Source organism: Pseudomonas sp. IT-347P (assembly GCF_949768005.1).
In the GTDB taxonomy this organism is placed as follows: Bacteria; Pseudomonadota; Gammaproteobacteria; order Pseudomonadales; family Pseudomonadaceae; genus Aquipseudomonas.
In genome coordinates, this window is record NZ_CATKPQ010000060.1 from 230,306 (window position 1) to 287,976 (window position 57,671).

53 protein-coding genes and 1 other RNA gene (2 of these 54 running past the window's edge) are annotated in these 57,671 nt (G+C 59.5%); 18 read left to right on the forward strand and 36 right to left on the reverse strand.

Annotation, left to right across the window (positions count from 1 at the left end):
* The 4 genes from cyoB to hmpA form a co-directional block, all read right to left on the reverse strand.
* A protein-coding gene (gene cyoB / locus ACM6IV_RS27995) for a cytochrome o ubiquinol oxidase subunit I (protein WP_414872554.1) crosses the window boundary here: on the reverse strand, positions 1–1,159 show its 5' portion. The gene continues 872 nt to the left of window position 1, outside the view; only the first 1,159 of its 2,031 coding nucleotides appear in the window; the start codon lies at positions 1,157–1,159; the stop codon falls past the left edge of the window.
* 3 nt (positions 1,160–1,162) lie between these two features.
* Positions 1,163–2,104: a ubiquinol oxidase subunit II gene (gene cyoA / locus ACM6IV_RS28000; RefSeq protein ID WP_090286083.1), complete on the reverse strand. Its 942-nt coding sequence runs from the start codon at positions 2,102–2,104 to the stop codon at positions 1,163–1,165.
* Between the two features lie 826 nt (positions 2,105–2,930).
* Positions 2,931–3,440 (reverse strand): disulfide bond formation protein B, encoded by a 510-nt coding sequence (locus tag ACM6IV_RS28005; RefSeq protein WP_034156083.1) that lies wholly within the window; start codon positions 3,438–3,440, stop codon positions 2,931–2,933.
* A 237-nt stretch (positions 3,441–3,677) separates the two neighbouring features.
* Positions 3,678–4,859 (reverse strand): NO-inducible flavohemoprotein, encoded by a 1,182-nt coding sequence (gene hmpA, locus ACM6IV_RS28010; protein ID WP_414872555.1) that lies wholly within the window; start codon positions 4,857–4,859, stop codon positions 3,678–3,680.
* Between the two features lie 164 nt (positions 4,860–5,023).
* Between hmpA and norR the strand changes: the two genes are divergently transcribed.
* The 5 genes from norR to ACM6IV_RS28035 all read left to right on the forward strand — a co-directional run bounded on the left by norR (position 5,024) and on the right by ACM6IV_RS28035 (position 9,598).
* Complete coding sequence (gene norR / locus ACM6IV_RS28015) at positions 5,024–6,583, forward strand: nitric oxide reductase transcriptional regulator NorR (RefSeq protein ID WP_414872556.1); 1,560 nt, start codon at positions 5,024–5,026, stop codon at positions 6,581–6,583.
* Positions 6,584–6,901: 318 nt separating this feature from the next.
* Entirely contained in the window at positions 6,902–7,804 is a 903-nt protein-coding gene (locus tag ACM6IV_RS28020) for a chemotaxis protein CheV (protein ID WP_414872557.1), read from the forward strand.
* A gap of 27 nt (positions 7,805–7,831) precedes the next feature.
* A complete protein-coding gene (locus ACM6IV_RS28025) occupies positions 7,832–8,290 on the forward strand; it encodes a GNAT family N-acetyltransferase (protein WP_414872558.1) in 459 nt (152 codons plus the stop codon).
* A gap of 148 nt (positions 8,291–8,438) precedes the next feature.
* Entirely contained in the window at positions 8,439–8,765 is a 327-nt protein-coding gene (locus tag ACM6IV_RS28030; RefSeq protein ID WP_414872559.1) for a hypothetical protein, read from the forward strand.
* 83 nt (positions 8,766–8,848) lie between these two features.
* On the forward strand, positions 8,849–9,598 hold the full coding sequence (locus ACM6IV_RS28035) for a YkgJ family cysteine cluster protein (RefSeq protein WP_414872560.1): 750 nt from the start codon (positions 8,849–8,851) through the stop codon (positions 9,596–9,598).
* 173 nt (positions 9,599–9,771) lie between these two features.
* Here the strand turns inward: ACM6IV_RS28035 and ACM6IV_RS28040 are convergent, their stop codons facing one another.
* From ACM6IV_RS28040 to ACM6IV_RS28050, 3 genes are all read right to left on the reverse strand, one after another.
* A complete protein-coding gene (locus ACM6IV_RS28040; protein ID WP_123463171.1) occupies positions 9,772–10,011 on the reverse strand; it encodes a hypothetical protein in 240 nt (79 codons plus the stop codon).
* A gap of 111 nt (positions 10,012–10,122) precedes the next feature.
* On the reverse strand, positions 10,123–10,428 hold the full coding sequence (locus ACM6IV_RS28045) for a type 1 fimbrial protein (RefSeq protein ID WP_414872561.1): 306 nt from the start codon (positions 10,426–10,428) through the stop codon (positions 10,123–10,125).
* Between the two features lie 229 nt (positions 10,429–10,657).
* The gene (locus ACM6IV_RS28050) at positions 10,658–11,020 is read right to left on the reverse strand and encodes a DUF6124 family protein (protein WP_414872562.1); all 363 of its coding nucleotides are present in this window, start codon (positions 11,018–11,020) and stop codon (positions 10,658–10,660) included.
* A gap of 1,181 nt (positions 11,021–12,201) precedes the next feature.
* On the opposite strand from ACM6IV_RS28050, the gene ACM6IV_RS28055 reads away from it, so the two are divergent.
* The 7 genes from ACM6IV_RS28055 to ACM6IV_RS28085 all read left to right on the forward strand — a co-directional run bounded on the left by ACM6IV_RS28055 (position 12,202) and on the right by ACM6IV_RS28085 (position 22,600).
* A complete protein-coding gene (locus tag ACM6IV_RS28055) occupies positions 12,202–13,359 on the forward strand; it encodes an efflux RND transporter periplasmic adaptor subunit (protein WP_414872563.1) in 1,158 nt (385 codons plus the stop codon).
* Positions 13,356–16,457: a multidrug efflux RND transporter permease subunit gene (locus ACM6IV_RS28060; RefSeq protein ID WP_414872564.1), complete on the forward strand. Its 3,102-nt coding sequence runs from the start codon at positions 13,356–13,358 to the stop codon at positions 16,455–16,457. Before ACM6IV_RS28055 ends, ACM6IV_RS28060 begins: the two co-directional genes overlap by 4 nt.
* A gap of 8 nt (positions 16,458–16,465) precedes the next feature.
* The gene (locus ACM6IV_RS28065) at positions 16,466–17,143 is read left to right on the forward strand and encodes a heavy metal response regulator transcription factor (RefSeq protein ID WP_414872565.1); all 678 of its coding nucleotides are present in this window, start codon (positions 16,466–16,468) and stop codon (positions 17,141–17,143) included.
* Complete coding sequence (locus ACM6IV_RS28070; RefSeq protein WP_414872566.1) at positions 17,133–18,497, forward strand: heavy metal sensor histidine kinase; 1,365 nt, start codon at positions 17,133–17,135, stop codon at positions 18,495–18,497. The genes ACM6IV_RS28065 and ACM6IV_RS28070 overlap by 11 nt, the downstream gene beginning before the upstream one ends.
* A gap of 639 nt (positions 18,498–19,136) precedes the next feature.
* Complete coding sequence (locus ACM6IV_RS28075; protein WP_414872567.1) at positions 19,137–19,358, forward strand: hypothetical protein; 222 nt, start codon at positions 19,137–19,139, stop codon at positions 19,356–19,358.
* 197 nt (positions 19,359–19,555) lie between these two features.
* On the forward strand, positions 19,556–20,872 hold the full coding sequence (locus ACM6IV_RS28080) for an OprD family porin (protein WP_414872568.1): 1,317 nt from the start codon (positions 19,556–19,558) through the stop codon (positions 20,870–20,872).
* A 219-nt stretch (positions 20,873–21,091) separates the two neighbouring features.
* Entirely contained in the window at positions 21,092–22,600 is a 1,509-nt protein-coding gene (locus tag ACM6IV_RS28085; protein WP_414872569.1) for a diguanylate cyclase, read from the forward strand.
* Positions 22,601–22,778: 178 nt separating this feature from the next.
* On the opposite strand, the gene lpxC is transcribed toward ACM6IV_RS28085, so the two are convergent.
* The 18 genes from lpxC to rsmI form a co-directional block, all read right to left on the reverse strand.
* Positions 22,779–23,690: a UDP-3-O-acyl-N-acetylglucosamine deacetylase gene (gene lpxC / locus ACM6IV_RS28090; protein ID WP_007916984.1), complete on the reverse strand. Its 912-nt coding sequence runs from the start codon at positions 23,688–23,690 to the stop codon at positions 22,779–22,781.
* A 112-nt stretch (positions 23,691–23,802) separates the two neighbouring features.
* Positions 23,803–24,999, reverse strand: a complete 1,197-nt coding sequence (ftsZ, locus tag ACM6IV_RS28095) for a cell division protein FtsZ (protein WP_016986475.1) — start codon at positions 24,997–24,999, stop codon at positions 23,803–23,805.
* A 67-nt stretch (positions 25,000–25,066) separates the two neighbouring features.
* A complete protein-coding gene (gene ftsA / locus ACM6IV_RS28100; protein ID WP_007916987.1) occupies positions 25,067–26,326 on the reverse strand; it encodes a cell division protein FtsA in 1,260 nt (419 codons plus the stop codon).
* 15 nt (positions 26,327–26,341) lie between these two features.
* Positions 26,342–27,208, reverse strand: coding sequence for a cell division protein FtsQ/DivIB (locus ACM6IV_RS28105; protein ID WP_180700005.1), 867 nt, complete (start codon positions 27,206–27,208; stop codon positions 26,342–26,344).
* A 4-nt stretch (positions 27,209–27,212) separates the two neighbouring features.
* A complete protein-coding gene (locus tag ACM6IV_RS28110) occupies positions 27,213–28,172 on the reverse strand; it encodes a D-alanine--D-alanine ligase (RefSeq protein ID WP_414872570.1) in 960 nt (319 codons plus the stop codon).
* Positions 28,169–29,629 (reverse strand): UDP-N-acetylmuramate--L-alanine ligase, encoded by a 1,461-nt coding sequence (gene murC, locus ACM6IV_RS28115; protein WP_414872571.1) that lies wholly within the window; start codon positions 29,627–29,629, stop codon positions 28,169–28,171. Before murC ends, ACM6IV_RS28110 begins: the two co-directional genes overlap by 4 nt.
* A complete protein-coding gene (gene murG, locus ACM6IV_RS28120; protein WP_414872572.1) occupies positions 29,622–30,692 on the reverse strand; it encodes an undecaprenyldiphospho-muramoylpentapeptide beta-N-acetylglucosaminyltransferase in 1,071 nt (356 codons plus the stop codon). Before murG ends, murC begins: the two co-directional genes overlap by 8 nt.
* Positions 30,682–31,899 (reverse strand): putative lipid II flippase FtsW, encoded by a 1,218-nt coding sequence (gene ftsW, locus ACM6IV_RS28125; RefSeq protein WP_007916996.1) that lies wholly within the window; start codon positions 31,897–31,899, stop codon positions 30,682–30,684. The genes murG and ftsW overlap by 11 nt, the downstream gene beginning before the upstream one ends.
* Complete coding sequence (gene murD, locus ACM6IV_RS28130) at positions 31,896–33,242, reverse strand: UDP-N-acetylmuramoyl-L-alanine--D-glutamate ligase (RefSeq protein ID WP_414872573.1); 1,347 nt, start codon at positions 33,240–33,242, stop codon at positions 31,896–31,898. The genes ftsW and murD overlap by 4 nt, the downstream gene beginning before the upstream one ends.
* Before the next feature lie 5 nt (positions 33,243–33,247).
* A complete protein-coding gene (gene mraY / locus ACM6IV_RS28135) occupies positions 33,248–34,330 on the reverse strand; it encodes a phospho-N-acetylmuramoyl-pentapeptide-transferase (protein WP_103306215.1) in 1,083 nt (360 codons plus the stop codon).
* Complete coding sequence (locus ACM6IV_RS28140) at positions 34,330–35,697, reverse strand: UDP-N-acetylmuramoyl-tripeptide--D-alanyl-D-alanine ligase (protein WP_414872574.1); 1,368 nt, start codon at positions 35,695–35,697, stop codon at positions 34,330–34,332. The genes mraY and ACM6IV_RS28140 overlap by 1 nt, the downstream gene beginning before the upstream one ends.
* On the reverse strand, positions 35,690–37,153 hold the full coding sequence (locus tag ACM6IV_RS28145) for a UDP-N-acetylmuramoyl-L-alanyl-D-glutamate--2,6-diaminopimelate ligase (protein WP_414872575.1): 1,464 nt from the start codon (positions 37,151–37,153) through the stop codon (positions 35,690–35,692). Before ACM6IV_RS28145 ends, ACM6IV_RS28140 begins: the two co-directional genes overlap by 8 nt.
* Positions 37,153–38,892, reverse strand: coding sequence for a peptidoglycan D,D-transpeptidase FtsI family protein (locus tag ACM6IV_RS28150; RefSeq protein ID WP_205932961.1), 1,740 nt, complete (start codon positions 38,890–38,892; stop codon positions 37,153–37,155). The genes ACM6IV_RS28145 and ACM6IV_RS28150 overlap by 1 nt, the downstream gene beginning before the upstream one ends.
* Positions 38,892–39,185 carry a cell division protein FtsL gene (gene ftsL, locus ACM6IV_RS28155; protein ID WP_095123194.1) on the reverse strand — a complete coding sequence of 98 codons (294 nt, stop codon included), beginning with the start codon at positions 39,183–39,185 and terminating at the stop codon, positions 38,892–38,894. Before ftsL ends, ACM6IV_RS28150 begins: the two co-directional genes overlap by 1 nt.
* Complete coding sequence (rsmH, locus tag ACM6IV_RS28160) at positions 39,182–40,129, reverse strand: 16S rRNA (cytosine(1402)-N(4))-methyltransferase (protein WP_414872576.1); 948 nt, start codon at positions 40,127–40,129, stop codon at positions 39,182–39,184. The genes ftsL and rsmH overlap by 4 nt, the downstream gene beginning before the upstream one ends.
* Entirely contained in the window at positions 40,126–40,581 is a 456-nt protein-coding gene (gene mraZ, locus ACM6IV_RS28165; RefSeq protein ID WP_007917012.1) for a division/cell wall cluster transcriptional repressor MraZ, read from the reverse strand. The genes rsmH and mraZ overlap by 4 nt, the downstream gene beginning before the upstream one ends.
* Positions 40,582–40,983: 402 nt before the next feature.
* Positions 40,984–41,337: RNase P RNA component class A (rnpB, locus tag ACM6IV_RS28170), an RNA gene on the reverse strand.
* Positions 41,338–41,410: 73 nt separating this feature from the next.
* A complete protein-coding gene (gene rsmI / locus ACM6IV_RS28175) occupies positions 41,411–42,316 on the reverse strand; it encodes a 16S rRNA (cytidine(1402)-2'-O)-methyltransferase (protein ID WP_414872577.1) in 906 nt (301 codons plus the stop codon).
* Between the two features lie 177 nt (positions 42,317–42,493).
* Here rsmI and ACM6IV_RS28180 point away from each other — a divergent pair, with 177 nt between their 5' ends.
* The 4 genes from ACM6IV_RS28180 to ACM6IV_RS28195 all read left to right on the forward strand — a co-directional run bounded on the left by ACM6IV_RS28180 (position 42,494) and on the right by ACM6IV_RS28195 (position 45,940).
* On the forward strand, positions 42,494–44,305 hold the full coding sequence (locus ACM6IV_RS28180; protein ID WP_414872578.1) for a penicillin-binding protein activator: 1,812 nt from the start codon (positions 42,494–42,496) through the stop codon (positions 44,303–44,305).
* Positions 44,305–44,667: a YraN family protein gene (locus tag ACM6IV_RS28185; protein ID WP_414872579.1), complete on the forward strand. Its 363-nt coding sequence runs from the start codon at positions 44,305–44,307 to the stop codon at positions 44,665–44,667. The genes ACM6IV_RS28180 and ACM6IV_RS28185 overlap by 1 nt, the downstream gene beginning before the upstream one ends.
* 104 nt (positions 44,668–44,771) lie before the next feature.
* The gene (locus ACM6IV_RS28190) at positions 44,772–45,365 is read left to right on the forward strand and encodes a phosphoheptose isomerase (protein WP_007917022.1); all 594 of its coding nucleotides are present in this window, start codon (positions 44,772–44,774) and stop codon (positions 45,363–45,365) included.
* Positions 45,362–45,940 (forward strand): BON domain-containing protein, encoded by a 579-nt coding sequence (locus tag ACM6IV_RS28195; protein ID WP_166221262.1) that lies wholly within the window; start codon positions 45,362–45,364, stop codon positions 45,938–45,940. The genes ACM6IV_RS28190 and ACM6IV_RS28195 overlap by 4 nt, the downstream gene beginning before the upstream one ends.
* 51 nt (positions 45,941–45,991) lie before the next feature.
* Here the strand turns inward: ACM6IV_RS28195 and ACM6IV_RS28200 are convergent, their stop codons facing one another.
* From ACM6IV_RS28200 to rplM, 7 genes are all read right to left on the reverse strand, one after another.
* Positions 45,992–46,405, reverse strand: coding sequence for a ClpXP protease specificity-enhancing factor (locus ACM6IV_RS28200; protein WP_007917024.1), 414 nt, complete (start codon positions 46,403–46,405; stop codon positions 45,992–45,994).
* A gap of 16 nt (positions 46,406–46,421) precedes the next feature.
* Positions 46,422–47,039 (reverse strand): glutathione S-transferase N-terminal domain-containing protein, encoded by a 618-nt coding sequence (locus ACM6IV_RS28205; RefSeq protein WP_007917025.1) that lies wholly within the window; start codon positions 47,037–47,039, stop codon positions 46,422–46,424.
* A gap of 146 nt (positions 47,040–47,185) precedes the next feature.
* Positions 47,186–47,968: a cytochrome c1 gene (locus tag ACM6IV_RS28210; RefSeq protein WP_414872580.1), complete on the reverse strand. Its 783-nt coding sequence runs from the start codon at positions 47,966–47,968 to the stop codon at positions 47,186–47,188.
* Complete coding sequence (locus tag ACM6IV_RS28215; RefSeq protein WP_414872581.1) at positions 47,968–49,179, reverse strand: cytochrome b; 1,212 nt, start codon at positions 49,177–49,179, stop codon at positions 47,968–47,970. Before ACM6IV_RS28215 ends, ACM6IV_RS28210 begins: the two co-directional genes overlap by 1 nt.
* Positions 49,179–49,772: a ubiquinol-cytochrome c reductase iron-sulfur subunit gene (gene petA / locus ACM6IV_RS28220; protein WP_007917031.1), complete on the reverse strand. Its 594-nt coding sequence runs from the start codon at positions 49,770–49,772 to the stop codon at positions 49,179–49,181. The genes ACM6IV_RS28215 and petA overlap by 1 nt, the downstream gene beginning before the upstream one ends.
* 270 nt (positions 49,773–50,042) lie before the next feature.
* A complete protein-coding gene (rpsI, locus tag ACM6IV_RS28225) occupies positions 50,043–50,435 on the reverse strand; it encodes a 30S ribosomal protein S9 (protein ID WP_003205364.1) in 393 nt (130 codons plus the stop codon).
* 14 nt (positions 50,436–50,449) lie between these two features.
* Entirely contained in the window at positions 50,450–50,878 is a 429-nt protein-coding gene (gene rplM, locus ACM6IV_RS28230; protein WP_007917032.1) for a 50S ribosomal protein L13, read from the reverse strand.
* A gap of 245 nt (positions 50,879–51,123) precedes the next feature.
* On the opposite strand from rplM, the gene ACM6IV_RS28235 reads away from it, so the two are divergent.
* The gene (locus ACM6IV_RS28235; protein WP_414872582.1) at positions 51,124–52,164 is read left to right on the forward strand and encodes an NADP(H)-dependent aldo-keto reductase; all 1,041 of its coding nucleotides are present in this window, start codon (positions 51,124–51,126) and stop codon (positions 52,162–52,164) included.
* A 105-nt stretch (positions 52,165–52,269) separates the two neighbouring features.
* Here the strand turns inward: ACM6IV_RS28235 and ACM6IV_RS28240 are convergent, their stop codons facing one another.
* Positions 52,270–53,406, reverse strand: coding sequence for an acyl-CoA dehydrogenase family protein (locus tag ACM6IV_RS28240; protein ID WP_414872583.1), 1,137 nt, complete (start codon positions 53,404–53,406; stop codon positions 52,270–52,272).
* A gap of 250 nt (positions 53,407–53,656) precedes the next feature.
* Between ACM6IV_RS28240 and ACM6IV_RS28245 the strand changes: the two genes are divergently transcribed.
* Positions 53,657–54,553: a GlxA family transcriptional regulator gene (locus ACM6IV_RS28245; protein WP_175555647.1), complete on the forward strand. Its 897-nt coding sequence runs from the start codon at positions 53,657–53,659 to the stop codon at positions 54,551–54,553.
* A 183-nt stretch (positions 54,554–54,736) separates the two neighbouring features.
* Here ACM6IV_RS28245 and zapE read toward each other — a convergent pair whose 3' ends face one another.
* The 3 genes from zapE to ACM6IV_RS28260 form a co-directional block, all read right to left on the reverse strand.
* Complete coding sequence (gene zapE, locus ACM6IV_RS28250) at positions 54,737–55,831, reverse strand: cell division protein ZapE (RefSeq protein ID WP_414872584.1); 1,095 nt, start codon at positions 55,829–55,831, stop codon at positions 54,737–54,739.
* 90 nt (positions 55,832–55,921) lie between these two features.
* A complete protein-coding gene (locus tag ACM6IV_RS28255) occupies positions 55,922–57,277 on the reverse strand; it encodes a tryptophan--tRNA ligase (protein WP_414872585.1) in 1,356 nt (451 codons plus the stop codon).
* A 24-nt stretch (positions 57,278–57,301) separates the two neighbouring features.
* Positions 57,302–57,671 carry the 3' portion of an alpha/beta hydrolase gene (locus ACM6IV_RS28260; RefSeq protein ID WP_414872595.1) on the reverse strand. 260 nt of this gene lie beyond the right edge of the window, so only the last 370 of its 630 coding nucleotides appear in the window; its start codon lies off the right edge, out of view — the gene reads right to left on this strand; it ends in the stop codon at positions 57,302–57,304.

Genomic DNA, 57,671 nt, shown 5'->3' on the forward strand with positions numbered 1-57,671 from the left:
AGCCCAGGGTCCACATCACCTGGCTGGTGAAGCGCAGACGGCCCTGGTAGATGGTGAACAGCCAGTTGAACAGCTTCACACCCGTCGGGATGGAAATCAGCATCGTCGCCAGACCGAAGAAGGCGTTGACGCTCGCACCCGAACCCATGGTGAAGAAGTGGTGCAGCCAAACCATGAAGCCCAGTACCGAGATCGCGCCCGAGGCGTAGATCATCGAGTGGTGGCCGAACAGTTTCTTGCCGGTGAAGGCCGAGATCACTTCCGAGAAGATGCCGAAGGCCGGCAGGATCAGGATGTAAACCTCAGGGTGGCCCCAGGCCCAGAACAGGTTGACGTACATCATTGGATTGCCACCAAGTTCATTGGTGAAAATGTGGAAATCCATGTAACGGTCAAGGGTCAGCAGTGCCAGGGTAGCGGTCAGGATCGGGAACGAAGCCACGATCAGAACGTTTGCCCAGGTGCAGGTCCAGGTGAAGATCGGCATGTCCATCAGTTTCATGCCAGGGGTACGCATTTTCAGTACGGTCGCGAGGAAGTTGACCCCCGTTAGCGTCGTACCTAACCCGGATAGCTGTAGCGCCCAGATGTAGTAGTCCATGCCCACGCCAGGGCTGTATTGCAGACCCGACAATGGTGGATAGGCAACCCAACCGGTCTTGGCGAATTCGCCGACGCCCAGGGACAGGTTGATCAGCACAACGCCGGATACCAGCAGCCAGAAGCTCAGGGAGTTCAGGAACGGGAACGCAACGTCACGCGCGCCGATCTGCAGCGGCACTGCAAGGTTCATCAGGCCGGTGAAGAATGGCATCGCCATGAAGATGATCATGATCACACCGTGAGCGGTGAAGATCTGGTCATAGTGTTCAGGTGGCAGGTAGCCAGGCGAACCCTCGGTGGCCATGGCCAACTGGGTACGCATCATGATCGCGTCGGCAAAACCGCGCAGCAGCATGACCATGGCGACGATGATGTACATCACGCCGATTTTCTTGTGGTCGACCGAAGTCAGCCACTCGGTCCACAAGTAGGTCCACTTCTTGAAGTAGGTGATTGCAGCGAACAGCGCCAGACCACCGAGGGCGATCATGGCGATGGTCACCATCACGATCGGCTCGTGGAATGGGACTGCTTCCCAACTTAATTTACCAAACATCGTTTACTCCTCTGCCCCGGCAGCTGAATGCGAACCCGCGTCAATATCCGTGGCCGCCACTTCTTTCTCTTTCTTCTCGTGCTTCAGCGGCTTGCCCGGCTTCATACCTTCGTACTTGTCGACGATGATCTGGAACTGGTTCGGCGTGACCGACGAGTAGAGCTCGACTGGGTTGTTCTGGCTCGGTTTGGCAAGTGCCGCGTATTCAGCTTGATCAAGCTGTTTAGGTGACTTCTTGACTTCACTTACCCAGGCGTCGAAATCTTCCTGAGTGGTGGAGATAGCCTTGAATTTCATACCGGTGAAACCGGCACCGCTGTAGTTGGCGGAGATACCGTCCATTTCAGCGTTGCGGTCAGCGATCAGGTGCAGCTTGGTCTGCATGCCCGCCATCGCGTAGATCTGGCCGCCCAGACCCGGGATGAAGAACGAGTTCATCACAGCGTCAGAGGTGATCTTGAAGTTGATTGGCGTGTGCGCCGGGAACACGATCTTGTTGACCGTGGCAATGCCTTGTTCCGGGTAGATGAACAGCCACTTCCAGTCCAGCGCGACCACTTCGATGGTCACAGGCTTGACGTCGGACTGGATCGGACGATACGGGTCCAGTTCGTGGGTCGAAATGTAGGTGATGTAACCCAGGGCAATGATGATCAGGACCGGGATGGTCCAGACGGCCACTTCGATTTTGGTCGAGTGCGACCATTTCGGGGTGTAGACGGCGTTCTTGTTCGACGCGCGGTACTTCCAGGCGAACAGGAAGGTCATGACGATAACCGGCACGACGACCAACAGCATCAGCAGGGTCGCGGTGATGATCAGGTTTCGCTGTTCCAGGCCAACCTGGCCCGTTGGATTGAGCAAGGTCATGTTGCAGCCTCCCAGCAACAACGTGCCGAGCAGCGGCACTAGGCCTAGTAATCTGGGGTACCTGTTTTTACTCATCTCACGACCTCTAAAGCAGCTTGCGCAATGCAGTTGGGTTTTGATCGCCAACACTTCACCCTGCCAAGGGTTGGCATTTTCTTTGGATTGAATAAGGGCCGCCCGTCGCGCGTCAGACGCTCGACAAAACCTGGGACAGCGGTCAGTTCTTATTCGAATTCGTGGTCAAAGGCCTTGTTACAGACCAATTCCATTTGGTGCGGAAAGTTGGAAGGCACCGACACCTGGGTGTCTTGAAAAGCCTCTCGACTCACTCGACACCCGACTTCCTGCTCGCCTCCTTAATAAAGGCTGAACAGTGCCGGGAATTCAGTGCGGGCGATTGTAGATAGGTAGCGCCCTATACACCATGTCTTATCCCGAAATAATTTTTATCCGTTCGAGCAACAATGCGTCGCCATTTTTGCAAAAGTTCCGCATGTTATCGAAATAGATTCTCAACAAAAACACCAAAAATTGTGGGTGTACCCGCGTCAGTTCAGACAGCTCCGAAGGCCTTTTCCGAACGCTCTAACAGCGCAAAGCCCGATAACCCAAGGCTTTTGGCCATATGCCAGCGCTTGTTAAAACTGCCTGCTCCGGCACTCGTGTGGTAAAGCCAAAAAACCTCGAAACTGACCAATCCTTTTTTGTAACAACGGCCGATTCCGCATGACTGAAGCGTCCTGCGACACCCCGCGTGTGACAACATGTCGCACACCTGCCACACCCTGCCTTGCCGTCCGTCACGGTGTTTTCACAAACACTCTGAAAGGCAAAACGCCCCGATATGCTGATACGCAAATCGGGGCGTTTTCTGTATCGGCCAGACTGCCGATTAGTTGACTCAGCGCAGTGCTTTTCGGTTACGCGAAGTCAGCAGCGGCACCAGGATCACCACCAGCACGAAGGCCACCAGTGCCCATTGCGCCAACGACAGGCCAAGGATCGGCGGGTACGGCGTCGAGCAGAATCCGTCGACCTGGAAGCCCAGCGGGAAGATCTTCGCCAGCGGCAGATCATCGACAATCGGCTGCAGCACATCGATGCCGCAGCTCACCGCCGGATAGAACTGGGTGTACACGTGATGCCCGGCCACACCGGCCCCGGCAATCGCACAAATCACCACCAGCACTTCGAACACGGTGATGCTGCGACGGCTGCGCATGGCCGCGCCGATGAACGCAAACAGCGCGATCAGCAGCAACGCATAGCGCTGCAAAATGCACAGTGGGCACGGGGCCTCGCCGAGTACGATCTGCATGTACAGCGCACCACCGATCAACGCCAGGCAGATGATGCCCAGCAGCACCAGAAAGCGCCGCTCACGTCCCAGTCGAATCGTTTCCTCGCTCATCGCGTTTCCTTTATATGTCCATGGTTCAGCTGACTCGCGGCTGAAGGTTGTCGCAAGTCTACACCGGGGCAATAAACGATAAAGCGGTTAAGAAACGATTAACCTTGGATCATGTTTCACAAATTCAGACCGCATAACGGCCATCGCGAGCAGGCTCGCTCCCACATTGGATCTGCGTTGAACACAAATCCTGTAGGAGTGAGCCTGCTCGCGATTCAGGCGACTCGGTCTTGAGAGTTATTCCAGAGCTGAAGCCGGCCCGAAGAACTCATAACGGCTCTGATTCTCGGGCACACCCAGCGCTTTCAGATGCCGCTTGATCGCCCCCATGAAACCCTTCGGCCCAAGGAAGTAAGCATCCACATCACGCTGCTGCGGCAACCACTCACCAAGCAGTGCCTGATCCAGCATCCCGACCTTGTCCGCCGCCGGACTCACACCATCATCTTCGGCATAGCAGTAAAAACGCTTGAGTTGCGGATGACGCGCCGCCAGCTCATCAATCCAGTCGCGGAACGCATGCACACGGCCATTGCGCGCGCAGTGGATAAAGTGCACCGGGCGCTCGGTTTCCAGCGCCGCTTCAAGCATCGCCAGGGTTGGCGTAATGCCGACGCCGCCGCTGATCAGCACCAGCGGCTTGTCACTCGCGGTCAAGGTGAACTCACCCGATGGCGGGAACAGCTGAATGCTCGCACCGACCTGCAGCTGATCGTGCAAATGGTTGGACGCCCGGCCGCCCGGCTCGCGTTTGACGCTGATGCGGTACTGACCGTTGTTGGCCAATGCCGACAGCGAGTAGTTGCGGCGGATTTCTTCACCATCGAGGATCAGCTTCATGCCGATGTACTGGCCCGGTTCGGCCGCGAGAATCGGGCCTTTGTCTGCCGGTTCAAAGTAGAACGACACGATTTCCGCGCTTTCCTCGACTCTGGCTGCGACGATAAATTCACGCGCCCCGCGCCAGCCGCCGAGGGCGTGTTCCTTCTGGTCATAGATCGCGGTTTCGGCGCCGATCAGAATGTCCGCCAGTTGCCCATACGCCGCGCCCCAGGCGCTCATTACTTCCGGTGTGGCGATCTCTTCGCCAAGCACTTCGGAAATGGCGCGCAGCAGGCAGGTACCGACAATCGGGTAGTGCTCCGGGAGGATCTGCAGGGCGACGTGCTTGTTGATGATCTTCGCCACCAGATCGCCCAGTTGGTCGAGCTGATCGATATGACGCGCATACATCAACACGCCGTTGGCCAAGGCGCGCGGCTGGTCACCACTGGCCTGGTGGGCCTGGTTGAACAGCGGGCGGACTTCAGGGTATTCGGAGAGCATCATGCGGTAGAAGTGCGTGATCAGCGCTTCACCGCCGCTTTCCAGCAGAGGCACGGTGGATTTGACGATGGCACGATCCTGGACGCTAAGCATAAGAATGACTCCTGAGCTTTCTTGAAAAGTTGCCTTAGAGTTATCAGGTTTCGTGCCAATTTATTTATCCATATAAATCAATCAGTTAAAAATATCGTAGTCATAACGACTCAGAGAGATTTATAGTCAACCAGACTACATCTTGTCACTTTGACTACAAGACCATGACCGCGAAATCCCTGCTCACCGCCCTGCTGCCTTTAGTTTCCGACCTGTCTCGCGAATTGCCCGAGGGCGAGCGTTACCGACGCTTGCTTGAAGCCATGCGCGCCCTGCTGCCCTGCGATGCAGCGGCGTTGTTGCGTCTCGACGGCGAAGCGCTGGTGCCGCTGGCGGTGGACGGTTTGAGTACTGACACCCTCGGTCGGCGCTTCAAGGTCAGCGAGCACCCACGCTTCGAGATTCTCCTGAGCGGAACTGGCCCCACCCGGTTCGCCGCCGACAGCGACTTGCCCGACCCTTATGACGGTTTGGTCGACGGCCTCGACGAGCACCTCGAAGTTCACGATTGCCTCGGCTGTCCTTTATTTGTCGATGAAAAGCTTTGGGGCCTGATTACCCTCGACGCCCTTGATCCCGAGCGCTTCGAACCGATCGAACTCGACGCCCTGCAAGCCTTCGCCAGCCTCGCCTCGGCCACGGTCAACGCCGCCGAACGCATCCAGCGTCTGGCCAATCGCGCCGAGGACGAGCACCAGCGCGCCGAGGTTTATCGCCAGGCCAGCGGCCAGCAGAACCGCGAGATGATCGGCCAGAGCAAGGCGCTGAAGAAGTTGGTTGAGGAAATCAATCTGGTCGGCGGCAGTGATCTGACCGTATTGATCACCGGCGAAACCGGGGTCGGCAAAGAGTTGGTCGCCCAGGCGATTCACGCCGCATCACCGCGCGCCAACCAACCGATCATCAGCCTTAACTGTGCCGCGCTACCCGACACACTTGTGGAAAGCGAACTGTTCGGCCACGTGCGCGGCGCCTTCACCGGTGCCACCAATGATCGGCGCGGCAAGTTCGAACTGGCCAATGGCGGCACGCTGTTTCTCGATGAGGTCGGCGAGTTGTCGCTGACCGTACAGGCGAAATTGCTGCGTGTTTTGCAGAGTGGCCAGTTACAACGATTGGGCTCGGACAAGGAGCATCAAGTCGATGTGCGCCTGATCGCCGCGACCAACCGCGACCTGGCCGAAGAGGTGCGCAGCGGTCGCTATCGCGCCGACTTTTACCATCGCCTGAGCGTGTACCCGCTGCGCGTGCCGGCGCTGCGTGATCGCGGCCGTGATGTGTTGTTGCTCAGCGGCTTCTTCCTCGAACAGAACCGCTCACGCATGGGCCTAAACAGCCTGCGCCTGAGCAGCGACGCCCAGGAAGCCTTGCTCGCCTACACATGGCCGGGCAATGTGCGCGAACTGGAACACTTGATCGGGCGCAGTGCGTTGAAAGCGTTGGGCAACTGCAAAGTGCGGCCGAAGATCCTCAGTTTGAGCGCAGCGGATCTGGATTTACCGCGTGAGGTTGTGGATAACTCGGTTGAGGCTGTTGCCGGTGTCGTGGCTGAGATGCCGTTGATCAGTGGGGATTTGCGCAGTGCGACCGAGCAGTATCAGCGGCGTTTGATCAGTGCGGCGCTGGAGCGTAATCAGGATAACTGGGCGAGTGCGGCGCGGGAGTTGGGGCTGGATAGAGCTAACCTCGGTCGCATGGCCAAACGACTAGGCATGAAGAGCTAAAAGCCCACCCTCACCCTAGCCCTCTCCCTGAGGGAGAGGGGACTGATTGGGGGATATTGCAGAATTCCGCCGACGTGAAAGACCTTCACTGAATCCATAATCGACTCGGTCCTTCAGGTCGATGTACATCGTCAGACACCTCGGTCGGCCCCCTCTCCCTCCGGGAGAGGGCTGGGGTGAGGGGCTTTGGCTTTGGCTTTTGATCTGCACGCCACCCGACAACTAACCTAAAGCCCACCCCTTTAACGCCGATAACCCGGCATCAATAGTGTCTGGCGATTTCCAGCCTCGCCCACCACCTTTCCACAGAAGGTTCATATGTCCTCCACCAAAGCCCGCGCAGACTCACTTTCGCTTCTACTGTTTACCTTGCGCAGCGGTAAGTTGATGGCGATCAACCTGCTGAAAGTCAGTGAAATCATTCCCTGCCCGCCGCTGACCAAGCTGCCGGAGTCGCACCCGCACGTGAAAGGCATTGCCACTTTGCGCGGCGCCTCGCTGTCGGTGATCGACCTCAGCCGCGCCATCGGCGAACGTCCATTGGAAGACCCGAACGGCGGCTGCCTGATCGTTACCGACGTCAGCCGTTCGAAGCAGGGTCTGCACGTGCAGGCGGTGAGCAAGATCGTCCACTGCCTGACTACCGACATCAAACCGCCGCCGTTCGGTTCCGGCGGTTCACGCGCCTACATCACCGGCGTGACCTCGGTGGACGGCACGCTGGTGCAGGTGCTGGACATCGAAAAGGTTATCCACAGCATCGCCCCGGCGCAGATCGAAATGGCCCCGACCGACCTGAGCATGGAAGACGCCGAAGTCCTCGGCAACGCGCGGATTCTGGTGGTCGACGACAGCCAGGTGGCGCTGCAGCAATCGGTGCACACCCTGCGCAACCTCGGCCTGCAATGCCACACCGCACGCAGCGCCAAGGAAGCCATCGATTGCCTGCTCGACCTGCAAGGCACCTCGCAGCAGATCAACCTGATCGTCTCCGACATCGAAATGTCCGAGATGGACGGCTATGCCTTCACTCGCACCCTGCGCGAGACGCCGGACTTCGCCCATTTGTACGTGCTGCTGCACACCTCTCTCGACAGCGCGATGAACAGCGAAAAAGCGCGGCTGGCCGGGGCGAACGGCGTACTGACCAAGTTCTCCTCGCCGGAACTGACCCACTGCCTGATCGAAGCGGCCAAACACGTCGCCGCACACGGGCACTGAGTCTTGGCCGAGACGTACTGTTTTTTGATGCGGCGTGATCTTGCCAAAGACGCGCCGGATGCGCTTTGGCCACAAGGCATTGAACTGTGCACGTACTCCGTCGAACTGGCGGCGGACGTGCATCTTTTGATGCAACTGGGGTACCGAGAAGGCGGCGGCCGGGTGCCAGCGCTGGACGCTTGGCAGCAGCAGTTCGAGAGCAATCCTGAATATGATCCGATGCTGTGCTTTATTGCACGCGATGGCGAAGGCGTGGTCGGCGTAGCGCAATGCTGGACCAGCGCCTATATCAAGAATCTGGTGGTGCATCCGCGCATGCAGGGGCGCGGACTGGGCCGGGCATTGTTGCTCACGGCATTCAAGGTGTTTCAGCAGCGGCGCGAAGGGTTTGTTGATCTGAAAGTGCTGGAAGACAACCGGCGGGCGCAGCGGTTGTATGAAAGTGCCGGGATGTATGTGGTCCGCCGGGAACTGGTGCCGGACTGATCAACCGCTTTCGCGAGCAAGCTCGCTCCCACCCTGGAATGCATTTCAAACTGTAGGAGCGAGCCTGCTCGCGAAGAGGCCAGCACAGGCAACTTCCCTTCGCAGGCAGACTCCAACCTTGGCCACCCACGACCAAGGATGCCCCCCCATGAAAGCGCTCACCCTCAGCCTGCTCTGCCTCACCGCTCTCGCGTCCCAGGCCCACGCCTCCAGCCCCGATGCCTGGGCCGCTTACGACAAAACCGTGCTCGCCAGTTGCAGTAAGGCCAGCGGCCTGAAAAACGCCAAACCCGTCGGCACACCCGCACAATTCGACGACCGCGTCGGCTACACCGCCATCCTGCTGCAAGGCCAATACCCGCAAAAACACATGAAAGGCCAGCAAGGCACCGAACTGTGCCTGTACAACAAAACCTCGAAAACCGCCTTCGTCACCGAGTGGGACTCGATCCGTCCGGTCGGTAAAGCCCGGTGAGTGGCGCATAACTTGCTTCGATCCGCGCCTGTGCGGTGGTTTTCCGCCACCGTTTCACACCCTGATTGAAGACAGATCGCTCAATGAATACGACGTTTTCCTGCGTAGGCTGCGGCAAATGCTGCAACGACCACCATGTCCCGCTGACCTTGGCCGAGGCCCGTATGTGGGCGGCGGATGGCGGTCAGGTGATTGTGCTGGTAGAGGCTTTTCTCGGTAACGGTCTGGGTTTGCCAGCGCAGCAGCGAGAACATGCCGAACGGCGTTCAGCGCTCGTTCGCAGCGGCGCAATCGACGCCCATGTGGCGATCACCTTCGCCGCGTACAACGTCGGCCCCTGTCGGAATCTTGACGAAGACAAGTTGTGCCGCATCTACGAGCGGCGGCCACTGGTGTGTCGCATCTATCCGGCTGAAATCAACCCGCATATCCCGCTCAACCCTGCCGCCAAGGATTGCCCGCCGGAGTCCTGGCAACAGGGGCCGGTACTAATTGCCGGCGGCGAGTTGGTCGATCAGGAGCTGGCTGAATTGATTCAACGTTCGCGCCAGGCGGATCGGGATGACATCGGCCTTAAGGACGCAATCTGCGCGATGCTCGGGATTCGGACCACAGCGCTGAAGGGTGACGGCTTTACCGCTTATTTGCCGAACATGGATGCGTTTGCGGCGGTGATTGATCAGGTGAGTGCGCAACCACTGATGACGGCGCCGAGTGAGTGGGTGTTTCATCTGTCGGGCGACGATGTTGCCGGGCAGGTGTTGGCGGCCGGGGCACAGGTGGTGACGGAGCCGGCGCAGACGTATGCGTTTATTTCGTTGCGGGCGGCTTGATCGGGGTTTGCAAAGACCAAACTGGCCTCATCGCCGGCCAGCCAGCTCCCACAGGTATCTCGGGCCCTCACATAAATTGTGTACGACACAGAGCCCTGTGGGAGCTGGCTTGCAGCGATGAGGCCGGCACAGGCAGCCTCAATCGCCGCGTTGAGCGCAGGCGGGAATAAAACTCAGCGCTTGCCCATCGAACGACGGGTGCCCGGCGGCGCCATGCCCGGGGTCTTGGTGTGGCCGTTCTTGGCGCCGTTCTTGTACCACGGCTGGTTCGAGCCTTTGGCAGCGGCCAGTTCACCCGGTTTGAACGGGAACTTGAAGGCCGGGATTTCGGCTTTGGTGTCGCTGGTATCGGCCAGTTCAGCCGAGACATCGCTCACGGCGTCGTCAACCGGCGGCAGGGTCGGGGAAGTCATAAAAGCTCCGGAAAGCAAAAAGTCGGGCCCGATCAGTGAGCCGCGAAGGCGCGCAGTATACCTGTGCGCCATGGCTCGGCACCTGAAGATTTGCAGCGCACGCCGAACGGTTTACAGGTAACTGATGATGACGATGCCTTTATCGGTCGAGGTCTTCAGCGCTTCGTAGCGCATGGAAATCGGCAGCGACTGTTGACTGCAAGCGTTGCGATCGGTGTCGACATCGACTTTCACGCCGGGCTTGATTTCGATCTGGCGAGACTCACGAGACGCAAACGCCCCGACTGGTCCGACCTGACAGCCCGAGTCAACGATTTGACCGGTGAAGCGGATCTCGCCGGATTGACTGGCAGGCGCAGCGAAGGCTGTCAGTGGAAGCAAGAAAAGCACAGACGGCAGAGCGGTTTTCAGCTTCATTTCAAGACACTCCCGCGGTAAGCGGCCCAGAGAACCCGGGCTACACCATGTTTATCCGCGTGCTGGGACGGATCTTGAGAAGCGTAGTGGGTAAATAAGTCCCTGATTGGGACTGATCGGTCCCTTTTTGGGACCGTTATACCGCCATCGCGAGCAGGCTCACTCCTACAATTGGAATGCGTTTTAACTGTGGGAGCCAGCCTGCTGGCGATGAACGATGACGCGGTGTTCAACCCTGAGGATCAACCCGATCCAGCGCGCGGTTTACCGCCAGCTCGGCGAGCATAACGATCTGCTGGATCGCCAGCGCCGTACTGCGCTGCGGACGACTGAGCTGATCGGCCAGATCACCGGCCATGACATTGGCTGAAGCCAGCGATTCGCAGGCATGGGCGAGCAGGCTTTCGGTGTCGATGTTCGGGTGGATGAGGAACATCGTACTGGGCTGACGCGGTTTGACCGGTTCGGGGCAGAGGTAGAAATCGAGAGCGCGCTTGATGGCTTCGCGGGTTTTGAGCTGGTCGTCGGCGCGGATGGCGTCTTCGAGTGGGGTTGTGGGATCGATGGGTGGATCGGGTACGGGCTTAGTCATTTACTCAGTCCTCACTGATTGGAGCCAACAATTACCGTTTCTCACGCGGCGAATTGGGTGGCAGCTACGTACGGGGTGAGAAACCGGGCAAGGACCAGTACAACCTCCGGCCGGACCGAAGTCCGCCCGTACATAGCCGCCATAAAAATGCAGGCAGCAATCAGCTGGCGCCGATTATGACGGTACTGGTATTGGAATAATACTTAGCCCGGGTTCTCACACCCGATCGCCGAGTTTTCGGCGACAACCAAAGACTAGAGAGCGCACGTCCGACGGACAACCTGAAAACCTTGTGGGAAGGTTCTGGTTATCCGACACAGATTTAAACAGCCAAAAGCCTACCCTCACCCTAGCCCTCTCCCAGAGGGAGAGGGGACTGATCGAGGTGTTTGGGCTAAGTACGCCGACGTGAAATACCGAGTCGAACTCAGATTCCGAAACAAATCAAAAGCCCCTCACCCTAACCCTCTCCCGGGGGGAGAGGGAACTGACCGAGGTGTTTGGTAGAAGTACGCCGACGTGAAATACCGAGTCGAACTCAGATTCCGAAACAAATCAAAAGCCCCTCACCCTAGCCCTCTCCCGGAGGGAGAGGGGACTGATCGCGGTGTTTGGAAGAAGTACGCCGACGTGCGATACCGCGTTGAACTCAGGCTTTGAAAAGCAAACAAATCGGCTCCCTCTCCCTCGGGAGAGGGCTGGGGTGAGGGGCGAATCCAACACAAAACCAAAGCCGAACACCCGCTCTTCACCACTCAACAGGATGAGCGTTAGCTCGGCTGCAGCTCTTGATCTTGATCCACGGGCGACGTCGGAAGGCTGAGCGGAGGGATTGATCCGGGCGTGGGAGCGCAGCGACCGTTTGGCGCAGCCAAACACAGCGAGAGGAGGTGCAGCGAAGCAAACCGGAGGCGCTGCGCCCGGATCGATCCCGCAGCGAAGGAACCCCGAGCCCCAGCGAGCGGGCCGCACGCAGGAGCAAGCCTTTTTGGTTACTTTTTCGGCGCCTGGAAAAAGTGACCCGCCGTAAGGGCGGAACCCTAAGCCGCCGTTACCGCAGCAACGGATATGTACACAACGAAACTGACAGCGCTGACAGCCAGCCGTCACCCTCCTGACCCCCAAACAAGTTTATAACTACCCAACCTGCCCAAACTCCAAACCCTCGGCGCCCACCCCGCATGCGAACCCAAAAGAACAAAGCCCTGCTAGTCCTAGTGATCGTCCTGGCCGCCGCAGGCACATGGTGGGCAGTGAAACCCGCCCCGACCAAACTCGCCACCCCCACCGCCATCCCCGTGCGAGTCATCGCGGTCAGCGAAAAAGACGTCCCCCGCTACACCAGCGGCATCGGCTCCGTACTCTCATTACACAGCGTCGTAGTACGCCCCCAGATCGACGGCATCCTCACCAAAATCCTCGTCAAGGAAGGCCAACCCGTCAAAGCAGGCGACCTGCTGGCCACCATCGACGACCGCTCCATCCGCGCCAGCCTCGACCAGGCCCGCGCGCAACTCGGCGAAAGCCAGGCGCAACTGCAAGTCGCCCTGATCAACCTCAAACGCTACAAACTGCTCAGCGTCGACGACGGCGTCTCCAAACAGACTTACGACCAGCAACAAGCCCTGGTCAACCAACTGAAAGCCACCGCCCAAGGCAACCAGGCTTCGATCGATGCGGCGCAGGTGCAACTGTCCTACACGCAGATTCGCTCCCCGGTCACCGGCCGCGTCGGTATTCGCACAGTCGACGAAGGCAACTTCCTGCGCATGACCGACACCGCCGGCCTGTTCACCGTCACCCAGATCGACCCGATTGCCGTCGAATTCTCCCTGCCCCAGCAAATGCTGCCGACCCTGCAAGGCCTGATCAACGATCCACAGCGCGCACCGGTCAAGGCCTACATCGGCGCCGACACCGATGGCGGAACCGGCAACCTGCTCGGCGAAGGTCATCTGACCCTGATCGACAACCAGATCAACGCCAACACCGGCACCATCCGCGCCAAAGCCGAATTCGCCAACGCCAGCCAAAAGCTCTGGCCCGGCCTGTTAGTGACGGTAAAAATTCAGACAGCCCTCGACAAAGATGCGCTGGTCGTCCCGCCCACTGTCGTACAACGTGGCCTCGATCAACACTTCGTTTACCGGGTGAACGGCGACAAAGTCGAAGCGGTGCAAGTGCAGATGGTTTATCAGGGCAGCGGCCAGGACATCATCAAAGGCGTGAAGGCCGGTGACGTGTTGGTGACTGATGGCCAGTCGCGGCTCAAGCCCGGCTCGACGGTGCAAGTCATGACCGAGCCGGCACAGGTGGTGCAAACGGAGCCGAAACCATGAAGGCGCACAAAGGCGTCTCCACGTGGTGCATCGATCACCCGGTTGCCACCATTTTGCTGACCATCGCTCTGGTGCTGGTCGGTTTGATTGCCTTCCCGCGCTTGCCAATCGCCCCACTGCCGGAAGCGGAATTTCCGACAATTCAGGTCTCGGCACAGTTGCCCGGCGCCAGCCCCGACACCATGGCCTCGTCCGTGGCCACGCCGCTGGAGGTGCAATTCAGCGCCATCCCCGGCATGACCCAGATGACCTCCAGCAGTGCGCTGGGCTCGACCCTGCTGACCCTGCAATTCACCCTCGATAAAAGCATCGACACCGCCGCACAAGAAGTCCAGGCGGCGATCAACACCGCCGCCGGCAAACTGCCCAAGGACATGCCGACGCTACCGACCTGGAAGAAGGTCAACCCGGCCGACAGCCCGGTGCTGATCCTCAGCGTCAGCTCGACGCAAATGCCCGGCACCGAACTCAGCGACCTGGTGGAAACCCTGCTCTCGCGTCAGATCAGTCAGATCGACGGCGTAGGCCAAATCAACATCACCGGTCAGCAGCGTCCGGCGATTCGCGTGCAGGCGTCGGCGGACAAACTCGCGGCGATTGGCCTGACCCTCGCCGACATTCGTCTGGCGATCCAGCAGACCAGCCTCAACCTCGCCAAAGGTGCGCTGTACGGCGAATCGAGCATTTCCACGCTGTCGACCAACGACCAGTTGTTCCACCCCGAGGACTACAGCCAACTCATTGTTTCCTACAAGGATGGCGCCCCGGTTCACCTGCGCGACGTCGCCAAAGTCGTCAACGGTTCGGAAGATGCCTACGTGCAAGCCTGGGCCGGGGATCGACCCGGAGTGAATCTGGTGATCTCACGCCAACCGGGCGCAAACATCGTGGAAACCGTCGACCGCATTCAAGCCGCGCTGCCGGGCTTGGAAGCGATGCTGCCGGCCTCGGTGCAAGTGAAGACCCTGATCGACCGCACCCAGACCATTCGCGCCTCGCTGCATGAAGTCGAAATCACCCTGTTGATCGCGATCCTGCTGGTGGTCGCGGTGATGGCGCTGTTCCTGCGTCAGTTGTCGGCGACCCTGATTGTCTCGGCGGTACTCGGCGTGTCGCTGATCGCCAGTTTCGCCCTGATGTATATCCTCGGTTTCAGCCTGAACAACCTGACGCTGGTGGCGATCGTCGTCGCGGTCGGCTTCGTCGTCGACGATGCGATTGTGGTGGTGGAAAACATCCACCGGCATCTGGAGGCGGGCGACGACATGCGCGAGGCCGCGATCAAGGGCGCGGGTGAGATTGGCTTCACCGTGGTCTCGATCAGTTTCTCACTGGTGGCGGCGTTTATTCCGCTGCTGTTCATGGGCGGCGTGGTCGGACGGCTGTTCAAGGAGTTCGCCCTGACCGCGACCTCGACCATCATGATTTCCGTGGTGGTCTCGCTGACCCTGGCGCCGACGCTGGCGGCGCTGTTCATGCGCAAACCGGTGCACCACGCCCACGCCAAACCGGGCTTCAGCGAACGTCTGCTCGGCTGGTATGAAAAAGGTTTGCGTCGCGCCCTTGCCCATCAGAAATTAATGATTGGCGTATTCGGTCTCTCGCTGGCGCTGGCCATCGGCGGTTACATTTTTATCCCCAAGGGTTTCTTCCCGGTGCAGGACACCGGTTTCGTCCTCGGCACTACCGAAGCCGCTGCGGATATTTCCTACAGCGACATGGTGAAAAAACACCTGGCGATGGCCGAAATCGTCGCTGCCGATCCGGCGGTGCAGGCGTTTTCCCACTCGGTGGGCGTGTCCGGCAGCAACCAGACCATCGCCAACGGGCGCTTCTGGATCGCCCTGAAAAAACGCGGCGACCGCGATGTTTCAGCCAGCCAGTTTATCGACCGCATCCGTCCGCAACTGATGAAAGTCCCCGGTATCGTCCTCTATCTGCGCGCAGGGCAAGACATCAATCTCAGCTCCGGCCCGAGCCGCGCGCAATACCAATACGTACTCAAGAGTAACGACGGCGCGACCCTCGCCACGTGGACGCAACGCCTGACCGAAAAACTGCGCAGCAACCCGGCGTTCCGCGACATTTCCAACGACTTGCAACTGGGCGGCAGCATCACCCACATCAGCATCGACCGCAGCGCTGCCGCCCGTTTCGGCCTGACCGCCAGCGATGTCGACGAGGCGCTGTACGATGCGTTCGGCCAACGGCAGATCAATGAATTCCAGACTCAGGTCAACCAGTACAACGTGATTCTGGAACTGGACACCAAACAGCGTGGCAAGGCCGAAAGCCTCAACTACTTCTATCTGCGTTCGCCGCTGAGTGGCGAGATGGTGCCGCTGTCGGCGCTGGCCAGATTCGATGCGCCGACCATCGGCCCGTTGTCAATTGCCCATGACGGCATGTTCCCCGCCGCCAACCTGTCGTTCAACCTCGCGCCTGGCGTGGCGTTGGGTGATGCGGTGATTCTGCTCAATCAGGCCAAGGCCGAGATCGGTATGCCCACGGCGATCAGTGGCAATTTCCAGGGCGCGGCTCAGGCGTTCCAGAGTTCACTGGCCAGTCAGCCGTGGCTGATTCTCGCGGCGCTGGTAGCGGTGTACATCATTCTCGGTGTGCTTTATGAAAGCTTCGTACACCCGCTGACGATCATCTCGACGCTGCCGGCGGCAGGTTTGGGTGCGGTGATCATGCTGTGGATCTGCGGCCAGGACTTTTCGATCATGGCGTTGATCGGCCTGGTGCTGCTGATCGGTATCGTCAAGAAGAACGGCATCCTGATGATCGACTTCGCCCTCGAAGCGCAGCGCCACCGGGGCCTGTCGCCGCAGGATGCGATTTTCGAAGCGTGCATCACGCGGTTCCGGCCAATCATCATGACCACCCTCGCCGCCCTGCTCGGCGCGCTGCCGCTGATGCTCGGTTACGGCACCGGCGCCGAGTTGCGCCAACCGCTGGGGATCGCGGTGGTCGGCGGTTTGCTGGTCAGCCAGATGCTGACGTTGTTCACCACGCCGGTCATATACTTATGGCTTGAGCGGCTGTTCCATCGGCCCAAACCGATGCCCTCACCGGCATTGGCGACCACAGACTGAGGCGGGTCATGCGCGTTCTGATTATCGAAGACGAGGAAAAAACCGCGGACTATCTGCACCGCGGTCTGACGGAACAGGGTTACACCGTGGATCGGGCCCGCGACGGCGTCGAGGGCCTGCACCTGGCGCTGGAAAGCGACTACGCGGTGATCGTCCTCGACGTCATGTTGCCGGGCCTCGATGGCTTCGGTGTACTCCGCGCGTTGCGAGCGCGCAAGCAGACCCCGGTGATCATGCTCACCGCCCGCGAGCGCGTCGAAGACCGCATCAAAGGCCTGCGCGACGGTGCCGACGATTATCTCGGCAAACCGTTTTCCTTCCTTGAACTGGTCGCGCGTTTGCAAGCGTTGACCCGGCGCAGTGGCGGGCATGAACCGGTGCAGGTGAGCATCGCCGACCTGTGGATCGATTTGATCAGCCGCAAGGCCACCCGCGCCGGAACCCGACTGGACTTGACCGCCAAAGAGTTTTCGCTGCTCAGCGTGTTGGCTCGCCGCCAAGGTGAAATCCTTTCGAAAACGGCGATTGCCGAGATGGTCTGGGACATCAATTTCGACAGCGATGCCAACGTCGTCGAAGTCGCGATCAAACGCCTGCGCGCCAAGCTCGACGGGCCGTTCGACGAAAAGCTGCTGCACACCATTCGCGGCATGGGTTATGTGCTGGAGAGCCGTGGTGTCCAGTAACTCGATTGCCTTGCGCTTAAGCGGGATGTTCACGCTAGTGGCGCTACTGGTGTTTCTGTTGATCGGCGGTGCGTTGTATCAACAAGTCGATAAAGGCTTGGGATTGCTCCCGGAAGCTGAGCTGGATGCGCGTTACAGCGTGCTTGAGTCTGCGCTCAATCGCTTCGGCACACCCGAGCATTGGGTAAAGATCAACGCCAAGCTGAAGCTTCTCGGCGAAGAGGACAAACGCATTCGTTTCTGGGTGGTGAGTGGCGATCCGGGTTACGAGTATGGGCAGCCGGATGCGGCGATTCGCGCGTTCGCTCAAGGCCCGCTGGGCATGCATGACCTGCAGTTGGCCGACCATCCTTATCCGCTGAAAGTGCTGCTGACCGAGCTGCCAGCCAAAGATCAGCGGCCGCCGCTTCGCTTCATGATCGGCATTGATACCGAGACGTTTCATGAGACTCAGCACAATCTGTTGATCGCGCTGATCGGGCTGGCGATTGTCGGTGTGCTGATGGCGTCGGCACTGGGTTATTGGGTGGCGCGGATTGGTTTGAAGCCACTGATCAAACTGTCCCACGAAGCTCAACGACTGGCGCCACCGCTAAGAGCCGGGCGCTTGCGTTTGTCGCCGCTGCCACCGGAGCTGGAGCAGTTTGTCGACTCGTTCAACTCGACGCTGGAACGGGTGGAACTGGCCTACTCGCGACTGGAATCGTTCAACGCCGACGTCGCCCATGAACTGCGCTCGCCGCTGACCAATCTGATTGGCCAGACGCAAGTGGCGCTGACTCGCGGACGCTCCGCCGAACATTACTTCGAAGTGCTGCAATCGAATCTGGAAGAGCTGGAGCGGCTGCGTTCGATCATCAATGACATGCTGTTTCTGGCCAGTGCCGATCAGGGCAACAAGGCGACCAAACTGACCTCGACGTCGCTGGCCGATGAGGTGGCGACGACCCTGGAATACCTGGATTTCATTCTCGAAGACGCGCAGGTTCAAGTGCAGGTCAGCGGTGATGCGCAAGTGCAGATCGAGGTCGCGCATTTGCGCCGGGCGTTGATCAATCTGTTGAGCAACGCGGTGCAGCACACCGGGCCGGGGCAGGTGATCGAAGTGCGCATCGAGGTCGATGAGCACCAAGTGAGTATCGGCGTGGCCAACCCCGGTTCGCCGATTGCCAGCGAGCATTTGCCACGCTTGTTCGAGCGCTTTTATCGGGTCGATGCGTCGCGCAGTAACAGTGGCAATAACCATGGTTTGGGGCTGGCGATCGTTAAAGCGATTGCGCTCATGCATGGTGGGGATGTGTTTGTGCGCAGTGATCGGGGGATGAATACCTTCGGGATTTATTTGCCGGTCTGAAAAGCCCCTCACCCTAACCCTCTCCCCGAGGGAGAGGGGACTGACCGCGTTGTTCTTCCGAAGTACGCCGACCTGAAATAGCCAGTCGAACTCAGGCTTTGAAAAGCATGGAGATCTGCTCCCTTTCCCCTCGCACACTTGGGGGGAGATAAGACTGACCGAGTTGTTCTCTCAAAGTACGCCGACCTGAAATATCCAGTCGAACTCGGATTCTGAAAAGCCCCCGATCGGCTCCCTTCCCCCTCGCCCCCTGGGGGGAAAAAGACTGGCCGAGTTGTTCTCTCGAAGTACGCCGACCTGAAATATCCAGTCGAACTAAAATTCTGAAAAGCCCCCGATCGGCTCCCTTCCCCCTCGCCCCCTGGGGGGAGAGACTGGCCGAGTGGTTCTCTCGAAGTACGCCGACCTGAAATAGCCAGTCGAACTCGGATTCTGAAAAGCCCCCGATCGGCTCCCTTCCCCCTCGCCCCCCTTGGGGGAGAGGGCTGGGGTGAGGGGGTCGCTCTTGGCTGCACCGCAATATTCGACTTTTACCTGCTGCGCAACAGTCATTTATGAAAATCACGCTGTTTCCCAACGTCCGGCAACCTTATCTTTGCCCGCACCAAACAGCACTCGCCAAGCGAGAAGGTTTTCAAGATGTCCAACAGTATGGGTATTGCCAGCGCGTTCGTTTTGTCCTCATTGATCCTGTCGCCGATGGCGATGGCTGAAGAATCGCAGTCGTTCGTGGCGCAAAAGGTCGCTCGCGTGCAGGCCTTCGATCAGCATCAGACCGAAGTGATGGCCAAGGCGCAAGACGCTACGCAAGCCCCGCAGGCTGCCACTTCCCAGGCGCAAGCTGCCGAGAAAGACAGCTGAGTCGCGCACCGCACCAACGTTTCCCTCGACGCGGTTGTTTGGCTCTTCCCGTTCAACCGTCGTCACTCCAGGCCGCTGCTTTTCAGCGGCCTTTTTTCGTTGTGGTCTGAAAGCCGTCTGGTTCGTCTGTAACAACAAGAAACATCAAGCCCTTCGAGCCATTGAGGGGCCAGTTGACCCAAGGAGCTCCATCGCACGTGCGTTACCCAGTTCGCTTCACCCCGCTGTTCATTGCAATTGCCGCAACGATTGCTCCCGCCGCGCAGGCCGACGAAACCACCAAAGAAGGCTTCGTCGAAGGCTCAAGCCTCAACCTCAACGCCCGCAACTACTACATGAATCGCAACCGCTTGCAGAAAGCGGACGACAACATCGAGTGGGGCCAGGGCTTTCTTGGGGTGTTCAAGTCGGGTTACACCGAAGGCACGGTCGGTTTCGGCATCGATGCCCACGCCATGCTCGGGTTGAAGCTGGATGGCGGTGGCGGCACGGACGGCTCGAGCATCCTGCCGATCAGCGATGGCAACGGTAAGGCGCCGGGGTCGTTCTCCACAGCGGGCGGCGCGTTGAAACTGCGCGCGTTCGATACCGAATTGAAGGCCGGTGACCTGTTCCTTACCAACCCGGTCATCGCCGGCGGCGACACGCGCATGTTGCCGCAGACTTTCCGTGGTGTGAGCCTGACCAACCACAGCTTCGATGGCTGGTTGATCGAAGGCGGCCAGGCCAGTTTCACCAAACCTTACAACCAGAGCGGCCGCACGCGTATCGGCACCTCGTACGGGACGCTGGCCGATGGTGACGAGAGTCAGCACCTGAACTGGGCCGGCGTGGCCTGGAGCGGTGTCGAAGGTCTGACCAGCAGCCTGTACGCCTCCGAGCTGAAGGACATCTGGAACCAGTACTACTACGACCTCGACTACACCTGGCAGTTGAACGATCTGGTCAGCCTCAACCCGGGCCTGCACTTCTATCACACGCAAGACACCGGTGATGCACTGCTCGGTAACATCGACAACAACACCTACAGCGTGCATTTCACTGTCGGCGTCGGCAGCCACAGCGTCACTGCCGCGTATCAGCGGATCAACGGCAATACACCGTTCGACTACATCAGCCAGGGCGACAGCGTTTATCTCGACAACTCGCAGCAGTATTCCGACTTCAACGGCCCGAACGAGCGCTCGTGGAAGCTTAAATACGCCTATGACTTCGCCGGTGTCGGCGTGCCGGGTCTGACCTCGTCCGTGTCCTACTCGCGCGGCACTGTCGACCTGACCAAGGTTGACCCCGACAGCAAAGGCTATTCCAACTGGTACAGCGCCGATGGCCGCAACGCCAAACATTGGGAGCGCGATCTCGATTTGCAGTACGTAGTGCAAAGCGGCCAGGCCAAGGATCTCGCGGTGCATTTGCAATGGGCGACTAACCGCGGTGGCAACGGTTACGGCGTGATTGATTCGGATACAGATGAATACCGCGTGATCATCGACTACCCGATCAACGTCTTCTAAGATCGGCGCTAAGCTGACTGCAGACTGAATCCGATAGCTCAAGCAATGACCAACCCTGTGGGAGCGAGCTTGCTCGCGAAGGCGATCTTTCAGCAACATTGATGTTGGCTGACACAACGCATTCGCGAGCAAGCTCGCTCCCACAGGTATTTGCGTCAGGCGCTTCGGTGGTGTTGTGCAACTACGCTTATAAGACTTCCCCCAACCGACAGCCCAATCATGATCGCGAGCCGTACCCCCCCCGTCACGGGCAAGACCGGACGCCCCGAGTTGCTGCTGATCTGCGGCAGTTTGCTGACCGTGATCGCGATTCTGTGCATCGTCACGTTCCTGTTGATCCGCGAGCACGCCAATGCTCAGGAATCGGCGACCCGCAGCGCCACCACCATTGCGCAACTGATCGACGCCGACGTACTGCGCACCGTCGAGCTGTATGACTTGACCTTGCAAGGCCTGATCGCCGCCGCCCAGCGCGATGACCTGCAAGACGTCTCGCCGCAGATCCGTCATCTGGCATTGTTTGATCGCTCGACCACGGCGCGCTTCAAGGGCGACATACTGCTGCTCGACAAGCACGGCGAGGTAGTTGCCGACTCTTCGCGGATCGAGCCGAAACCGGGCAACTTCGCCGACCGCGATTATTTCCGCGCCCACGCGTTCAACCGCGAGATCGGCATGTTCATCAGCCGCCCGTTCAAGACCCGTTGCGACTGTGACGAGGCCAATCAATGGCGAATCAGCTTCAGTCGACGGATTTCCTCGCAAACCGGTGAGTTCGCCGGTGTGGCCGTGGCGTCGATGAAACTCGATTACTTCGACCAATTGTTCGACAGCCTCGACATCGGCAAAGACAGCACACTGAACATCATCAACAGTGACGGCATCCTGCTGGCGCAAAAACCTTATCTGCAAAGCGACTCCATCGGCAAAAGCTTCGGCAACCGGCCGAATGTCGTACGGATCCTCGGGGACAAGGATGGCAACGGCAGCTTCACCAGCACTTCCAGCATGGACCAGCAACAGCGTCTCTACACCTACTCGCGGGTCGGTAATCTGCCCCTGACGGTGATGGTCGCGCTGTCCAGCCACGAGGTGTTCGGCACCTGGCGGCGCACCGCGATTCTGATCAGCGGCGCCACGGGCGTGCTGTGTATGGGGTTGTTGTGGCTGACCTGGTTGCTGGCCCGCGAGCTGCGCCTGCGGCAGCGGGCCGAGCGCGAGCTGGCGCAACTGGCGGCAACCGATGCGCTGACCGGCGTGGCCAATCGGCGGATGCTTGATCAGGCGCTGCGTCACGAATGGTTCCGCGCCCAGCGCTCGGGTAAACCCATGTCGGTGATGATGATCGATGCCGATCACTTCAAAGCCTTCAATGACCGGCATGGGCACCCGGCCGGGGACCAGGCGTTGAAGACGCTGGCCAGGGTCATCACTGAAAGTGTGCGGCGACCGGCGGATCTGGTGGCGCGTTATGGAGGTGAAGAGTTTTCGGTGATTCTCGCCGAGACCGATAGTCGTGGCGCGCAGCAGATTGCCGAGCATATTCGTCAGGCGGTCGAGCAGCTACCGTTGGTCGACGGGGCTGAGCGGCCGATGACGGTGAGTGTTGGCATTGCGACGTGGACGGCGGCGAGTGAGATGACGCTGGAGCAGTTGTTGTTTGCGGCGGACAAGGCGTTGTATCAAGCCAAGGAAGGTGGGCGTAATCGGGTGGTGGTGGCTGCCTGAAAGGTCTGTGGCGATTGCACCGGCGCCTTCGCGAGCAAGCTCGCTCCCACATTTGAAGTGCATTCCCCTGTGGGAGCGAGCTCGCTCGCGAAGAGGCCGGATCAGGCACTAGAGAAATTGCAGGCATAAAAAAAGGCCATCCGGGGATGGCCTTCAAAAAACTAGAGAGGTTTTTTACTTACACTGCCGCAACCGGGCGCATGTAAGAGATCGGTGCGGTGCTGGCGTCTTCGAACGTCACCACTTCCCAAGCGTCTGTCTGCTCAATCAACTTGCGCAGCAGCTGGTTGTTCAGTGCATGACCGGACTTGAAGCCTTTGAACTCACCAATCAGGCTGTTGCCCAGCAGGTACAGGTCGCCAATCGCATCGAGGATCTTGTGCTTGACGAATTCGTCTTCATAGCGAAGGCCGTCTTCGTTCAACACGCCATCGGCATCGACCACGATTGCGTTTTCCACGCTGCCGCCGAGTGCGAGGTTGTGCTTGCGCAGGTACTCGATATCACTCATGAAACCAAAGGTACGGGCGCGGCTGACTTCTTTTACGAACGAAGTGCTGGAAAAATCCACGCTTGCACTTTGGGTGCGGTCCCGGAATACCGGGTGATCGAAATCGATCTCGAAGCTCACCTTGAACCCTTCGAAAGGGACGAAAGTGGCGCGCTTGTCGCCGTCTTCCACTGTCACTTCACGCAGGATGCGGATGAATTTCTTGGCGGCGTCCTGTTCTTCCAGGCCTGCCGATTGAATCAGGAATACGAAGGGTCCAGCGCTGCCATCCATGATCGGGACTTCGGACGCGGAGAGCTCGACGTAGGCGTTATCGATGCCCAGGCCAGCCATGGCCGAGAGCAAGTGCTCTACCGTGTCCACTTTCACGTCGCCGTTAATCAGCGTCGTTGACATAGTGGTTTCACCGACGTTTTCCGCGCGGGCAGGAATCTGCACCACAGGGTCGAGGTCAGCGCGACAAAACACAATGCCAGTGTCGACAGGCGCAGGCTTGAGGGTCAGATAGACCTTCTCACCGGAGTGCAGGCCTACACCTGTGGCACGGATAATATTTTTCAGTGTGCGTTGTTTAATCATGGCTTGGGCCGCTTCAGCGCAAATTGCGAACTGGTATCAACAAAGGCTGGCGATGATAGCAGACCATGCCTTTGCTGAACACCAATCACCTTCATAGCCCTGATACATTCCATCAATCGGCCTGACGACGCAGGAAAGCCGGGATGTCCAGGTAGTCCAGGTCATCTTGCGGATTCATCTTCGCGGCAGCCGCAGCACCGGCCTGAGCCTGGTTGCGCATGACGGTCGGACGATCCAGATCACGGTAGTTCACCGCTGGCGCTTCCTGACGGGCCGGAGCCGGTTGTTGCACCTGGGCGGAAGCCATGGAGGTGTGAACGGTGTTGTCGATGACCTTCACAGGCTTCTCGATTTTCGCGCCCAGACCGGTGGCAACCACAGTCACGTGCAGCTCGTCACGCATGTCCGGATCGATAACGGTACCGACCTTGACCATGGCGTGTTCGGAAGCGAAGGCTTCGATGATGCTACCCACGTCGGAGTACTCACCCAAGGACAGGTCAGGACCGGCGGTGATGTTCACCAGAATGCCGCGTGCGCCTTGCAGGTTCACGTCTTCCAGCAGCGGGTTGCGGATCGCCGCTTCAGTGGCTTCACGTGCACGGTTCGGACCGCTGGCGCAGCCAGTGCCCATCATCGCCATGCCCATTTCGCTCATCACGGTACGTACGTCGGCGAAGTCGACGTTGATCATGCCCGGACGCTTGATGATGTCGGAGATACCGCGAACGGCACCGGCCAGTACATCGTCTGCCTTGGCGAAAGCCGACAGCAGGCTTGCATCTTTACCGAGGATGGTCAGCAGCTTCTCGTTGGGAATGGTGATCAACGAGTCGACGCTTTCCGAGAGCATGCGGATGCCTTCATCGGCGATCTGCATACGCTTGCGGCCTTCGAACGGGAACGGACGCGTTACGACAGCAACGGTCAGAATGCCCATTTCCTTGGCCACTTCGGCGATGATCGGCGCAGCACCGGTACCGGTGCCGCCGCCCATGCCAGTGGTGATGAACACCATGTTGGTGCCCTGCAGGACTTCGGCAATGCGCTCACGGTCTTCGAGAGCGGCCTGACGACCTACTTCAGGGTTGGCGCCGGCGCCCAGACCTTTGGTCACACCGGTGCCCAGTTGCAGAATGGTGCGCGCGCCGATGTTTTTCAGCGCTTGAGCATCAGTGTTGGCGCAGATGAACTCAACGCCTTCGATGTTGCTCTTGACCATGTGATTGACAGCGTTGCCGCCGCCACCGCCAACACCGATAACTTTGATTACCGGGCTTGCGGGGATGTTGTCTACGAGTTCGAACATTTTCCCTCTCCTTACATTCTCTAGTTTTTTCGCCTACTGCTGTTTGTTGCGGTGTTGCGGTAAAGCGTTAGAAGTTGCCTTGAACCCACTTCTTCAATCGGTCCAGCAACGGCGCCTGTGGCTCTTCGTTGCTGTAACTGTCGCGGCTGCCGATGCCGGAGAACGAAACCCCGTCGGACTGCTTTTGCAGGCCGTACATCAACAAGCCAACGCCAGTGGAATAAATCGGGTTGCGCACCACGTCATCCAGGCCTTTCACACCGTGCGGCACGCCGAGGCGCACCGGCATGTGGAAGATTTCTTCGGCCAGTTCAGTGGCGCCTTCCATCTTCGACGTACCGCCGGTGAGGACGATGCCGGCCGGGATCAGGTCTTCGTAGCCGCTGCGACGCAGCTCGGCCTGGATCAGGGTGAACAGTTCGTCGTAACGCGGTTCGACCACTTCGGCCAGGGCCTGACGCGACAGTTCGCGCGGTGGACGGTCGCCAACACTCGGCACCTTGATGGTTTCACCGGCACCGGCCAGTTTGGCCAGGGCGCAGGCGTAACGAATCTTGATTTCTTCGGCGTACTGGGTCGGGGTGCGCAACGCCATGGCGATGTCGTTGGTCACCTGATCACCGGCAATCGGGATCACTGCAGTGTGGCGGATCGCGCCTTCAGTGAAGATGGCGATGTCGGTGGTGCCGCCGCCGATGTCGACCAGGCACACGCCCAGTTCTTTCTCGTCGTCGGTGAGTACCGAGTAGGCCGAGGCCAGTTGCTCGAGAATGATGTCGTCGATTTCCAGACCGCAGCGACGCACGCATTTTTCAATGTTCTGTGCGGCGTTGACGGCGCAGGTGACCACGTGAACCTTGGCTTCCAGACGCACGCCGGACATGCCCAGTGGCTCGCGCACGCCTTCCTGGTTATCGATCACGTAATCCTGCGGCAAGGTGTGCAGCACGCGCTGGTCAGCCGGGATCGCCACGGCCTGAGCCGCATCGAGCACGCGCTCAAGGTCGGCCGAGCTGACTTCACGATCGCGGATCGCGACGATGCCGTGGGAGTTCAGGCTGCGGATGTGATTGCCCGCCACACCGACGAACGCCGAGTGAATGCGGCAGCCCGCCATCAGTTGGGCTTCTTCGATCGCGCGCTGGATCGATTGCACGGTGGACTCGATGTTGACCACCACGCCCTTCTTCAGGCCACGGGACGGATGGGTACCGATCCCGACGATTTCCAGCGAGCCGTCGTCGGAAACCTCGCCGACCAGCGCCACCACCTTGGAGGTGCCGATATCGAGACCGACGATCATTTTGCCGCTTTGCACGTTTGCCATGGGTCCTGCCTCTTCTTAATTCTTCGCGACAGCGGGTTGGGCTGTCGTCGGCGCTACAGGTTCCCGCCAGCCAACAGCGAGGCCGTTGGCGTAGCGCAGATCGATGCGCGCAATGTTCGTAATCTGGTCTTTAAGCGTCTTGTCATAGATGGCGATAAAGCGGCGCATCTTTTCCACCAGGTTGCCGCGTCCCAGCAGCAACTCGATGCCGGGGCCGGAACTGCCGGCACCGGTGGTCAGGAACCAACTCCCGCGTTCACGCAGTTCCAGGCGTGCAATCGAGAAGCCCAACGGCCGCAGCATCTGGCTCAGCACCTGATACTGCTGCATCACTTGCTGCTGGGCCCGTTGTGGGCCGAACAGCTGTGGCAGGTGTTCGTAGTTCGCCAGTTCCTTTGGCGTAAACGCCTGGCCCTGGTTGTTGAGCAACGACTCGTCGCCCCAACGCGCCACCGGCAGTTGCTCTTCGAGGCGGATCACCACCTGGTCCGGCCACACCCGACGCACTTCGGCGTGGGCGATCCACGGCATCTGCTCGAGTTCGGTACGCATACCGGCCAGGTCGATGGTGAAGAAGCTCGACGCCACATACGGAGCGATCCGTTGCTGCACCGCTTGCTGGCTGATGTAGCTCAGGTCGCCCTGCACGGCGATCTTGGTGATCGGCCGGTCAGCGTAAGGCAGCAAACGCGTTGCACCTTCGTAAGTGCCAAAACCCAGCGCGACCAGCAGCACCGGCCAGAACAGACTTTTCAGAAAGCTGAAATTGGCTTTCGGCAGGCGCGCGGACATCGGCTCTTTTGCCACCATGCGGCTGGCACCCCGCGGCACCGGCTTGCGGCCGGGAGCGGGAGGCTGATGTCTGAGCTGAGCGCCTTGCATCGTCTTAACCTCGAGCGTCTTCAACACTGGCGGCCAGAATGGCCAGAACCAGTTGCTGGAAATCCAGGCCAGCCGCACGGGCCGCCATCGGTACCAGACTGTGATCGGTCATGCCCGGCGCGGTGTTCACTTCCAGGAACCAGAACTGCCCGTCGGCGTCCTGCATCACGTCCGCCCTGCCCCAACCGGCAATACCCAGCGCCTCACAGGCCTTGGCCGTGAGTTCCATCAGTTCCTGTTCCTTGGCGGCATCCAGCCCGCATGGAATGCGGTACTGGGTATCGTTGGCGATGTACTTGGCGTCGTAGTCGTAGAACGTGTGCGGTGTACCCAGGGCGATTGGAGGCAACACCTGGTCACGCAGGGTGGCGATGGTGAACTCCGGACCTTGAATCCATTGCTCAACCAAGACTTGCGAATCGTAGGTACTGGCCGCTTTCCATGCGTCGATCAACTCGGACGCAGAACTCACTTTGGCCATCCCGATACTTGAACCTTCATGCGCCGGTTTGACGATCAAAGGGAAGCCCAGTTCCGTCGCCGCCGAAATACAATCGGCTTCGCTGCACAGCACGGCGTGACGCGGCGTCGGAATCCCGAGGCTGTGCCAGACCTGTTTGGTGCGCAGTTTGTCCATTGCCAGTGCCGAGGCCAGAATGCCGCTGCCGGTGTACGGAATGCCCGCCACTTCGAGCAGGCCCTGCATGGAGCCGTCTTCACCGCCCCGACCGTGGAGAATGATGAAGGCGCGGTCGATCTTTTCGCTGAGCAGACGTTGCAGAATGTCGTCGCCAACGTCGATGCCGAACGCGTCCACACCCGCGCTTTGCAGCGCGTCGAGCACAGCGTTACCGGATTTCAGCGATACCTCACGCTCGGCACTCAGGCCACCGAAAAGCACGGCGACACGGCCGAATTCTTTCGGCGCGATCGTGGAGAACAGCTTGGCGTAGGCAGCAGTCATTTCAACTTCCCCTCGACCGACGCCGCCACGGCGCCAGCGAACAATTCACTTTTCAGCAGCTTCGGCGCGAGACCGCCGATATCACCAGCGCCCTGGCACAGCAGGATGTCGCCGGCCCGCAGCAGCGGCTTGACCAGCGGCGCCAGATCGACGCCACGCTCGATGTAGATCGGGTCGAGCTGACCGCGCTGACGGATGCTGTTGCACAGCTTGCGGCTGTCGGCACCGGGGATCGGCTCTTCGCCGGCCGGATAGACTTCCATCAGCAACAGCACGTTGGCGTCGGCCAGAACATTGACGAAATCGTCGTACAGGTCGCGGGTGCGGCTGTAACGGTGCGGCTGGTAAACCATCACCAAGCGGCGCTCCGGCCAGCCACCACGCACGGCTTTGATGACTGCGGCGACTTCGGTCGGGTGGTGACCGTAGTCGTCGACCAGCATTACGTTGCCGCCGTCCACCGGCAGTTCGCCGTAGACCTGGAAGCGTCGGCCAACGCCCTGGAAGCCGGACAGGCCCTGGACGATGGCTTCATCGCTGACGCCTTCGTCGGTAGCGATGCAGATGGTCGCCAGCGAGTTGAGGACGTTGTGGTTGCCGGGCATGTTCACCGAGACGTCCAGCGGCTCACGATCCGGGCGCAGCACGGTGAAGAACGTTTGCATGCCCTGCTGGCGAATATTGATCGCACGAACGTCAGCGTCTTCGCTGAAGCCGTAAGTCACGGTCGGACGTTTCACCAGCGGCAGGATTTCGCGCACCACCGGATCGTCCAGGCACATCACGGCCAAACCGTAGAACGGCAGGTTGTGCAGGAACTCGACGAAGGTTTTCTTCAGTTTGTTGAAGTCACCGTCGTAGGTTGCCATGTGGTCGGCATCGATATTGGTGACCACGGCCACCAGCGGTTGCAGGTGCAGGAAACTCGCATCGCTTTCATCGGCTTCGGCAATCAGGTAACGGCTGGTGCCGAGCTGGGCATTGGTGCCCGCGGCATTCAGACGACCACCGATGACGAACGTCGGATCCAGACCACCAGCGGCGAACACCGAAGCGATCAGGCTGGTGGTGGTGGTTTTGCCGTGCGTACCGGCGACAGCGATGCCGTGGCGATAGCGCATCAGTTCGGCGAGCATTTCTGCGCGCGGCACCACCGGGATACGACGCTCAAGCGCAGTCGCCACTTCCGGGTTGGACGTGTTGACCGCGCTCGACACCACCAGCACATCGGCGTTGGCAGCGTTCTCGGCACGGTGGCCGATATAAATGTGCGCGCCGAACGATTCGAGGCGCTCGGTGACTGGCGACGCTTTCAGGTCGGAACCGGATACTTCATAGCCCAGGTTTAACAACACTTCGGCGATGCCGCACATGCCCACGCCGCCGATGCCGACGAAGTGGATGCGACGGATGCGGCGCATTTCCGGTTGCGGCATGGCTTTCTGATTCTCAACCATGGGCCACCTCCAGACAGGTATCGACCACGCTACGGGTGGCATCGGGTTTCGCCAGACGGCGGGCCGCTCGGGCCATATCTTCGAGTCGTTGCGGTTGCATCAAGACCTCTGTCAGGCGCGCGGCAAGGTCCGCGGCACCAGTCGTTCTTTGCGGCATCAGGAAGGCAGCGCCTTCGCGGGCCAAATAATCGGCGTTGCGGGTCTGGTGATCGTCGATCGCGTGGGGCAAAGGCACCAGCATCGAAGGCAGACCGGCGGCAGCCAGCTCACTGATGGTCAACGCGCCTGCGCGGCACACCACCAGGTCAGCCCAGCCATAGGCCTGAGCCATGTCTTTGATGAACGGCTGCACCTGCGCATCGACGCCGGCGGCGCGGTAGCGCTCTGCAGTCACTTCATCGTGGTTTTTGCCGGCCTGATGAAACACTTCCGGGCGCAAATCGACAGCGACTTGGGCCAGGGCTTCAGGCAGCAATTTGTTCAACGGTTCTGCGCCCAGGCTTCCGCCAAGGATCAGCAAACGCGCTTTGCGACCGGCCAGAGCAGGTCGCGATGTATCGAGGAACAGCTCGCTGCGCACCGGGTTTCCGGTGGTACGGCGGGTGTCCGACAGAGTAAAGGTGTCGGGGAACGCTTCACACACCCGGGCGGCGAACGGCACCAGCAACCGATTGGCGGTGCCGGCGACCGCGTTCTGTTCGTGAACGATCACTGGTACGCCGGCCAGTTTCGCGGCAAGACCACCAGGACCAGTCACATAACCGCCGAAGCCGACCACACACACCGGCTTCAAGCGACGAATGATTGCCCGCGCCTGCCACACCGACTTCAACAGCATGAACGGCGCCTTGAGCAGCGACAGCTTGCCCTTGCCGCGCAGGCCGGTGGCGTTGATCCGGTGCAGTTCCAGCCCTGCGGCCGGCACCAGTTCGTTCTCGATCCCGCGTGGCGTGCCGAGCCAGTGCACGGTGTAGCCGCGCGCCTGAAACTCGCGGGCACAGGCCAGCGCCGGGAAGACGTGGCCGCCGGTTCCGCCGGCCATGATCAGTACGTTAGCGCCCATGATTCGGCTCCTCGGCGAAGTCGCTCTCATGGAATTCCATCTCTTCGCTGCCCAGGTGGGTTCGACTCTCCCACTCGATGCGCAGCAACAAGCCCAGACAGGCACAGCAGATCACCAACGAACTGCCGCCGTAACTGAGGAACGGCAAGGTCAGCCCCTTGGTTGGCAGCAGGCCGACGTTCACACCGATGTTGATCAGGAACTGACCAATCCACAGGAACGACAAGCCGTACGCCACATAAGCGGCGAAGAACTGTTTGGCTTTCTCTGCCCACAAGCCGATGTACATGCCGCGAATACACACGAACACGAACAGCGCGACGGTGCACAGCGAACCGACCGCTCCCAGCTCTTCGGCCAATACCGAGAACACGAAGTCGGTGTGCGCTTCCGGCAGATAGAACTGCTTCTGCACGCTGTTGCCCAGACCGACGCCCAGCCACTCGCCGCGACCGAAGGCGATCAAGGCTTGCGACAATTGATAACCGGCGCCGAACTGGTCGGCCCACGGGTCAGCGAAGTTGGTCAGACGTGCCATACGATACGGCTGCATCTGAATCAGCAAGACCACCGCCCCGACCGCCAGCACCACCATCAGCGAGAAACGGAACAACCCGACCCCGCCGAGGAACAGCATCGCCGCCGCTGCGCCCATCATTACCACGGTGGCGCCGAAGTCCGGCTCCATCAGCAACAGGCCCGCCATCGGCAGCAGCACGATGAACGGCTTGAAGAAGCCCATCCAGCTCTCGCGCACTTCTTTCTGCCGTCGCACCAGATAACCGGCGAGGTAGATCACCACGAACACCTTGGCGATTTCCGATGGCTGCACGTTGAAGAAGCTGAAACCGATCCAGCGCATCGAGCCGTTCACTTCGCGACCGATGCCCGGGATGATCACCATCACCAGCAAGCCGAACGCGCCGATCAGCATGAGCCAGCCGAGACGTTGCCAGGTGGCGATCGGAATCATCATGGTGACGATGCACGCGCCCAACCCGAGCACTACATAAATAAGGTGGCGAATCATGTAATACAGCGGGCTGCCCGACTGCGCAGCCGCCACTTCGGTGGACGCCGAGGCAATCATGATCAGGCCGAGACCGAGCAGCGCCAGGCAACCGGCGAGCATCGGGAAGTCGAGGTCGATCCCGCGTCCGGTAATGATCGGCGACGGATACGGCTTGATGATATTGCGCAGGCTCATGCCAGATCCTCCACAGCGCGGACGAACTGGTGACCACGGTCTTCGTAATTCTTGAACATGTCGAAACTGGCGCAGGCCGGCGACAGCAGCACAACGTCACCCGGCTGGGCGGCGGCGCGGCACTGTGCAACGGCGTCGACCAGCGAGGTCGCGCGAATCAGCGGCACGGCATCGCCAATTGCTGCGCCGATCTTGTCGGAGTCGCGGCCCATCAGGATCACGGCGCGGCAGTTGGCCGCCACCGGATCACGCAGATCCTTGAACTCGGCGCCCTTGCCATCGCCACCAGCGATCAGGATGACCTTGCCGTCGATGTCTGCGCCGAGGCCTTCGATGGCGGCCAGTGCGGCGCCAACGTTGGTCGCTTTGGAGTCGTTGTAGTACGCCACACCATCGAGATCGCGTACCCACTGGCAGCGATGTTCGAGGCCGGCAAAGGTGCGCAAGGCCGAGAGCATGGCGTCGAACGGCAAGCCCACGGCATGCCCCAGCGCCAATGCCGCGAGGGCATTGGACTGGTTATGTGCGCCGCGAATCTTCAGTTCACGCACCGGCATCAGGTTCTGGAATTCGAAGGCCAGATACTTCTCGCCGTCTTCTTCGCGGATACCGAATGCCTTGAAATCCGGCTTGGTCAGACCGAAAGTCCAGCACGGCTGGCCCTCGCCCATCAACGGACGGGTCAACGCATCCTGACGGTTGACCACGAACTGCTTCGCACCACGGAAGATTCGGTGCTTGGCCAGGTGGTACGCCGGCAGACCGCTGTAGCGATCCATGTGGTCTTCGCTGATGTTCAGCACGGTGGCCACTTCGGCGTTGAGCTGGTCGGTGGTCTCCAACTGGAAACTCGACAGCTCCATCACGTACAGCTCGACGTCGTCGCTGAGCAGGTCCAGCGCCGGAGTGCCAAGATTGCCGCCGACGGCGACGCGTTTGCCGGCCGCAGCCGCCATCTCGCCGACCAGAGTGGTCACGGTGCTCTTCGCGTTGGAACCGCTGATGGCCACGATCGGCGCCCGTGCGTTACGCGCGAACAGCTCGATGTCGCCGGAGAGTTTCACGCCACGGGCAGCGGCGGCTTGCAGGGCCGGGGTCGCCAACGCCAGGCCGGGGCTCACGTAGAGTTCGTCGGCGCGGCACAGGAATTCGACGTCCAGCTCGCCACAACGCACTTCCACGTGCGGATAGTCACGCTTGAGCGTGGCCAGTTCCGGTGGATTTTCCCGCGTGTCGGCCACGGCAAACGACGTGCCCCGGTTCGCCAGGAAGCGAACCAGGGACATGCCGCTCTTGCCGAGGCCGACAACGATGCGGAAGTGGTCAGAAGCGATCAGAGACACTCGTTCTACCTCAGCTTCAGGGTGGCAAGGCCGATCAGCACGAGAATCACGGTGATGATCCAGAAACGGACGATCACGCGCGGCTCGGGCCAGCCCTTGAGTTCAAAATGGTGGTGAATTGGTGCCATGCGGAACACACGGCGACCGGTCAGCTTAAAGGACGCAACCTGAATGACGACTGACAGGGTTTCCATCACGAACACGCCGCCCATGATGAACAGGACGATTTCCTGACGCACGATCACCGCGATGGTGCCGAGTGCCGCGCCGAGCGCCAGGGCACCGACGTCGCCCATGAACACTTGCGCCGGATAAGTGTTGAACCAGAGGAAGCCCAGACCGGCACCGATCAGCGCGCCGCAAAACACGATCAGCTCGCCCGCGCCCGGCACATAAGGGATCAACAGGTATTCAGCGAATTTCACGTTACCCGACAGGTAGCAGAAGATGCCGAGGCCACCGCCGACCATCACCGTCGGCATGATCGCCAGACCGTCGAGGCCGTCAGTCAGGTTGACCGCGTTGCTCGAACCGACGATCACAAAGTAAGTCAGCACGATGAAACCTGCGCCCAGCGGAATGCTGTAGTCCTTGAGCATCGGCAGGATCAGCGTGGTTTCCACCGGCGTGGAAGCAGTCATATAAAGGAAGATCGCCGCGCCGAGGCCGAACACCGACTGCCAGAAATACTTCCAGCGGCTCGGCAAGCCGCGGGAGTTCTTCTCGATGACTTTGCGGTAATCGTCGACCCAGCCGATGGCGCCGAACAACAGCGTCACCAACAGAACAGTCCAGACGTAGCGGTTGCTCAGGTCAGCCCAAAGCAGAGTGCTGACACCGATCGAAGACAGAATCAGCGCGCCACCCATGGTTGGCGTACCGGATTTGGACAGGTGCGATTGCGGGCCATCGTTACGAACGGACTGACCGATCTGACGGTTCTGCAGGGTGCGGATCATCCACGGGCCATAGCACAGCGACAAAACCAGCGCGGTCAGTACACCGAGAATCCCGCGCAGGGTCAGGTACTGAAAGACCGCGAAGCCTTTGTAGAACTGTTGCAGATACTCCGCTAGCAGCAGCAGCATTAATGTTTCTCCAGACTGGACCCGCACAGAGCCGCAACGATGTTTTCCATCGCTGCACTGCGCGAACCCTTGATCAAAATGGTGGTGTTTGTGTCCTGCTCGGCATCGAGGGCCTGAATCAGTTCGGCTTGGCTACCGAAGTGATGCGCCTGTTCACCGAAAGCGTTTACGGCGTGAACCATGTTTGGCCCAACGGCATAAAGCGCGGAAACCTTGCCCCGGGCGTATTCGCCCACGTCGCGGTGCCCCTGCTCCGCCCAATCGCCCAACTCGCCGATATCCCCGAGCACCAGGACGGTGCGGCCGGAAAAGCCGGCGAGTATATCAACGGCGGCGCACATCGAGGTGGGGTTTGCGTTGTAAGTGTCATCAATCACGCGCATGCCGTTCTTCGCCAGTTGCGCGACGGTGCGACCCTTGACCGGTTGTACCGCGCCAAGCCCGGTAGCGATGCCGAACAGCGACACGCCCAAGGCGTGAGCGGCAGCGGCAGCGGCAACGGCGTTAGTAACGTTGTGACCGCCAAGCAAGTTCAACTGAACCCGCTCAACACCTTGCGGGGTGTGCAGTTCGAACGCAGGGCACCCACGTGCGTCAGGGACGATGAAGCTTGCATAGAAATCTGCAGCAGCATTTAGCTGAGAGAAGCTAAATACCTTGCGAGCGCCCGCACGGGTCTTCCAGATACCGAAGGCCTTGTCATCAAGATTGAGCACGGCGATGCCATCGGCCGCGAGCCCATCGATGATTTCACCCTTGGCTTCGACGATTTTTTCCGGGCCGCCAAATTCACCGACGTGCGCGGTGCCGGCATTATTCAGGATCGCCACGTGCGGCTTGGTCAGGCCAACGGTGTAGGCGATTTCGCCGAGGCGCGAGGCACCGAGTTCGATCACCGCCGAAGTGTGCTCCGGTGCCAGTTCGAGCAGGGTCAGCGGCGCGCCGAGGTCGTTGTTCAAATTGCCACGGGTCGCCAGTACCGGACCGCGCGTGCGCAGGATGCTCGCGAGCATTTCCTTGACCGTGGTCTTGCCGCTGGAGCCCGTGATGGCCGCGACTGGCTGGGTGAACGCGGCACGGTTCAAGGCACCCAGTTGGCCGAGGGCCTGACGGGTGTCTTTAACCAGCAGTTGCGGCAAGGTGCTGTCGGCGACTTCACGCTCGACCAGTGCAGCCACCGCGCCTTTGGCGGCGACGTCGTTCAAATAGTCATGACCGTCAAAACGCGGACCGGTCAGGGCAATAAACAGTTGGCCTGGCTGGATCGCACGGCTGTCGATGCTGACGCCGTCGAAGCTGGCATCCGCCGCGATCAAACGGGCATCGAGCGCGTTGGTCAGCTCGCTGAGTTTCAAAGCTTTAAGCATGGGCCACCTCCCAAGCGGTCAGGGCGTGATCGGCCTCGACCAGATCGGAGAAAGCGTGGCGCTCGCCGTTGATTTCCTGATAGTCCTCGTGACCTTTACCGGCCAGAACAATCACGTCATCGGCGGAAGCGCCGGCGATCAGTTGGGCAATCGCCTGACCACGGCCGGCAACGAAGGTGACTTTATCCACAGCCGTGAAACCGGCGCGGATGTCGTCGAAAATCACTGCCGGGTCTTCAGTGCGCGGGTTGTCGTCGGTAACCAGCACCTGATCGGCCAGACGCTCGACCACTTCGGCCATCAACGGACGTTTGCCGCGATCACGGTCACCGCCGCAGCCGAACAGGCACAGCAGTTGGCCTTTGACGTGCGGGCGCAATGCGCTCAGAACTTTTTCCAGAGCATCCGGCGTGTGTGCGTAATCGACCACCACCAACGGCTGCGTGCCGCCGCCCAGACGCTGCATGCGCCCGGCCGGGCCTTCGAGTTTCGGCAGTACTTTGAGAATTTCGTCGAGCGCGTAATCCAGACCGAGCAAGGCGCCGACCGCTGCCAATACGTTGCTCAGGTTGAAACGACCGAGCAGCGTGCTGCGCAGATGATGTTCGCCCTGCGGCGTGACCAGTGTGGCGCGCACGCCGTGGTCGTCGAACTGTGCTTCGCGGCAAAACAGATAGGCGCTGCTGTCGAGCAGGCTGTAGGTGATCAGGCGCGATTCACGTTTTTCAGCGGCCAGTTGCCGGCCGAAATCGTCGTCGAGGTTGACCACACGGCACTTCAGCTCATTCCAGGCGAACAGCTTGGCCTTGGCCTCGGCGTACGCCTCCATGGTGCCGTGATAATCCAGATGATCGCGGGACAGGTTGGTCATCACCGCGACGTCGAACGCTAGCGCCGTGACGCGGCCCTGATCCAGACCGTGGGACGAGACTTCCATGGCCACGGCTTTGGCGCCGGCCTTTTTCAGGTCGCCCAAAGTCGCTTGCACGGCGATCGGATTCGGCGTGGTGTGCAGACCGCTTTCCAGTGCGCCATAGAAACCGGAACCCAAGGTGCCGACGATGCCGCAATGCTGGCCGAGCAGATCCAGCGCCTGCGCCACCAGTTGGGTCACGCTGGTCTTGCCGTTAGTGCCGGTCACGCCGATCAGGTTCAGGTGATGGCTTGGCTCACCGTAAAAACGCCCGGCGATGTCCGACAACTGCGCTGCCAGGCCTTTGACCGGAATCAGCGGCACGTCAGTGATCGGCAGCACGGTGGCGCCTTCCACTTCATACGCCACTGCTGCTGCGCCACGTTGCAGGGCATCGGCAATGTGCGCACGGCCGTCGAATTTGCCGCCCGGCACGGCGAGGAACAGATCGCCCGCGCGTACGTTGCGGCTGTCCAGCGCCAATTCACGGATCAACAGATCGTGGCCGGCGTGGGGGAATATCTTGTTCAGACTTAATGACATCAGCCGCGCCCTCCATTGGCTTTCAGCGGAATGACGGGAGTGGCGTTCGCCTGTTGGGTGTTCGGCAGGTTGTCCGGGGTCACGTTCATCAGGCGCAGGGTGCCGGACATCACACGGCTGAACACCGGCGCGGAAACCAGACCACCGAAGTAACCGGCCTTGGACGGCTCATCGATCACCACGACAATCGCGTAACGCGGATCGCTCATCGGGCCGAAACCGGCGAACAGCGAGCGGTACGAGTTTTCCGCGTAGCCCTTGGTACCCACCGAGGTCTTGCGCGCAGTACCCGACTTGCCCGCCACGTGATACGCCGGCACCTGCGCACGGAATACGCCGCGCGGCGCTTCAATCACTTGCTGCAGCATGCCTTGCATGGTTTTCGCCACGGCTTCCGGCAAAACTTGCGTGGTTTGCGGCATCTTGTCGGTTTTGATCAGGGTCAGCGGTGCGAGGCGGCCGTTGTTGGCCAGGGCCGAGAACGCGTGCACCAGTTGAATCGCGGTCACGGAAATACCGTAGCCGTAGGACAGCGTTGCGGTTTCAGCCTTGCGCCACTCACGATAGTTCGGCAGGTTGCCAACACGTTCGCCCGGGAAGCCGAGGCCGGTGTCCTGACCGAGGCCGACTTTCTGCGCGAGGCGGAAAATCGTTTCGCCGCCGATATCGAAGGCGACCTTACTCATGCCGACGTTACTGGAATTGATCAGAATGCCGGTCAGGTCGAGCACCGGGCCTTCGGTCTTGGAAACGTCCTTGATCGTGTACTTGCCGATCTGCAGGGATCCCGGATACACCTCGACGGTGTCGCTCGGCTTCCAGCGGCCGGTTTCGATCGCAGCGCTCATCGAGATGGCTTTCATGGTCGAACCCGGTTCGAACACGTCGATCATCGCGCGGTTACGCATCATCGCTGGTTGCAGGTTGCGACGGTTGTTCGGGTTGTAGGTCGGCTGGTTGACCATGGCGAGAATCTCGCCGGTCTTGACGTCCATGATCACCAGACTGCCGGCCTTGGCGCCGTTTTCGATGATCGCGTTGCGCAGCTCGCGGTTGGCCAGGTATTGCAGACGCAGGTCAATGGACAACGCCAAGGGCTTGCCGGCCTTGGCGTTTTTGGTGACCTGGACATCCTTGATCAGCCGACCGCGCCGATCCTTGATGACCTGTCGTTTGCCCGGCACCCCGGCCAGCCACTCGTCGTACGCCAGCTCGACACCTTCGCGACCGTGGTCATCGATGTCGGTAAACCCGACCATGTGCGCGGTGACTTCACCGGCCGGATAGAACCGGCGGAACTCTTCAATGCCGTACACACCCGGGACTTTCAGGTCGAGCACAGCCTGGCCTTGCTCGGGGGTCAACCCGCGCACCAGATAAATGAATTCTTTGTTGGCCTGGGCTTCGAGGCGTTCGGTCAGGGCTTTCGGATCCTGACCCAGCGCGGCAGCGAGTGCCGGCCACTTTTCTTTGGCTGTTTGCATTTCCTTGGCATTGGCCCACAGCGTAGTCACCGGTGTACTCACGGCCAACGGCTCGCCGTTACGGTCGGTGATCAGACCACGGTGAGCCGGAATCGGAATGTGACGCAGACTGCGGGCGTCGCCCTGACCTTTGAGGAAGTCACGGTCAACCACTTGCAGGTCGATGATGCGCCAGCAGATCGCCGCGACCATCACGCCGAGCAGCGCCACCATCAGGCGGAAGCGCCATGGGAACAGCGCGCCTTCGAGTTTCATCATGGCGCCACCATCTTTACGTCAGCCGCGCCGGGAATGTGCATTTTCAGTTGTTCGGTGGCCAGCACTTCGATCCGGCTGTGCGCGGTCCAGGTGCTTTGTTCGAGAATCAGCCGGCCCCACTCGGCCTGCGCCTTGTCGCGCACGCTGAGTTCGTTATAAAGGGTGTTGAGCAACTGCCGGTTCCAGTGCGCGCTGTACGACACGGCGATGGCCGAGACGAGCACGCCGACAAACAACAGCAGCATCAGAAAGCTGCCGCCGGGCAATGGCTTGGCGAAAAGCTTGCTCACCGCAACTTCTCCGCGACGCGCATGACGGCGCTACGGGAACGTGGGTTGGCTTTGAGTTCGGCGTCGGAGGCCGTCTGCGCTTTGCCATGGATTTTGATTTTCGGTTCGAACGCCACGTGGCGCACGGGCAGGTTGCGCGGCAGGTTGTCGGCTTCGCCTTTCACCAGCTTGCGCATGAACAGTTTGACGATACGGTCTTCCAGCGAATGGAAGCTGATCACGACCAGACGGCCGCCGACTTCCAGGGCTTCAAGTGCGGCATCGAGGCCGGCTTCCAGATCGCCCAGTTCGTTGTTGACGTGAATGCGCAAACCCTGGAAGGCACGGGTCGCCGGGTTCTTGCCCTTTTCCCACGCCGGGTTGGCGACTTTCAACACTTCGGCCAGATCGGCGGTGCGCTCGAACGGCTTGATATCACGACGCTCGACGACCGCGCGAGCCATACGACCGGAGAAACGTTCTTCGCCGTATTCCTTGAACACCCGGGCGATTTCCTCAGCCGGCGCGGTGTTGACGAATTCGGCCGCACTGATGCCACGGGACGGATCCATGCGCATGTCCAACGGGCCATCGTTGAGGAAACTGAAACCGCGCTCGGCGTCGTCGAGCTGCGGCGAAGACACGCCAAGGTCGAGCAGAATGCCGCTGACCTTGCCGGTCAGACCTTGCTCGGCAACCACCGAACCGAGTTCGGCAAAGCTGCGCTGCACAACGACAAAGCGGCCGTCTTCGGCCGCTAGCGTTTGCCCGGTGGCAATCGCTTGTGGATCTTTGTCGAACCCGATGAGCCGACCGTCCGTGCCGAGCTGGCTGAGGATCAACCGGCTGTGCCCGCCGCGCCCGAATGTGCCGTCCAGATAGCAGCCATCAGGACGTACGGCGAGAGCCTCGACGGCTTCGTCAAGCAGTACGGTGATGTGGTTAAAGCCGCTATCAATAGTCACAGGATCAAATCACGCAGTTCATCAGGCATCGCGCCCGGTTGTTGAATAGCAGCAAGGTCAGCGGCAGATACCGCGTTCCATGCATCCTCGTCCCACAATTGGAACTTGTTCAGTTGGCCTACCAGCATCGCGCGCTTATCCAATTTGGCGTATTCGCGCAGACGCGGTGGAACCAGAAAACGACCACTGCCATCGAGTTCGAGGTCGACGGCATTACCAATCAGCAAACGTTGCAGGCGACGGTTCTCTTCGCGAAGCGAAGGGAGTGCGCGCAACTTGGTTTCAATAATTTCCCACTCGTCGAGCGGGTAGACACACAGACACGGATCAACGGCATCAATCGTCACGATCAATTGGCCGGAACTGCGCGAATCGAGCTCGTCACGGTACCGGCTCGGCATGGCGAGACGGCCCTTTGCGTCGAGACTGATAGCGTTAGCTCCGCGAAACACGTCTGCGTTTCTCCAATTTTTATCGTTTTGAGCTCAAAAAACCCACTTCATGCCACTTTCCGCCACTTGCGCACACTATAGGAATGCGCCCACCACACCGTCAAGGCGCCAATTAAAGGAAAACCCTTACAGAACGGAGATTTAGGAGCTTAAAAGGAGGCGTAACGACAATCTGGCGCGAACTTTCGACCCATAACTTGATGCAGCACTGAAAGCTGCGCTCGAAAGTTAAAGTAATTTGTTAAGAGTAAGATTTTTTCGGTATTACAAAAGCGCTTCTGCTGTTGATTGAAGCGAGGTGGGAAATGGCTATTACTGCGTTTGCCGCTGCCGGACTTTCAGAGCAGGCCTGCTGATATTACACAGCCCTGTTGCCAATGATTCAAGCAGGGAAAGAAAAAGGTGGAGAGTCGATCTGTAAGCCGGGTTCTGTCTTGAACAGTCATTCGTCTACGATGGCCATCACTGGACATCTTTAGCAACCTACCCGGTCCCAGCGCGGGCCACGCCTTGGGACCCTATTTGGTCTTGCTCCAAGTGGGGTTTACCTAGCCACGAACTGTTGCCAGACGTGCGGTGCGCTCTTACCGCACCTTTTCACCCTTACCGGCGCCGAAGCGCTTAGGCGGTTATTTTCTGTGGCACTTTCCGTAGGCTCACGCCTCCCAGGCATTACCTGGCACTTCGCCCTATGGAGCCCGGACTTTCCTCCCCCCCCTAATTTTCATAGAGGGCAGCGACTGTCCGATCGACTCTCCGCCGCGCAGGTTAACGGCAGAGCGCCTGAAGAACAAGCGCTAAAAGCCTCAAGACCGTTATGGGCGACGGCTTACACGCCTTTCTGCTTCTCCAGCGCGACCTGATACAGCACGTTTTTGCGCTCGCCGGTAATCTGCGCAGCCAACGCGGCGGCACGCTTGAGCGGCATCTCTTCGAGCAACAGATCGAGAACCCGCATGGCCTCGCTGCTCACCGCATCTTCGGACTCCGGCGCTGTCCAGCCAGCCACCAACACCACGCATTCACCGCGCTGCTGATTACTGTCGGATTCAACGAACGCGCGAAGCTCGGCCAGCGGCAAGCCCTTGAGGGTTTCGAACGTCTTGGTGATTTCACGGGCGAGCAATGCCTGACGCTCACCGCCAAACACGGCTTCCATATCCTGCAGACATTCAAGGATACGGTGCGGGGCTTCATAGAAAATCAACGTACGCGGTTCTTCTTTGACCGCTTCCAGTCGCGCCTTGCGTCCGACCGATTTGGCCGGCAGAAACCCCTCGAAGATAAAACGGTCAGACGGCAGACCGGCCGCCGACAATGCCGCGATCAGCGCACAAGCACCCGGCACCGGCACGACATTGATTCCCGCCGCGCGGGCCTGACGCACCAGGTGATAACCCGGATCGGAAATCAGCGGTGTCCCGGCATCGGAAATCAGCGCGACGTTGTCACCCGCCAGCAAGCGGGTAATAAAACGGCTACCTTCATCTCTTTCATTGTGCTCGTGACACGCGGCCAGCGGCGTACCGATACCGAAGTGTTGCATCAGGCGTGCCGAGTGACGGGTGTCTTCAGCAGCGATCAAGGCCACTTCGCGGAGGATCTTCAGGGCCCGGGCGCTGATGTCGTCCAGGTTGCCGATGGGCGTCGCCACCACATAAAGCGAGCCAGCAGCGGAATTCAGGGAACCTGGAGCAGTCAAAGCGCACACCTCGTGATCGGTAAAAGCGGCCATTGTAGCGCGTCACGAGGCTTGCGATGCGCTCAAGCCAAGCCCGGTGTTGTGCGCAGTTGTGCGCCGCCGCAACATTTACTCCAGCTAAATTGTCCGTTTCACGCCACTAACATCGCGCCCCGGCCAGTGCTTGGGTACAATTCGACGCTAATTTGATCGAGTATCAGGAACACTTACATGATCGCTTGCCTGCGGCTGTTTACTGCCCTCTGCCTCGCTGCCTTGTTGGCGGCTTGCGCCAGCTCCCCTTCCTCCAGCCTTGGCGAACTTCCACGGACTCCGGATGCCAGCATCGAGCAACTGCTCGAACAGGCTAGCCAGGCGAAAACCCCGGAAAAAGCCGCCCTGTTGCGCCTGAGCGCTGCAGACCTGGCTTATCGCCAGGGCAATGCCGGACAGTCCGCGCAAATTCTGCAACAAGTGCCGATGGAGCAACTCAAACCCGGCCAGCAGATTTTCGCGAGCACCCTGAATGCCGAGCTGGCCATGACCCGCAATCAGCCGAAAGCCGCGCTGACTGCCCTGAGCCATCCAAGCCTGCAACACTTGGGCGAGATGCCTGAAGAGCAGCAAGTGCGCACCGGCACCGTACACGCCCGCGCCCTTGAGGCCGATGGCCAGACTTTGGCCGCCGCCCGCGAGCGCGTATTCATCGCACCGATGCTGCAAGGCGAAGCCGCGAGCAAGAACCACGAAGCGATCTGGACCCTGATCGGCTCGCTGCCAACCGACCAACTGCAACCGAACAGCACCGACGACCTCGGCGGCTGGATGGGCCTGGCCATGGCGGTAAAATCCGCCGGCACTCTGGAACAGCAGCAAGCGGCGATCGACACCTGGCGTGCGCAAAATCCAAAACACCCGGCCGCGCTCAACCTGCCGCTGCCGCTGACCAAACTCAAGGAACTGGCCAGCCAGCCACTGAGCAAGATCGCCCTGCTGCTGCCACAGGATGGCCAGTTGGCCGCTGTCGGCAAGGCACTGCGTGAAGGCTTCATGGCTGCGCACTATCAGGCGCAACAGGCCGGACAGAAGCCACCAGCGATCGAGTTCTACGACAGCTCCAAGCTGACGTCGATGGACGAGTTCTACCGCAAGGCTCAGGCCGATGGCGTGCAACTGGTGGTCGGCCCGCTGGAAAAACCACTGGTCAAGCAACTGAGCACTCGCCCGCAACTGCCGATCACCACCCTCGCGCTGAATTACAGCGAAGGCGATCAAGGCCCGGCGCAACTGTTCCAGTTCGGCCTGGCTGCTGAAGACGAAGCCCGCGAAGTCTCGCGCCGTGCCCGCGCCGATGGCCTGCACCGTGCCGCGATCATGGTGCCGAAAGGCGAATGGGGCGACCGCGTACTGCGCGCATTCAGTCAGGACTGGCAAGCGAATGGTGGCAGCATTGTCGCCACCGAACGCGTTGATCAGCCCGTGCAACTGGCTCAGCAGATCGCCGACATGTTCCAGCTGCGTCAAAGTGAGGCCCGCGCCAAGAGCTTGCAGAGTGCCGCTGGCACCAACGTCGCCGCGCAGCCTTCGCGTCGTCAGGACATCGAGTTCATCTTCCTCGCCGCCACACCGCAACAGGCGCAGCAAATCAAGCCGACCCTGAACTTCCAGTACGCTGGCGACGTTCCGGTTTACGCGACCTCGCACGTTTACAGCGCCAGCGGCGACGTCAACCAGTACAACGACATGAACGGCATTCGCTTCTGCGAAACCCCGTGGCTGCTGGACACCAGCGACCCGTTGCGTCAGCAAGTGGTTGCGCAGTGGCCGCAAGCTTCTGGCAGCCTCGGCCGCCTGTATGCGATGGGTGTGGATGCCTATCGTCTGGCACCGCGCCTGGGTCAACTCAAGGCCCTGCCGGACAGCCGCATCGACGGTGAGTCGGGCAGCCTCGGCATGACCCAGACCCAACGCGTTGTGCGTCAGTTGCCTTGGGCGCAGTTCGTCAGCGGTCAGGTGCAGCGCCTGCCGGATACCCCGCGCTAATGCCCGACAGGTCACGCTCGCAAAGCGGCAAGGATGCCGAGCGCCAGGCGCTCGAACATCTGCAACAACAAGGTCTGCGCCTGCTGGCGCAGAACTGGTTATGCAAACGCGGCGAGCTTGATCTGGTCATGCTTGATGGCGATACAGTAGTATTCGTTGAAGTTCGTTACAGAAAAAACACTCAATGGGGTGGCGCGCTCGCTAGTATCGATGCGCGCAAGCAGCAGAAACTGATTTTCGCTGCACAGTATTTTCTTCAGCGCGAGTCGCGTTGGGCCAATTCCCCCTGCCGCTTCGACGTGGTGGCCATCGACAGCCATCCGGATCAGCTGAACTGGTTGCAGAATGCTTTCGACGGTTGATCGTCGGCGTTGCAACCCGGACAATTCCACCGCCAAATTTTGCTCTTTGCTTTGCGGGCTGCACATTCATGTGCCGGACAGCCGCGCTACTTAAGGTCACACAGATGGACATGCAATCCCGAATTCGCCAGCTTTTCCAGGCCAGTATCGACACCAAGCAACAGGCGATGGACGTACTTGCACCGCACATCGAGCAAGCCAGCCAGATCATGGTCAACGCCCTGCTCAACGAAGGCAAAATGCTTTCCTGCGGCAACGGCGGCTCGGCCGGCGATGCCCAGCACTTCTCCTCGGAGCTGCTCAACCGCTTCGAGCGCGAGCGCCCGAGCCTGCCGGCCATCGCCCTGACCACCGACACCTCGACGATCACCTCGATCGCCAACGACTACAGCTACAACGAAGTGTTCTCCAAACAGATCCGTGCACTCGGTCAGCCAGGCGATGTTTTGCTGGCGATCTCGACCAGCGGCAACTCGGCGAACATTATTCAAGCGATCCAGGCCGCACATGATCGCGAAATGATTGTCGTAGCTATGACCGGACGCGATGGCGGCGGCATGGCGTCGCTGCTGTTGCCCGAGGACGTCGAGATTCGCGTACCGGCCAATGTCACCGCACGTATTCAGGAAGTCCACTTGCTGGCGATCCATTGCCTTTGCGATCTGATCGACAGCCAACTGTTCGGGAGTGAAGAATGACCCCTAATCGCCTTGGCCTTCTGGCCTTGACCCTGTGCCTCGGCATCAGCGGCTGCACTTCGGTGGTGAATGCCAGCCGTGAAGCGCCTATCGAAGATGACCGTGGTACCCGCACTTTCGGCAGCAAGATCGACGACTCGCTGATCGAAACCAAAGTGGGCGTGAACGTGGCCAAAGCCGATCCGGCTCTGGACAACGATTCGCACATCGTCGTCACCAGTTTCAACGGCGTCGTACTGCTCGCCGGCCAGACCCCGCGCGAAGACCTTAAAGCGAAGGCCGAACAGGCCGCTGCCAACGTGCAGCGCGTGAAGAAGGTGCACAACGAGCTGCAAGTACTGCAGCCGTCGTCCCTGCTGGCTCGTCAGAACGATGCGTGGCTGACCACCAAGATCAAGACGCAGATGCTGACTGATGCCAGCATTCCTGGCTCGCGCATCAAGGTCGTGACCGAGAACGGTATCGTTTACCTGCTGGGCCTGCTGACCAAACAGGAAGCCACTCAGGCAACCAATCTGGTTCAGGGCGTTTCCGGTGTGCAGAAGATCGTCAAACTGTTCGAGTACATCGACTGATCGCCGAAACGCGCACACAAAAAAGGCGATCCATCCGGATCGCCTTTTTTCTTACTTAACCACCTTCAGGCTTGGCCGGCCGCTAGGGCGCGGCGGCTCGCTGTCCGGTGGCGGCAAGTCGTCATCCGACTCGATCTCTTCTTCGTCATCCATCGGCGACTCGAGATCAAACACCATGCCCTGACCGTTCTCCCGGGCGTAGATCCCCAGGATCGCGCTGATCGGCACGTACAGACTGTGCGGGACGCCACCGAAGCGACCTTCGAAGGTCACCACGTCGTTGTCCATGTGCAGATGACGCACAGCACTCGGCGAGATATTCAAAACAATCTGCCCGTCACTGGCGAAGCCCTGCGGCACCTGCACCGCCGGGTATTCAGAGTTGACCAGCATGTGCGGGGTGCAATCGTTATCAACAATCCACTCGTAGAGCGCGCGGACCAGATAAGGTCGACTGGAGTTCATAGCGGCTCCTTAAGCCTTAGCGCATATCGCGTTCGACACCAGACAGACTCGCCTGGAAAGCCTCACGCGCAAACGAGCGCTCCATATAATCAAGCAGCGGCTTGGCTGGCCGCGGCAGTTCAATACCCAGAATCGGCAAACGCCAGAGTATTGGCAATAGGCAGCAATCCACCAGACTTTGTTCCTCACTGAGGAAAAACGGCTTGTCGGCAAACAGCGGCGACACGCCCGTCAGGCTTTCACGCAATTCCTTGCGCGCCACGACACGCGCGGCTTCCTTGGACTTGGGATCCAGAATCAGATCCACCAGACCACACCAGTCGCGCTGAATACGGTGAATCAGCAGACGACTGTTGGCACGCGCCACCGGATAAACCGGCATCAACGGCGGGTGCGGGTAACGCTCATCCAGATATTCCATCACCACGGTCGACTCCCACAACGCCAGGTCACGATCAACCAGCGTTGGCAGACTGCCGTAAGGGTTTACCTCAATCAGTTTAGGCGGCTGGCGACCAGCTTCCACATAAATGATCTCGGCGCTGACACCCTTCTCTGCAAGCACAATGCGCACTCGGTGGGAATAGTGGTCGGCGGGGTCGGAGTAACAGGCCAACCGATTGGTCACGCCCATGGCGATCCTCCTCGCTTGTTGAAATGATCGGAACCGGAAAAACGCGCGCGCCCAGAGGGCGCCTCCCGCAACGTCTGGCTGACCAGAGGTTGCGTTATCAGAGGCACCCTTGGGCGCGCGCGATTAACAGCAATGCTTGAAGCGTATCAGTGCACGTCTTTCCAGTATTCACGCTTGAGCAGATAGGCGAACACAAAGAAGAACGCCAGGTACAGCAAAACGTAAGTACCGATGCGCTGATGTTGCAGCTTAACCGGGTTAGCCGAGTAAGCCAGGAAGGTTACCAGATTCTTGACCTTCTCATCGAACTGCTCTTCGTTCAGAGCACCGGATTTCGGCACGATGGTCAGCTGGTCGCACGCTTCATGAGTCAGCGCGGTACCGGTCAGCGGATCATATTGCGTCTTGCCGTTTTCGACGATCGGCACCTGTTTGCAGCCGACAACCTGACGACCTTGCAGGCCGACAAGTACGTTGGGCATACCGACGTTCGGGAAGACCTTGTTGTTCACACCCCATGGACGTGCCGGATCCTCGTAGAACGAGCGCAGATAACCGTAGAGCCAGTCAGTACCACGTACGCGAGCAACCAACGTCAGATCCGGCGGCGCTGCACCGAACCAGGTCTTGGCGTCCGTTGGCTGCATGCCGATGTTCATGTGATCGCCGATCTTGGCACCGGTAAACACCAGTTTCTCCAGCATCATTTCGTGAGGAATGCCCAGATCATCGGCCACCCGCTCGTAACGCTGGAACTTGGCACTGTGGCAACCCATGCAATAGTTGGCAAAGGTACGCGCACCATCCTGCAGGGCAGCCTTGTCGGACAGGTCGATGTCGACTTTTTCCAGCTCCGGACCACCGTGTTCAGCGGCGAAAGAAAGCACAGGCAAAGCAGCAAAAATCAGAGCAAAAAATAACTTTTTCATCAGCCAGTCACCCTTTCCGGAACCGGTTTGGTCTTCTCGAGCCTGGTGTAGAACGGCATCAGAATGAAGTAGGCGAAGTACAGGAAGGTGCAGATCTGCGACACCAGAGTTCGCTCCGGCGTTGGCGCCAGAACACCAAGAATGCCGAGAATCACGAACGAAATGCAGAACACCACCAGCCAGATTTTGCTCATCCAGCCTTTGTAGCGCATCGATTTGACCGGACTGCGATCGAGCCACGGCAACACGAATAGCAAGGCAATCGAAGCGCCCATGGCAATCACGCCCATGAGTTTGTCAGGGATCGCACGCAGGATCGCGTAGAAAGGTGTGAAGTACCAGACCGGGGCAATATGCTCGGGCGTCTTGAACGGGTTGGCCTGCTCGAAGTTCGGTTTTTCGAGGAAGTAGCCGCCCATTTCCGGGAAGAAGAACACAATAAAGCAGAAGATAAACAGAAACACCACGACACCGACAATGTCTTTCACGGTGTAGTACGGGTGGAACGCGATACCGTCCAGCGGTACGCCGTTTTCGTCTTTATGCTTTTTGATGTCGACGCCGTCAGGGTTGTTCGAACCCACTTCGTGCAACGCCAGAATGTGCAGCACCACCAGACCGAGAATCACGATCGGCAACGCGACAACGTGCAAGGCGAAGAAGCGGTTCAGGGTGATTCCGGAGATCAGGTAGTCACCACGAATCCACTGGGTCAGGTCATTACCGATCACCGGAATCGCACCGAACAGCGAGATGATCACCTGAGCCCCCCAGTACGACATCTGGCCCCATGGCAGTAGATAACCCATGAACGCCTCGGCCATCAGCGCCAGGTAAATCAGCATGCCGAACACCCAGACCAGCTCACGCGGCTTCTGATACGAACCGTAGAGCAGACCACGGAACATGTGCAGATACACCACGATGAAGAACGCCGAAGCACCGGTCGAGTGCAGCAGACGCAGGATCGAGCCGTACTCGACGTCGCGCATGATGTATTCGACGGAAGCGAACGCTTCTTCTGCCGACGGCGTGTAGCTCATCGTCAGCCAGACACCCGTGACGATCTGATTGACCAGCACCAGCAGCGCCAACGAGCCGAAGAAGTAGAAGAAGTTGAAGTTTTTTGGAGCGTAATACTTGCTGAGATGGTCTTCCCACATCTTGGTCGCAGGAAAGCGCGCATCAACCCAATCCATGAACTTGCTCATCACGCTTTCTCCGTATCGACGCCAATGACAATCAGGTCATCGGTCTCATAGGAATGCGGGGGAACTGGCAGGTTCAAAGGCGCAGGTTGCGACTTGTAGACGCGGCCAGCCAGATCGTAGTGGGAACCGTGGCAAGGGCAGAAATAGCCACCGACCCAGTCTTTACCCAGATCCGCAGGTGCCACTTCGGGACGGAAAGTCGGTGAGCAACCCAGGTGTGTGCAGATACCGATCAGCAGCAGAATTTCCGGCTTGATCGAACGCACTTCAGGATCGACATAGGTGGGTTGCGTGGAGTTTTTGGAAGTTGGATCGGAGAGCTGGCCCTCGATCTTTTTGAGATTCCCCAGGATTTCCTCGGTACGGCGGACAATGAACACCGGCTGGCCGCGCCACTCAGCAATCATCTGCTGTCCTGGCTCGATTTTGCTGACATTCACTTTCACCGGTGCACCGGCGGCTTTCGCCTTGGCACTGGGAAACCATGACCCCACGAACGGGACCGCAGCCCCCACCGCTCCTGCAGCACCCACCACGGATGTGGCTGCTACCAAGAAGCGACGCCGGCCTGCATTCACGCCGTCATTGCTCATTCAGTCCTCTCCCATCAGCTTTTGTGGCCTGTTAAATCAGGCATCTACTAAATAAATCAATGTTACTTATAAAAATTTTGCCGAGATGGTAATGAAAAGCCCCAATTCTGACAAGGGAATTACCCCGAGCTCTTACCCTCAAGCCTTGCAGTATAGGGGGTCTACGGAAGTGGCAAGTTGTCGCAGCGCAATTCTTTGATAAATCACAGGCATAAAAAAACGCCCGCTTCCGTGAGGAGGCGGGCGTTCTTTTTGAACGTGGAAGCGGAATTAACGCTTCGAGTACTGCGGACGCTTACGCGCTTTACGCAGACCAACTTTCTTACGTTCAACTTCACGGGCGTCGCGAGTAACGAAGCCAGCTTTGCGCAGAGCGCCACGCAGGGTTTCGTCGTAGTCCATCAGAGCGCGAGTGATGCCGTGGCGGATTGCGCCAGCTTGACCACTCACACCACCGCCGATCACGGTGACGTAGATGTCGAACTTCTCGACAGTCTCGGTCAGCTCCAGCGGCTGACGAACTACCATGCGGGCAGTTTCGCGGCCGAAGAAGTTATCCAGCGAACGGTTGTTGATGGAGATGTTACCAGTACCCGGACGCAGGAAAACGCGTGCGGTTGCGGTCTTGCGACGGCCAGTGCCGTAATTTTGAGTCGCCGACATAATGTACTATTCCGTTAAAACTTCAGTTCTTGGGGCTGCTGAGCAGTATGTGGGTGTGCAGCGCCCGCATAGACTTTCAGCTTACGGTACATGTCGCGACCCAGTGGGTTTTTAGGCAGCATGCCTTTAACCGCGGTCTCGATCACGCGCTCAGGGGCTTTGGCGATCAGCTTTTCAAAGTTGATCGACTTGATGCCGCCCGGGAAACCGGAGTGGGAGTAGTACATTTTGTCAGTGGTTTTAGCACCGGTAACACGAATCTGCTCAGCATTGATTACGACGATGTAGTCGCCGGTATCAACGTGAGGAGTGTACTCAGGCTTGTGCTTGCCACGCAGACGGCTCGCGATTTCGGTGGCCAGACGACCCAGGGTCTGACCAGCAGCGTCGACGACAAACCAGTCGCGCTTTACTGTTTCCGGTTTAGCAGTAAAAGTTTTCATTCTTTATAGCCTCAGGGGCCGCCCTGTAAATTAGACGGCGGATCTTACTGAATAGTGCGTACTTTGACAAGTCAAAGGCAGCCGGATACAGACGCTTTCGGGGGCTCGGGTCGGCGCGTCCGTTCAACGGCAAGATTCTTCGGCGGCGGCGCATCACTTCCACTGCAGAAAGAGGTCGGCAATTATGCAGATTGCGAAAAATATTTCAACCTGCTTTTATGATTGTTTTGCCCAAGGAGCACCCGATGGACTATCGCCAGCTAGGCCGTACCGACCTGAACGTGAGTGCAATCTGCCTCGGCACCATGACCTGGGGCGAGCAAAACACTGAAGCTGAAGCCTTCGCCCAGATCGAGCGGGCCAAAGAAGCCGGGATCAATTTCATCGACACCGCCGAGATGTACCCGGTGCCGCCGAAAGCCGAAACCTACGCCACCACCGAGCGCTATATCGGCAATTACTTCAAAAGTCGCGGCGATCGCTCCGACTGGATCCTCGCCAGCAAGATCGCCGGCCCAGGCAACACCATCGACTACATCCGCGACAAAAACCTGCGCCACAACCGCCAGCACATCACCGAAGCGGTGGACGCCAGCCTCGAGCGCCTGCAGACCGACTACATCGACTTGTACCAATTGCACTGGCCGGAACGCAGCACCAACTTTTTCGGCCAGCTGGGCTACAAGCACAAGATCGAGGCCAACCTGACCCCGCTCGAAGACACCCTCGAAGCGCTCGACGAACAAGTGAAGGCCGGCAAGATCCGCCATATCGGTCTGTCCAACGAAACGCCATGGGGCACCATGCGTTTTCTGGCCTTGGCCGAAGCCCGTGGCTGGCCGCGCGCGGTGTCAATCCAGAACCCGTACAACCTGCTCAACCGCAGCTTCGAAGTGGGTCTGGCCGAAATCGCCATCCGTGAACAGTGCGGCCTGCTCGCCTATTCACCACTGGCGTTTGGTTTCCTCTCAGGCAAATACGAGGGTGGTGCCCGTCCGCCGAAAGGCCGCCTGAGCCTCTACAGTCGCTTCAGCCGCTATTTCAATGCGCAGTCGGAGGCCGCTTGCAGCCGTTATGTCGCGCTGGCCCGGGAACACGGTCTGGACCCGGCGCAGATGGCGCTGGCGTTCGTGACCCAGCAACCGTTCGTTACCAGCAATATCATTGGTGCGACAACGCTGGAACAGCTGGACAGCAACATTGCCAGTTTTGATCTGAAACTGTCTGATGAGGTGTTGGCCGGGATCGAGGCGATTCACAAGGATCATCCGAACCCTGCGCCGTGATCGATAGATAAGCCGCCTTCGCGAGCAAGCTCGCTCCCACAGAGGATCACGGTACCTGTGGGAGCGAGCTTGCTCGCGAAGAGGCCAGTCAACTCAGTGCAAAATTCAAAGCGACCGCGCAATAATCTCCTTCATGATTTCATTGGTGCCGGCGTAAATCCGCTGCACCCGCGCATCCGCCCACGCCCGGGCCACCGGGTACTCCCACATGAAGCCGTAACCGCCATGCAACTGCACGCACTCGTCGAGCACCTTGCATTGCAGGTCGGTGCCCCAGTATTTCGCCATCGCCGCTGTCGGCACGTCGAGCTTGCCTTGCAAGTGCAGCTCCAGACATTTATCGACGAACACTCTGCCGATCTGGATTTCAGTGGCCATCTCCGCCAACTTGAAGCGAGTGTTCTGAAAGTCGGCAATCGCCTTGCCGAACGCCTTGCGATCACGGGTGTAATCCAGCGTCCACTGCAGCGCTGCTTCGGCTGAGGCGAGACCACCAATTGCCACGGTCAGACGCTCCTGCGGCAATTCCTGCATCAGGTAAGCGAACCCCGCTCCCGCCTGCCCCAACAGGTTTTCCTTCGGCACGCGCACATCCTGGAAGAACAGCTCCGAGGTGTCCTGGGCCTTCATGCCGACCTTCTCCAGGCGCTTGCCTTTATCGAAGCCCGGCGTGCCCGCTTCCACCAGAAACAGGCTGGTGCCCTTGGCACCGGCCTTCGGATCGGTCTTGGCGACCACGATCACCAGGTCCGCGAGAAAACCATTGGTGATAAACGTTTTCGAGCCGTTGATCACGTACTCGTCGCCGTCCAGCACGGCGGTGGTCTTCACCCCTTGCAAATCGGAGCCCGCGCCCGGCTCGGTCATGGCGATGGCCGTGACCATCTCGCCCGATACCAGTTTCGGCAGGTATTTGTGCTTCAGCGCCTCGCTGCCGTAATGCAGGATGTATGGCGCCACGATATCTGAATGCAGTGAGAAACCGATGCCCGTCAGGCCCAGCCGGCCCACCTCCTCTATCACCACCGCGCTGTACAGAAAATCCGCACCCAGCCCGCCGTACTCTTCCGGCAAATGCGAGCAAAGCATCCCCGCCTCCCCTGCCTTGTTCCAGAGTTTGCGGTCGATATAGCCTTGTTTCTCCCATTGCGCGTGGAACGGCACGGCCTCTTTTTCGAGGAAGGTTCGGACGCTGTCGCGAAACAATTCGTGCTCGGAGCTGAACAAGGTTCTGGGGATCATGCGGCACCTTTCTTTGTTGTTGTAGGGAGATGACCTTCAGAGACTAAGCCTCCCCTCTGACACAGGACACTGGACACATCCGACAAAAAATAAGACGATCCAGCCGTCTGGTGACCACTTTCCCTTATAAAAACAAAACAAAAGTTGAATTATGTCCAAGCACGTCTCCACGCCCCTGCGGCGCGTCAGCATCCTGGCAATCGACCGGGTTTTCGCTTCCACTCTCATGCAAGCCAAGGATTTCTTCCATCTGGCCAGCCTGCGGTATGGCAAACAACTGGGCCATGGCCTGACTCCAGCATTCGAAACACGCCTGGTCAGCCCCGACGGCAAACCGGTGAACAGTTTCAGTGATGTCGTGATGCCGGTAGACGGCGGTCTGGAAAACGCCGACGTCATTATCCTCCCGGCGTTCTGGGACGATTTCGACACACTGTGCGGCCGTTATCCCCAGGTTTTGCCCTGGCTGCGTGAACAACATGCCCGTGGCGCAGTGTTGTGCGGCGAAGCCACCGGGGTGTTCTGGCTGGCGGAGGCCGGCCTGCTCAATGGCAAGGAAGCGACCACCTACTGGCGCTTCTTCAATGCATTCGCCGAGCGCTTTCCCAAGGTCTATCTCAATCAGGACAAACACCTGACCGACGCCGACAACTTGTATTGCGCCGGCGGCACCACGTCAGCCTGTGACCTGTATATCTACTTGATCGAGCGTTTCTGCGGGGCCAACGTCGCGCAAGCCGTGGCCCGCGACATTCTCTATGAAGTACAGCGCAGCTATGCGCCGGGACGTATCGGTTTCGGTGGGCAGAAGCTGCACCAGGACGTGATCATCCTGCAGATCCAGCACTGGCTCGAAGAGCATTTCGCCGACAAGTTCCGCTTCGAAGACGTGGCCCGCGAGCATGGCATGAGCATCCGCAATTTCATGCGGCGCTTCCAGACGGCCACCGGCGACAAGCCGCTGCATTACCTGCAACGCCTGCGCATCGAGACCGCCAAGGGCTTGCTGTCCGGCAGCCGCAAAAGCATCAAGACCATCAGTTATGAGGTCGGTTACGACGATGCGAGTTTCTTTGCGCGGTTGTTCCGCCAGCACACTGAACTGTCGCCGAATCAGTATCGGCAGCAGTTTCAGCAGGCGGCATAGCTTTTGAACGACACGAGGACTCATGTGGGAGCGAGCTTGCTCGCGAAGGCGTAGTGTCAGCCAGTCTTTGTATTGCTGACACACCGCTTTCGCGAGCAAGCTCGCTCCCACAGGGTTCGGGGTGAATTTCAGATACAAAAAAGGGCCTGCATTTGCAGGCCCTTTTTCTTCGCCGAAATCAGCTCAAGGCTTGTGCGCCCGCGACAGGAATTCGTGCGATTGCATCTCCAGCAGACGGCTCAGCGTACGCTGGAATTCAAACGTCAGACGTCCGCCGGTGTACAGATCCTTCAACTCGACCTCAGCAGAAATGATCAGCTTCACGTTACGGTCGTAGAACTCGTCGACCATGTTGATGAAGCGTCGAGCGATGTCGTCGGTGGTGACGCTCATCTGCTCGACGCCGCTGAGCAACACGGCGTGGAAGATCTTGCCCAGCTCGATGTAGTCGTTCTGGCTACGCGGACCGTCGCACAGTTCGCGGAAGTCGAACCACGCCACGTCATCGCACGTACGCAGGGCGCGGATCTCACGATTTTCGATAATCAGCACATCGTTCTCGACCGCGGCAGTGCATTCCGGTGTCAGCGCCTTGAAGCTCTTGCGCAGGCTTTCGTGAGCGGCTTCGTCGAGCGGATAGTGAAACAGCTCTGCCTGTTCAAGGTGACGCAAACGGTAGTCGACGCCGCTGTCGACGTTGACGATCTCGGTGTTCTGCTTGATCAGCGCAATGGCCGGCAAGAAACGCGCGCGTTGCAGGCCGTCCTTGTACAGACCGTCCGGAACGATGTTCGAGGTCGCGACCAGGGTCACGCCGTTCTTGAACAGCTCTTCCATCAGGGTGCCGAGGATCATCGCGTCGGTGATGTCGGAGACGAAGAATTCATCGAAGCAGATCACCCGCGACTCGGTCGCAAAGCGCTTGGCGATGATGGTCAGCGGGTTTTTCTCGCCGCCGAGGGTTTTCATTTCTTCGTGCACGCGCTTCATGAAGCGGTGGAAATGGGTGCGGGTCTTTTCCTTGAACGGCAGCGCTTCGAAGAAGGTGTCGACCAGGTAAGTCTTGCCGCGACCCACGCCGCCCCAGAAATACAGGCCCTTGACCGGCGCCTGATCTTTTTTGCCGAACAGTTTGCTCAGCAGACCCGGCTTGTTTTGATCGGCGGCGATCAAATCCTCGTACAGACGCTGCAAATGACGCACAGCAGTTTCCTGCGCGGCGTCATGGAAGAAGTCCGGGCGTTTCAGATCAGCTTGGTATCGTTCTAGGGGCGTCATAATTCGTTAGCAAGGCAACAAAAACGGGCCGTCACTGTAGCGACGGCCCGTGGGAATGGCAATCGGCCCTTGGTCGGACCGTGCCGCCGATTAGTCCTGGACCGGGGTCAGCGCGACGCGCAGAGCCTCGATGGCCGCGTCCCGTGCAACATCGTCGGCGAACGCCGGGCTGTCACCAACGCGCTCGCCTTCCAGCCAGACGCTGAAGCTCAGATCTTCGCTGCGCACGTCCAGCGGCTGGCCGGATTGCAGCTGCTTGGTCACCTGCCCGGCAGTTTTGCCGTCAGCGAAGTTGCGCGACAGCAGCAGTTGCTCGCCATCGGCCGCCAGCAGACGGAAGCGGAAGCTGCCGTCGTCCTCACGGAAGCTGACGAAACGCGCGGCCTTCGCGGTTTTCTTCTTGGTGGTCGCGGCGACCTGAACCTGATTGACGAAAGAACGCAGGCCAACCGCTTCACGCAGTTCGTTAAGGAACGGCGTTGCCACCGCACGGGCCTTTTTCGCACCGATCTGCAGGATATCTTCCAGATCCGCCGGGCGTTCGATTAACTGGTGATACTTGTCGCGCGCCTCACCGAGTTCATTGTCGAGCAACTGGAACAGACGGTTCTTCGCCTCGCCCCAACCCAGACCACCGAGCAGTTCGCTACGGAATTCGTCCGCCTGCGCTGGCGTGGCGAAAGCCTGGAACAGGGTGAACAGGTGCGAGTTGTCCGGATCCTTGGCTTCACCCGGCGCTTTGGAGTCGGTGACGATCCGCGAGATCGCGTCCTTCATCTCTTTGGCGCTGGAGAACAACGGGATGGTGTTGTCGTAGCTCTTCGACATCTTGCGACCGTCGAGGCCTGGCAACGTCGCCACGCTTTCTTCGATCAGCGCTTCGGGCATGGTGAAGAATTCCTTGCCCTGACCGAACAGGTGGTTGAAGCGCTGGCCGATGTCGCGGGCCATTTCCACGTGCTGGATCTGGTCGCGACCGACCGGCACTTTGTGTGCGTTGAACATCAGGATGTCCGCCGCCATCAGCACCGGGTAGCTGTAGAGGCCCATGGTGATGCCGGCGTCCGGGTCTTCACCGGTTTCGACGTTCTTGTCCACCGAAGCCTTGTAAGCGTGCGCACGGTTGAGCAGGCCCTTGGCCGCGACGCAGGTCAGCAGCCAGGTCAGCTCAGGGATTTCCGGGATATCGGACTGGCGGTAGAAGGTCACGCGATCGACATCGAGGCCACCGGCCAGCCAGGTCGCGGCGATTTCCAGACGCGAGCGCTGGATGCGCAGCGGGTCATCGCATTTGATCAGGGCGTGGTAGTCGGCCAGAAAGTAGAACGAATCGGCATTGCTGTCGCGGCTGGCGAGGATCGCCGGGCGGATGGCGCCGGCGTAGTTGCCCAGGTGCGGCGTGCCGGTGGTGGTGATGCCGGTGAGGATACGGGTACGGTTCGTCATGGGTAATCGCTTGTCAGACTGCAATCAATTCGAGAGACGCGGCAGGATCAGATCCTTGAGATCGGTCAACTTGCCATGAAAAAAGTGTCCGCATTCTGCCACTTTCAGCAGCTCATGGGGGCGCTGGAGTTTGTCGGACCATTCGTAAACCAGCTGCGGATCGATGACCTCGTCGGTTTCCGGCTGGATCACGGTCAGCTCGCCTTGCTGCGGCAGTTGATCCTGCTCGCCCAGACGCATCACTGCTGGCGCGACCATGAACAGGTGCTTGAGCGGCACGCCTTGCGCTTCGAGGCGGCCGCCGAGACTTGCTGCAACAAATCCGCCGAAGGAGAAACCAAACAGGGTCAGCGGCAGATTCGGGTGTTTTTCCCGCAGCCATGCGGCGGCGGCC

Bases quoted from the DNA above. Each gene is read 5' to 3' on its own strand.
- ACM6IV_RS28050 (WP_414872562.1), bottom strand. From the start codon at position 11,020: ATGACTAAGCCCGTACCCGATCCACCCATCGATCCCACAACCCCACTC.
- ACM6IV_RS28145 (WP_414872575.1), bottom strand. From the start codon at position 37,153: ATGTCATTAAGTCTGAACAAGATATTCCCCCACGCCGGCCACGATCTG.
- ACM6IV_RS28040 (WP_123463171.1), bottom strand. From the start codon at position 10,011: ATGACTTCCCCGACCCTGCCGCCGGTTGACGACGCCGTGAGCGATGTC.
- ftsW (WP_007916996.1), bottom strand. From the start codon at position 31,899: ATGAGCCTGCGCAATATCATCAAGCCGTATCCGTCGCCGATCATTACC.
- ACM6IV_RS28075 (WP_414872567.1), top strand. From the start codon at position 19,137: ATGTCCAACAGTATGGGTATTGCCAGCGCGTTCGTTTTGTCCTCATTG.
- ACM6IV_RS28200 (WP_007917024.1), bottom strand. From the start codon at position 46,405: ATGAACTCCAGTCGACCTTATCTGGTCCGCGCGCTCTACGAGTGGATT.
- ACM6IV_RS28030 (WP_414872559.1), top strand. From the start codon at position 8,439: ATGAAAGCGCTCACCCTCAGCCTGCTCTGCCTCACCGCTCTCGCGTCC.
- ftsZ (WP_016986475.1), bottom strand. From the start codon at position 24,999: ATGTTCGAACTCGTAGACAACATCCCCGCAAGCCCGGTAATCAAAGTT.
- hmpA (WP_414872555.1), bottom strand. From the start codon at position 4,859: ATGCTTAGCGTCCAGGATCGTGCCATCGTCAAATCCACCGTGCCTCTG.
- ACM6IV_RS28255 (WP_414872585.1), bottom strand. From the start codon at position 57,277: ATGACGAACCGTACCCGTATCCTCACCGGCATCACCACCACCGGCACG.
- murC (WP_414872571.1), bottom strand. From the start codon at position 29,629: ATGGTTGAGAATCAGAAAGCCATGCCGCAACCGGAAATGCGCCGCATC.
- lpxC (WP_007916984.1), bottom strand. From the start codon at position 23,690: ATGATTAAACAACGCACACTGAAAAATATTATCCGTGCCACAGGTGTA.
- ftsA (WP_007916987.1), bottom strand. From the start codon at position 26,326: ATGGCAAACGTGCAAAGCGGCAAAATGATCGTCGGTCTCGATATCGGC.
- norR (WP_414872556.1), top strand. From the start codon at position 5,024: ATGACCGCGAAATCCCTGCTCACCGCCCTGCTGCCTTTAGTTTCCGAC.
- ACM6IV_RS28150 (WP_205932961.1), bottom strand. From the start codon at position 38,892: ATGAAACTCGAAGGCGCGCTGTTCCCATGGCGCTTCCGCCTGATGGTG.
- ACM6IV_RS28110 (WP_414872570.1), bottom strand. From the start codon at position 28,172: ATGACTGCTGCCTACGCCAAGCTGTTCTCCACGATCGCGCCGAAAGAA.
- ACM6IV_RS28140 (WP_414872574.1), bottom strand. From the start codon at position 35,697: ATGCTTAAAGCTTTGAAACTCAGCGAGCTGACCAACGCGCTCGATGCC.
- ACM6IV_RS28035 (WP_414872560.1), top strand. From the start codon at position 8,849: ATGAATACGACGTTTTCCTGCGTAGGCTGCGGCAAATGCTGCAACGAC.
- cyoA (WP_090286083.1), bottom strand. From the start codon at position 2,104: ATGAGTAAAAACAGGTACCCCAGATTACTAGGCCTAGTGCCGCTGCTC.
- mraY (WP_103306215.1), bottom strand. From the start codon at position 34,330: ATGCTGCTGCTGCTAGCGGAGTATCTGCAACAGTTCTACAAAGGCTTC.
- ACM6IV_RS28025 (WP_414872558.1), top strand. From the start codon at position 7,832: ATGCGGCGTGATCTTGCCAAAGACGCGCCGGATGCGCTTTGGCCACAA.
- ACM6IV_RS28020 (WP_414872557.1), top strand. From the start codon at position 6,902: ATGTCCTCCACCAAAGCCCGCGCAGACTCACTTTCGCTTCTACTGTTT.
- murG (WP_414872572.1), bottom strand. From the start codon at position 30,692: ATGGGCGCTAACGTACTGATCATGGCCGGCGGAACCGGCGGCCACGTC.
- ACM6IV_RS28185 (WP_414872579.1), top strand. From the start codon at position 44,305: ATGCCCGACAGGTCACGCTCGCAAAGCGGCAAGGATGCCGAGCGCCAG.
- ACM6IV_RS28240 (WP_414872583.1), bottom strand. From the start codon at position 53,406: ATGATCCCCAGAACCTTGTTCAGCTCCGAGCACGAATTGTTTCGCGAC.
- ACM6IV_RS28045 (WP_414872561.1), bottom strand. From the start codon at position 10,428: ATGAAGCTGAAAACCGCTCTGCCGTCTGTGCTTTTCTTGCTTCCACTG.
- ACM6IV_RS28235 (WP_414872582.1), top strand. From the start codon at position 51,124: ATGGACTATCGCCAGCTAGGCCGTACCGACCTGAACGTGAGTGCAATC.
- petA (WP_007917031.1), bottom strand. From the start codon at position 49,772: ATGAGCAATGACGGCGTGAATGCAGGCCGGCGTCGCTTCTTGGTAGCA.
- ACM6IV_RS28195 (WP_166221262.1), top strand. From the start codon at position 45,362: ATGACCCCTAATCGCCTTGGCCTTCTGGCCTTGACCCTGTGCCTCGGC.
- rsmI (WP_414872577.1), bottom strand. From the start codon at position 42,316: ATGGCCGCTTTTACCGATCACGAGGTGTGCGCTTTGACTGCTCCAGGT.
- rplM (WP_007917032.1), bottom strand. From the start codon at position 50,878: ATGAAAACTTTTACTGCTAAACCGGAAACAGTAAAGCGCGACTGGTTT.
- ACM6IV_RS28055 (WP_414872563.1), top strand. From the start codon at position 12,202: ATGCGAACCCAAAAGAACAAAGCCCTGCTAGTCCTAGTGATCGTCCTG.
- rpsI (WP_003205364.1), bottom strand. From the start codon at position 50,435: ATGTCGGCGACTCAAAATTACGGCACTGGCCGTCGCAAGACCGCAACC.
- ACM6IV_RS28105 (WP_180700005.1), bottom strand. From the start codon at position 27,208: ATGCAAGGCGCTCAGCTCAGACATCAGCCTCCCGCTCCCGGCCGCAAG.
- ACM6IV_RS28005 (WP_034156083.1), bottom strand. From the start codon at position 3,440: ATGAGCGAGGAAACGATTCGACTGGGACGTGAGCGGCGCTTTCTGGTG.
- ACM6IV_RS28215 (WP_414872581.1), bottom strand. From the start codon at position 49,179: ATGAGCAAGTTCATGGATTGGGTTGATGCGCGCTTTCCTGCGACCAAG.
- zapE (WP_414872584.1), bottom strand. From the start codon at position 55,831: ATGACGCCCCTAGAACGATACCAAGCTGATCTGAAACGCCCGGACTTC.
- ACM6IV_RS28205 (WP_007917025.1), bottom strand. From the start codon at position 47,039: ATGGGCGTGACCAATCGGTTGGCCTGTTACTCCGACCCCGCCGACCAC.
- ACM6IV_RS28210 (WP_414872580.1), bottom strand. From the start codon at position 47,968: ATGAAAAAGTTATTTTTTGCTCTGATTTTTGCTGCTTTGCCTGTGCTT.
- ACM6IV_RS28085 (WP_414872569.1), top strand. From the start codon at position 21,092: ATGATCGCGAGCCGTACCCCCCCCGTCACGGGCAAGACCGGACGCCCC.
- ACM6IV_RS28180 (WP_414872578.1), top strand. From the start codon at position 42,494: ATGATCGCTTGCCTGCGGCTGTTTACTGCCCTCTGCCTCGCTGCCTTG.
- ACM6IV_RS28190 (WP_007917022.1), top strand. From the start codon at position 44,772: ATGGACATGCAATCCCGAATTCGCCAGCTTTTCCAGGCCAGTATCGAC.
- ACM6IV_RS28060 (WP_414872564.1), top strand. From the start codon at position 13,356: ATGAAGGCGCACAAAGGCGTCTCCACGTGGTGCATCGATCACCCGGTT.
- ACM6IV_RS28065 (WP_414872565.1), top strand. From the start codon at position 16,466: ATGCGCGTTCTGATTATCGAAGACGAGGAAAAAACCGCGGACTATCTG.